Origin of the sequence: Allorhizobium undicola ORS 992 = ATCC 700741, assembly GCF_000621665.1 — a bacterium.
GTDB lineage: Bacteria > Pseudomonadota > Alphaproteobacteria > Rhizobiales > Rhizobiaceae > Allorhizobium > Allorhizobium undicola.
The window spans coordinates 1288-56803 of the sequence record NZ_KK211328.1; the positions used below are offsets into that span (position 1 = coordinate 1288).

Annotated in this window: 54 protein-coding genes and 2 tRNA genes (1 of these 56 cut by a window edge); 23 read left to right on the plus strand and 33 right to left on the minus strand. The window is 60.5% G+C overall.

All coding sequences use genetic code 11. From position 1 onward, the window contains the following. The first annotated feature begins 104 nt into the window (after positions 1-104). Positions 105-1637 (plus strand): helicase HerA-like C-terminal domain-containing protein, encoded by a 1533-nt coding sequence (locus tag T424_RS0119375; protein WP_027489176.1) that lies wholly within the window; start codon positions 105-107, stop codon positions 1635-1637. Between the two features lie 417 nt (positions 1638-2054). Here T424_RS0119375 and T424_RS0119385 read toward each other — a convergent pair whose 3' ends face one another. Further along, complete coding sequence (locus T424_RS0119385) at positions 2055-2477, minus strand: organic hydroperoxide resistance protein (protein ID WP_027489177.1); 423 nt, start codon at positions 2475-2477, stop codon at positions 2055-2057. On the opposite strand from T424_RS0119385, the gene T424_RS23165 reads away from it, so the two are divergent. Beyond that, positions 2476-2610 carry a hypothetical protein gene (locus T424_RS23165; RefSeq protein WP_269076453.1) on the plus strand — a complete coding sequence of 45 codons (135 nt, stop codon included), beginning with the start codon at positions 2476-2478 and terminating at the stop codon, positions 2608-2610. The two genes, T424_RS0119385 and T424_RS23165, sit on opposite strands and share 2 nt — an antisense overlap. Continuing rightward, positions 2607-3062 (plus strand): MarR family winged helix-turn-helix transcriptional regulator, encoded by a 456-nt coding sequence (locus tag T424_RS0119390; RefSeq protein WP_027489178.1) that lies wholly within the window; start codon positions 2607-2609, stop codon positions 3060-3062. The genes T424_RS23165 and T424_RS0119390 overlap by 4 nt, the downstream gene beginning before the upstream one ends. Here the strand turns inward: T424_RS0119390 and T424_RS0119395 are convergent, their stop codons facing one another. Continuing rightward, positions 3063-3776, minus strand: coding sequence for a L,D-transpeptidase (locus tag T424_RS0119395; RefSeq protein WP_027489179.1), 714 nt, complete (start codon positions 3774-3776; stop codon positions 3063-3065). A gap of 211 nt (positions 3777-3987) precedes the next feature. Beyond that, on the minus strand, positions 3988-4839 hold the full coding sequence (locus tag T424_RS0119400; protein WP_037068513.1) for a L,D-transpeptidase: 852 nt from the start codon (positions 4837-4839) through the stop codon (positions 3988-3990). Positions 4840-5120: 281 nt separating this feature from the next. Here T424_RS0119400 and T424_RS0119405 point away from each other — a divergent pair, with 281 nt between their 5' ends. Then, complete coding sequence (locus tag T424_RS0119405) at positions 5121-5753, plus strand: NAD(P)H-dependent oxidoreductase (protein WP_027489181.1); 633 nt, start codon at positions 5121-5123, stop codon at positions 5751-5753. Positions 5754-5822: 69 nt separating this feature from the next. Here the strand turns inward: T424_RS0119405 and T424_RS0119410 are convergent, their stop codons facing one another. Then, on the minus strand, positions 5823-6845 hold the full coding sequence (locus T424_RS0119410) for a hypothetical protein (RefSeq protein WP_027489182.1): 1023 nt from the start codon (positions 6843-6845) through the stop codon (positions 5823-5825). Between the two features lie 61 nt (positions 6846-6906). Continuing rightward, complete coding sequence (locus T424_RS0119415; RefSeq protein ID WP_051559322.1) at positions 6907-8382, minus strand: MDR family MFS transporter; 1476 nt, start codon at positions 8380-8382, stop codon at positions 6907-6909. 220 nt (positions 8383-8602) lie between these two features. Here T424_RS0119415 and T424_RS21610 point away from each other — a divergent pair, with 220 nt between their 5' ends. The 3 genes from T424_RS21610 (at position 8603) to T424_RS0119430 (ending at position 11888) form a co-directional block, all read left to right on the plus strand. Then, positions 8603-9172 carry a MarR family winged helix-turn-helix transcriptional regulator gene (locus tag T424_RS21610; protein ID WP_084268596.1) on the plus strand — a complete coding sequence of 190 codons (570 nt, stop codon included), beginning with the start codon at positions 8603-8605 and terminating at the stop codon, positions 9170-9172. A 165-nt stretch (positions 9173-9337) separates the two neighbouring features. Beyond that, a complete protein-coding gene (ggt, locus tag T424_RS0119425) occupies positions 9338-11089 on the plus strand; it encodes a gamma-glutamyltransferase (RefSeq protein ID WP_027489184.1) in 1752 nt (583 codons plus the stop codon). Positions 11090-11231: 142 nt separating this feature from the next. Beyond that, positions 11232-11888 carry a glutathione S-transferase family protein gene (locus tag T424_RS0119430; RefSeq protein ID WP_027489185.1) on the plus strand — a complete coding sequence of 219 codons (657 nt, stop codon included), beginning with the start codon at positions 11232-11234 and terminating at the stop codon, positions 11886-11888. Between the two features lie 123 nt (positions 11889-12011). Here the strand turns inward: T424_RS0119430 and T424_RS21615 are convergent, their stop codons facing one another. Continuing rightward, positions 12012-12938, minus strand: coding sequence for a LysR family transcriptional regulator ArgP (locus T424_RS21615; RefSeq protein ID WP_051559308.1), 927 nt, complete (start codon positions 12936-12938; stop codon positions 12012-12014). Between the two features lie 84 nt (positions 12939-13022). Here T424_RS21615 and T424_RS0119440 point away from each other — a divergent pair, with 84 nt between their 5' ends. Next, a complete protein-coding gene (locus T424_RS0119440) occupies positions 13023-13649 on the plus strand; it encodes a LysE/ArgO family amino acid transporter (RefSeq protein ID WP_210164412.1) in 627 nt (208 codons plus the stop codon). Between the two features lie 173 nt (positions 13650-13822). Here the strand turns inward: T424_RS0119440 and T424_RS0119445 are convergent, their stop codons facing one another. The 7 genes from T424_RS0119445 to T424_RS0119475 all read right to left on the minus strand — a co-directional run bounded on the left by T424_RS0119445 (position 13823) and on the right by T424_RS0119475 (position 26350). Continuing rightward, positions 13823-14830 carry an asparaginase gene (locus tag T424_RS0119445; protein ID WP_027489187.1) on the minus strand — a complete coding sequence of 336 codons (1008 nt, stop codon included), beginning with the start codon at positions 14828-14830 and terminating at the stop codon, positions 13823-13825. A 14-nt stretch (positions 14831-14844) separates the two neighbouring features. Further along, positions 14845-16764 carry an O-linked N-acetylglucosamine transferase, SPINDLY family protein gene (locus T424_RS0119450; RefSeq protein ID WP_154665000.1) on the minus strand — a complete coding sequence of 640 codons (1920 nt, stop codon included), beginning with the start codon at positions 16762-16764 and terminating at the stop codon, positions 14845-14847. Positions 16765-16773: 9 nt separating this feature from the next. Continuing rightward, positions 16774-18735, minus strand: coding sequence for an O-linked N-acetylglucosamine transferase, SPINDLY family protein (locus tag T424_RS0119455; protein ID WP_027489189.1), 1962 nt, complete (start codon positions 18733-18735; stop codon positions 16774-16776). Between the two features lie 15 nt (positions 18736-18750). Continuing rightward, positions 18751-20667 (minus strand): O-linked N-acetylglucosamine transferase, SPINDLY family protein, encoded by a 1917-nt coding sequence (locus T424_RS21895; protein WP_051559311.1) that lies wholly within the window; start codon positions 20665-20667, stop codon positions 18751-18753. Positions 20668-21284: 617 nt separating this feature from the next. Then, positions 21285-22283 (minus strand): NAD(P)H-quinone oxidoreductase, encoded by a 999-nt coding sequence (locus tag T424_RS0119465; RefSeq protein ID WP_027489190.1) that lies wholly within the window; start codon positions 22281-22283, stop codon positions 21285-21287. Between the two features lie 96 nt (positions 22284-22379). Further along, complete coding sequence (locus T424_RS21900; RefSeq protein ID WP_051559313.1) at positions 22380-24344, minus strand: O-linked N-acetylglucosamine transferase, SPINDLY family protein; 1965 nt, start codon at positions 24342-24344, stop codon at positions 22380-22382. Between the two features lie 188 nt (positions 24345-24532). Then, a complete protein-coding gene (locus T424_RS0119475; protein ID WP_027489191.1) occupies positions 24533-26350 on the minus strand; it encodes an EAL domain-containing protein in 1818 nt (605 codons plus the stop codon). Between the two features lie 266 nt (positions 26351-26616). On the opposite strand from T424_RS0119475, the gene betI reads away from it, so the two are divergent. The 3 genes from betI (at position 26617) to betA (ending at position 30414) form a co-directional block, all read left to right on the plus strand. Further along, complete coding sequence (gene betI / locus T424_RS0119480; RefSeq protein WP_027489192.1) at positions 26617-27210, plus strand: transcriptional regulator BetI; 594 nt, start codon at positions 26617-26619, stop codon at positions 27208-27210. A gap of 24 nt (positions 27211-27234) precedes the next feature. After that, positions 27235-28698, plus strand: coding sequence for a betaine-aldehyde dehydrogenase (gene betB, locus T424_RS0119485; protein WP_027489193.1), 1464 nt, complete (start codon positions 27235-27237; stop codon positions 28696-28698). A 63-nt stretch (positions 28699-28761) separates the two neighbouring features. Continuing rightward, on the plus strand, positions 28762-30414 hold the full coding sequence (gene betA, locus T424_RS0119490) for a choline dehydrogenase (protein WP_027489194.1): 1653 nt from the start codon (positions 28762-28764) through the stop codon (positions 30412-30414). A gap of 21 nt (positions 30415-30435) precedes the next feature. On the opposite strand, the gene T424_RS21630 is transcribed toward betA, so the two are convergent. Beyond that, positions 30436-31503, minus strand: coding sequence for a phosphatidylglycerol lysyltransferase domain-containing protein (locus T424_RS21630; protein WP_051559315.1), 1068 nt, complete (start codon positions 31501-31503; stop codon positions 30436-30438). A gap of 243 nt (positions 31504-31746) precedes the next feature. Here T424_RS21630 and T424_RS0119500 point away from each other — a divergent pair, with 243 nt between their 5' ends. Beyond that, a complete protein-coding gene (locus T424_RS0119500) occupies positions 31747-33093 on the plus strand; it encodes a chloride channel protein (RefSeq protein ID WP_027489195.1) in 1347 nt (448 codons plus the stop codon). A 15-nt stretch (positions 33094-33108) separates the two neighbouring features. Here T424_RS0119500 and T424_RS0119505 read toward each other — a convergent pair whose 3' ends face one another. The 5 genes from T424_RS0119505 to T424_RS0119525 form a co-directional block, all read right to left on the minus strand. Continuing rightward, a complete protein-coding gene (locus T424_RS0119505; protein ID WP_027489196.1) occupies positions 33109-34149 on the minus strand; it encodes a sulfate/molybdate ABC transporter ATP-binding protein in 1041 nt (346 codons plus the stop codon). 10 nt (positions 34150-34159) lie between these two features. Beyond that, positions 34160-35023 carry a sulfate ABC transporter permease subunit CysW gene (gene cysW / locus T424_RS0119510; RefSeq protein ID WP_027489197.1) on the minus strand — a complete coding sequence of 288 codons (864 nt, stop codon included), beginning with the start codon at positions 35021-35023 and terminating at the stop codon, positions 34160-34162. Next, complete coding sequence (gene cysT / locus T424_RS0119515; RefSeq protein ID WP_027489198.1) at positions 35013-35867, minus strand: sulfate ABC transporter permease subunit CysT; 855 nt, start codon at positions 35865-35867, stop codon at positions 35013-35015. The genes cysW and cysT overlap by 11 nt, the downstream gene beginning before the upstream one ends. A gap of 95 nt (positions 35868-35962) precedes the next feature. After that, complete coding sequence (locus tag T424_RS0119520) at positions 35963-36982, minus strand: sulfate ABC transporter substrate-binding protein (protein ID WP_154665001.1); 1020 nt, start codon at positions 36980-36982, stop codon at positions 35963-35965. A 183-nt stretch (positions 36983-37165) separates the two neighbouring features. After that, complete coding sequence (locus T424_RS0119525; protein ID WP_027489200.1) at positions 37166-38155, minus strand: DUF1499 domain-containing protein; 990 nt, start codon at positions 38153-38155, stop codon at positions 37166-37168. 385 nt (positions 38156-38540) lie between these two features. On the opposite strand from T424_RS0119525, the gene T424_RS0119530 reads away from it, so the two are divergent. Further along, complete coding sequence (locus T424_RS0119530) at positions 38541-39566, plus strand: LacI family DNA-binding transcriptional regulator (RefSeq protein WP_037068527.1); 1026 nt, start codon at positions 38541-38543, stop codon at positions 39564-39566. A gap of 357 nt (positions 39567-39923) precedes the next feature. Here T424_RS0119530 and cysN read toward each other — a convergent pair whose 3' ends face one another. The 5 genes from cysN to T424_RS0119555 form a co-directional block, all read right to left on the minus strand. Continuing rightward, a complete protein-coding gene (gene cysN / locus T424_RS0119535) occupies positions 39924-41399 on the minus strand; it encodes a sulfate adenylyltransferase subunit CysN (RefSeq protein WP_027489202.1) in 1476 nt (491 codons plus the stop codon). A gap of 1 nt (position 41400) precedes the next feature. Then, on the minus strand, positions 41401-42357 hold the full coding sequence (gene cysD, locus T424_RS0119540; RefSeq protein ID WP_027489203.1) for a sulfate adenylyltransferase subunit CysD: 957 nt from the start codon (positions 42355-42357) through the stop codon (positions 41401-41403). A 102-nt stretch (positions 42358-42459) separates the two neighbouring features. Beyond that, positions 42460-43209, minus strand: a complete 750-nt coding sequence (locus T424_RS0119545) for a phosphoadenylyl-sulfate reductase (RefSeq protein WP_027489204.1) — start codon at positions 43207-43209, stop codon at positions 42460-42462. 240 nt (positions 43210-43449) lie between these two features. Then, complete coding sequence (locus T424_RS0119550) at positions 43450-44364, minus strand: MBL fold metallo-hydrolase (RefSeq protein WP_154665008.1); 915 nt, start codon at positions 44362-44364, stop codon at positions 43450-43452. Between the two features lie 143 nt (positions 44365-44507). Then, positions 44508-45068, minus strand: a complete 561-nt coding sequence (locus T424_RS0119555; protein WP_027489206.1) for a type 1 glutamine amidotransferase domain-containing protein — start codon at positions 45066-45068, stop codon at positions 44508-44510. 174 nt (positions 45069-45242) lie between these two features. Here T424_RS0119555 and T424_RS0119560 point away from each other — a divergent pair. Both T424_RS0119560 and T424_RS0119570 read left to right on the plus strand, forming a co-directional pair. Further along, a tRNA-Gln gene (locus T424_RS0119560) sits at positions 45243-45317 on the plus strand. 546 nt (positions 45318-45863) lie between these two features. Next, positions 45864-46829, plus strand: a complete 966-nt coding sequence (locus T424_RS0119570; protein WP_027489207.1) for a flagellin N-terminal helical domain-containing protein — start codon at positions 45864-45866, stop codon at positions 46827-46829. Between the two features lie 71 nt (positions 46830-46900). Here T424_RS0119570 and T424_RS0119575 read toward each other — a convergent pair whose 3' ends face one another. After that, positions 46901-47326 carry a hypothetical protein gene (locus tag T424_RS0119575; protein ID WP_027489208.1) on the minus strand — a complete coding sequence of 142 codons (426 nt, stop codon included), beginning with the start codon at positions 47324-47326 and terminating at the stop codon, positions 46901-46903. Between the two features lie 387 nt (positions 47327-47713). On the opposite strand from T424_RS0119575, the gene T424_RS0119580 reads away from it, so the two are divergent. Continuing rightward, positions 47714-47790, plus strand: a tRNA-Pro gene (locus T424_RS0119580). Positions 47791-47952: 162 nt separating this feature from the next. On the opposite strand, the gene T424_RS0119585 is transcribed toward T424_RS0119580, so the two are convergent. Beyond that, on the minus strand, positions 47953-48312 hold the full coding sequence (locus T424_RS0119585) for a hypothetical protein (protein ID WP_027489209.1): 360 nt from the start codon (positions 48310-48312) through the stop codon (positions 47953-47955). A 391-nt stretch (positions 48313-48703) separates the two neighbouring features. Between T424_RS0119585 and T424_RS22755 the strand changes: the two genes are divergently transcribed. The 4 genes from T424_RS22755 (at position 48704) to T424_RS0119615 (ending at position 50339) form a co-directional block, all read left to right on the plus strand. Beyond that, complete coding sequence (locus T424_RS22755) at positions 48704-48865, plus strand: hypothetical protein (RefSeq protein WP_154665002.1); 162 nt, start codon at positions 48704-48706, stop codon at positions 48863-48865. 33 nt (positions 48866-48898) lie between these two features. Next, positions 48899-49135: a hypothetical protein gene (locus tag T424_RS0119595; RefSeq protein ID WP_027489210.1), complete on the plus strand. Its 237-nt coding sequence runs from the start codon at positions 48899-48901 to the stop codon at positions 49133-49135. A 500-nt stretch (positions 49136-49635) separates the two neighbouring features. Then, the gene (locus tag T424_RS22760; protein ID WP_154665003.1) at positions 49636-49959 is read left to right on the plus strand and encodes a hypothetical protein; all 324 of its coding nucleotides are present in this window, start codon (positions 49636-49638) and stop codon (positions 49957-49959) included. Then, entirely contained in the window at positions 49959-50339 is a 381-nt protein-coding gene (locus T424_RS0119615) for a hypothetical protein (protein ID WP_027489212.1), read from the plus strand. Before T424_RS22760 ends, T424_RS0119615 begins: the two co-directional genes overlap by 1 nt. Here T424_RS0119615 and T424_RS0119620 read toward each other — a convergent pair. Then, the gene (locus T424_RS0119620) at positions 50304-50831 is read right to left on the minus strand and encodes a hypothetical protein (RefSeq protein ID WP_027489213.1); all 528 of its coding nucleotides are present in this window, start codon (positions 50829-50831) and stop codon (positions 50304-50306) included. The genes T424_RS0119615 and T424_RS0119620 overlap by 36 nt on opposite strands. Before the next feature lie 238 nt (positions 50832-51069). Here T424_RS0119620 and T424_RS0119625 point away from each other — a divergent pair, with 238 nt between their 5' ends. The 3 genes from T424_RS0119625 to T424_RS0119640 all read left to right on the plus strand — a co-directional run bounded on the left by T424_RS0119625 (position 51070) and on the right by T424_RS0119640 (position 52936). Beyond that, on the plus strand, positions 51070-51693 hold the full coding sequence (locus T424_RS0119625) for a hypothetical protein (RefSeq protein WP_154665004.1): 624 nt from the start codon (positions 51070-51072) through the stop codon (positions 51691-51693). Next, a complete protein-coding gene (locus T424_RS21635; protein WP_154665005.1) occupies positions 51690-52208 on the plus strand; it encodes a hypothetical protein in 519 nt (172 codons plus the stop codon). Before T424_RS0119625 ends, T424_RS21635 begins: the two co-directional genes overlap by 4 nt. Positions 52209-52597: 389 nt before the next feature. Next, the gene (locus T424_RS0119640; RefSeq protein ID WP_027489216.1) at positions 52598-52936 is read left to right on the plus strand and encodes a hypothetical protein; all 339 of its coding nucleotides are present in this window, start codon (positions 52598-52600) and stop codon (positions 52934-52936) included. Between the two features lie 24 nt (positions 52937-52960). On the opposite strand, the gene lysC is transcribed toward T424_RS0119640, so the two are convergent. The 6 genes from lysC to T424_RS0119675 all read right to left on the minus strand — a co-directional run. Continuing rightward, positions 52961-53242 (minus strand): Rz1-like lysis system protein LysC, encoded by a 282-nt coding sequence (lysC, locus tag T424_RS21640; protein ID WP_037068508.1) that lies wholly within the window; start codon positions 53240-53242, stop codon positions 52961-52963. Beyond that, positions 53239-53604, minus strand: a complete 366-nt coding sequence (locus T424_RS0119650) for a hypothetical protein (protein ID WP_027489217.1) — start codon at positions 53602-53604, stop codon at positions 53239-53241. The genes lysC and T424_RS0119650 overlap by 4 nt, the downstream gene beginning before the upstream one ends. Next, on the minus strand, positions 53601-53831 hold the full coding sequence (locus T424_RS0119655; protein ID WP_027489218.1) for a hypothetical protein: 231 nt from the start codon (positions 53829-53831) through the stop codon (positions 53601-53603). Before T424_RS0119655 ends, T424_RS0119650 begins: the two co-directional genes overlap by 4 nt. Next, the gene (locus tag T424_RS0119660; protein WP_154665006.1) at positions 53828-54133 is read right to left on the minus strand and encodes a hypothetical protein; all 306 of its coding nucleotides are present in this window, start codon (positions 54131-54133) and stop codon (positions 53828-53830) included. Before T424_RS0119660 ends, T424_RS0119655 begins: the two co-directional genes overlap by 4 nt. Then, positions 54133-54603, minus strand: a complete 471-nt coding sequence (locus tag T424_RS0119665; RefSeq protein ID WP_027489220.1) for an N-acetylmuramoyl-L-alanine amidase — start codon at positions 54601-54603, stop codon at positions 54133-54135. Before T424_RS0119665 ends, T424_RS0119660 begins: the two co-directional genes overlap by 1 nt. Before the next feature lie 407 nt (positions 54604-55010). Further along, positions 55011-55516 carry the 3' portion of a hypothetical protein gene (locus tag T424_RS0119675; RefSeq protein ID WP_027489222.1) on the minus strand. The gene runs 1159 nt beyond the window's last position, so 506 of the gene's 1665 nt are visible here — the last part of the coding sequence; its start codon lies beyond the right edge, outside the window; it ends in the stop codon at positions 55011-55013.

Below are 55516 nucleotides of genomic sequence, written 5' to 3' on the forward strand. Positions count from 1 at the left end.
CGACATGCTTTTTGCAACGCATGTCGTCATCGCAAAACCGCTCCACACTTTTGCGCGACATGCTGTATCCTCCCCCCAAATCACCCAGAAAAAAAGGAGAGGCCATGCCCCAGACCGGCGATATTTTTCTTGGAGCAAGCCGCACTGACGAAGGTGGATTTCAGGCGGCCGAATATCTGGCGCTGAAATTTGCCAACCGTCACGGCCTGATCACCGGCGCCACCGGCACCGGCAAGACCGTGACCCTCCAGGTGCTGGCAGAGGGTTTTTCCGCCGCTGGCGTGCCGGTCTTCTGTGCCGACATCAAGGGCGATCTTTCCGGCGTGGCAGCGCAAGGCGAGCCAAAGGATTTTCTTTTGAAGCGCGCCGGGGAAGTGCAGCTTGCGCCTTATGATTTCACCGGCTTTCCGGTGATCTTCTGGGATTTGTTCGGCCAGAAGGGGCATCCGGTGCGCAGCACCGTGGCCGAGATGGGCCCGCTTTTGCTGGCCCGCCTGCTTGATGCCAGCGAGGCGCAGGAGGGCGTGTTGAACATCGCCTTCAAGATCGCCGATCAGGGCGGGCTTGCCCTGCTGGATCTCAAGGATCTGCAAGCCCTGCTGACCTATATGGCCGAGGAGGCGGAGGCGCTTTCGGCGCGTTTCGGGCTGATTTCCAAGGCCTCCGTCGGCTCGTTGCAAAGGGCGCTTCTGGTGCTGGAGCAGCAAGGGGCTGCACATTTCTTTGGCGAACCGGCCCTCCCCGTCACCGACATCATGCGGATTGCACCGGACGGGCGCGGCACGATCTCGGTGCTTGCCGCCGACAGGCTGATGCTTTCGCCACGCCTTTATGCCAGCTTCCTGCTCTGGCTTTTGTCCGAACTTTTCGAGGAACTGCCGGAAGTGGGCGATCTGGACAAGCCGAAACTCGTTTTCTTCTTCGATGAGGCCCATCTTCTTTTCAAGGATGCGCCGAAAATCCTGATCGAACGGGTGGAGCAGGTGGTGCGCCTTATCCGCTCCAAGGGTGTGGGCGTCTATTTCGTCACCCAGAACCCGCTGGATGTGCCCGAAACCGTGCTGGCGCAATTGGGCAACCGCGTGCAGCACGCGCTGCGTGCCTATACCCCGCGCGAACAGAAAGCGGTAAAAACCGCCGCCGAAACCTTCCGCGCCAACCCCGCCTTCGACACCGCAGAGGCCATTACCGCGCTTGGCACCGGCGAGGCGCTCGTCTCCACGCTGGAGGGCAAGGGCGCGCCCGCCATGGTGCAGCGCGTGCTGATCCGCCCGCCCGCCGCCCGCATTGGCCCGCTGAGCGATGGCGAACGCGCCAGCCTTCTTGCGCAAAGCCCGGTGGCCGGTCTTTATGAAGCGGTAAAGGACAGGGAATCGGCCTTCGAAATCCTCCAGCGCCGCGCCGAAAAGGCCGCCGCCGCCGCAGAGCCCGAAAGTGCTGCAAGCCGCTGGAAACTGCCGGGCTTCGAAGACGAAGACGCCCCCTCCCCCGCCACAAGGCAGCGCGGCAGCGCCCGCCCGCGCGAAACGGTGATCGAAGCCGCCATGAAAAGTGCCGCCCGCTCACTGGCAAGCCAGGTGGCCAACCAGATAGGCCGCGCCCTGGTGCGCGGCATTCTGGGCAGTTTGAAGCGCTAGAGAATTTTCAGGAAAAGTGGAAACCGTTTTCCGTCCGAAAATTCGTTATAACAGCGACTTAGAGTAATGTAGGTGAGCTCCTGCAAAGTACACGACGCTGAGGAATGCCGGGTTGGCCTACCCCCCTCTGCCTTGCCAGGCATCTCCCCCTCAAGGGGGGAGATTGCAATGCCGGCAAAGCGCCATCCTTCAACGAGTATTGGCGATGACGGCCTTTTTCAGGAATTCAGGCAGGGCCTTCATCTTTCCGATCTCCCCCCTTGAGGGGGAGATGTCCGGCAGGACAGAGGGGGGTAAGCCACACGCAAAACCGTAGCGTCGTGTACTGTGGAGCCCCTGCTCACCGGAAACGCTCTAAAACGTAAAACCCCGAAGCGGCCGCCTCGGGGTTTTACTGACTGCATCACAAAGTGCCGATCAGGCGAGCTTTGCCGAGACTTCCGTGGAGGTGCGCATGGCGTGGCTGTAGGGGCAGACGATATGGGCGGCTGCGACCAGCTTTTCGGCAACATCACGCTCTACGCCCGGAATTTCAACGGCGATCGACACTTCGATGCCAAAGCCGGTGCCGTCTTCACGCGGGCCGATGCCCACCGTTGCCGTAACCTTGGCGTCTTCCGGCACCTTCACCTTTTCCTGCGCGGCAACATATTTCAGCGCGCCGAGGAAGCAGGCGGAATAGCCTGCGGCGAAAAGCTGTTCGGGATTGGTGCCGGTTGCGCCGTTGCCGCCAAGCTCCTTCGGCGTGGTCAGCGTCACGTCCAGCACGCCGTTTTCCGAAATGGCGCGGCCTTCGCGGCCGCCCGTCGCAGATGCCCTGGTGGTGTAGAGAATTGCCATGATCGTCTCCATTCTGGATTTGGCAGCGGCTTTCGCTGCGGATGGATTTTATGTAGCACGCAATTTAATTGTGCGCAATAGATTTTTGCGCATTGATTTCCCCATCGGCTATTGCGATAGATTCTCATCATGACGGATGATCTTGAAGCCTATCTGACACTGGACCAGCAATTATGCTTTGCCCTTTACGGGGCAACGCTGGCCGTGACCCGCACCTATAAGGGGTTGCTGGAGCCGCTGGGGCTGACCTATCCGCAATATATCACGCTGATGGCGCTGTGGGAGAAGGATCACCAGAGCGTCAAGGCGCTGGGCGAAAAGCTGGGGCTGGATTCCGGCACGCTTTCTCCGCTGCTCAAGCGCATGGAACAGGCAGGCTTCATTGCCCGCCAGCGCCATGCCGGAGACGAGCGGCAGGTGGTTATATCCCTGACGGATGAGGGCGCGCGCCTGAAACACGAGGCAAGCAGCGTCATGGCCAGCCTGGGTGCCGCCATGGGCTGCGGGCTTGAGGAAATGAAAGCACTGCGCCAGCAATTGCAGGACCTGCGCGACCGCCTGAACGGCGCGCAGGACAAGGGCTGATTATTGCAGCACGATGATGCGGGCCTTGTTTGGCACGCGGTCGTAAAGGTCGATGATGTCCTGGTTCATCAGGCGCACGCAGCCGGAAGAAACGGCCTTGCCGATGGAATTCCACTCCGGTGAGCCGTGCAGGCGATAAAGCGAATCCTGCCCGTTCTTGAATATGTAGAGCGCGCGCGCACCCAGCGGGTTCATCAGCCCCGGCGCCATGCCGCCATTGGCGGCGGAATATTGGGCAAGCTGCGGCTGGCGGGCCACCATTTCATCCGGCGGGGTCCATTTCGGCCATTTCTGCCGCCACTGGATCACGCCTTCGCCAGACCAGGCAAAGCCCTCGCGGCCAATGCCTACGCCGTAGCGCATGGCGGTGCCGCCCTGCTCCACCAGATAGAGAAAGCGGTTGGGCGTATCCACCACCACCGTTCCCGGCGGGTAGCCTGTGGGGTCCTGCACGCGCTGGCGATAATAGCGCGGCGGGATTTGCCGGTATGGGACGGCGGGAACCACGAAGCCGCCATCGACCATTTCACCATACATCACATCCAGTTCCGGATCGGAACCGCTGAGCGGTGCCGAAGGGGAAACCATGCCGCCGGCGCTGGCGGTCTGGAAGGGTGGCGGCGAATAGGTGGAGGCGCAACCGGAGAGAAATGCGGCGGCCCCAAGCCCTGAAAAGGAAAGGAAGGCGCGGCGGGAAAAGTCGTTCGATGTCATATAAGCACAGAGTTCCTGCTGATCAGCCTGCGGCAAACGGCTGAAGCGCCGATTTGTTCCACGGAAATATATGCGCCCGCGCCGCGGCAAAAGCCACCGCGGCCCGTGAACACTATTTCACTTTTATGCGATGAAGCATGGCGAAAATGCGAGGAAAACAAGGCGAAGCCCACGAAGCCTGACACCGTGGGAAAGCTGCCACAGGAAACCGTCAGAGCACCACGATTTCGGCGCGCTCGCCGGCGCGGTTATAAAGATCGATCACGTCGTGATTGAACATGCGCACGCAGCCGGAGGAAACGGCCTTGCCCACGGACTGCCAGTCCGGCGTGCCGTGAATGCGGTAAAGCGTATCCTTGCCGTTCTTGAAGATGTAGAGCGCGCGCGCACCGAGCGGATTGTTCAAGCCCGGCTCCAGCCCGCCTTCCGCCGAGGCGAAATGTTTCAGATCCGGCTGACGGCCAACCATCTCGTCGCTTGGCGTCCAGCGTGGCCATTTGCGTTTGAACTGGATGGTGCCCCGGCCCTGCCAGGCAAAACCCTGCTTGCCGAGCCCCACGCCATAGCGCATGGCGCGGCCCTCGCCTTCCACGAGATAGAGATAATGCGCCCTGGTATCGACCACGATGGTGCCGGGCCGTTCATTGGTGACATAGGCAACCTCCTGCCGCAGCAGGCGTCTGTCGATCCGGTCCAGCGGCAGGGCGTTGATGGTGTGGCCCTCATCGCGGGTCTGCTGGTAGAGCGCTGCCTGCGGCGGACGCGAAAAGGGCGAAGGCTGGGCGGCCGCCATGACGGCGACAGGCCCGCCGGGCGAAACCGCCGCCGGCATGGCGCTGGTGGTCAGCGGGTCGGTGGCTGGCATTCCATAGCCCTGCACGCGCGAGCCGGTGAAAAGGTTCTTGAACTTGTCGGCCGGGGTGGCGGGCGGCGGCGGGGCGACCTTTTCATTCCACACCGGCGTGACCTCGGCGGCAAATACATCCGGATTGACGCGCGTGGTATCGGTGACAAACAGGCAACCGCCGAGAACAGATAGCGACAAGCCGCTTGCCGCCAGCATCAGCGGGCGGAAAATTCGGCGTAAAATTGTGTCATGCAACATGGCGGACCTGCTTCGAGTCTATCCTGGATGCGGCAAAACTGACAGGCGCGGCTGGTGCGAGGCTGGCGTCTGGGCGCGCCCGTCGTCGCTCGCCGATTGCTGCGGTACAAAAATAGTCGCGCATCGCAATTGCCAGAAACAGGGGCCGTGCCTACATGAAAACCGGCGGTGCCGGAGGCTTTACGCCATGTGCGGACCCGTTGCACAGCTGTTCAAACAATGACCGAAAGACATGTTTCATGCTTCTTGAAAAACTGAACTGGCGTTATGCCACCAAGAAAATGGACCCGGCAAAGGCCGTACCGGAAGACAAGGTGGAGCGGATCGTGGAAGCCGCGCGGCTTGCGCCAACCTCCAGCGGGCTTCAGCCGTTTCAGGTTCTGGTGGTCACGAACAAGGAGATCCGCGAAAAGATCCGTCCTGTGGCGTGGAATCAGGCGCAGATCACCGATGGCTCGCATCTCTTGGTTTTCGCAGCCTGGGACAATTACACCGCCGAGCGCATCAACATGATGTTCGACCTCGTCAACGACGAGCGCGGCTTCAAGAATGAAGGCTGGGAAGCCTACCGCCAGAAGCTGCTGGCCGCCTATCCGGGCCGCCCGGCAGAGGAAAATTTCGAACATGCAGCCCGCCAGAGCTATATTGCCCTTGGCCTTGCCTGCGCCGCAGCCGCCTTTGAAGGCGTGGACGCCACGCCGATGGAAGGCTTCGACCCGGCCGCCGTGGATGAAATTCTGGGCCTGCGTGAAAAGGGCCTGCGCTCCGTCACCATCCTGCCGCTCGGCTATCGCCAGCCGGAAGGCGACTGGCTGGTCAACCTCAAGAAGGTTCGCCGTCCGCGCAAGGATTTCGTGATCGACGTCAAGTGATAGCGAGAGCATCGTGCCGCGCCACGGCACAGGCACGATGCTTACCCAAAGCTTTCAATACCAAAGCTTTCAATGGTTGCAATCGGCCAGCGCCGTCACCGGGGCATTGACGATCATCAGACCGAAAGACGGGTAAAGCGGTGTCAGCACGGCTGTCACCTCCGGGGCAACGACCCAGACCGCCCGGTCCTTGCTGCTACAGGCGCCGTTGCGGGCGCCGAACACCTCCTCCAGCGCCCCTTGCGTCTTGTCAAAGCCCTTCATGTCATTATCGCCGGTGGTCAAAAACAGCGCCGATGGCTTGCCGAACATCGGCACACCGCACAGACGCAGGGTGGCCGAGAGCATTCCAATGCCGTTCAGGCCCTGCGGCATGGCAATATCCAGTGCCGCCGAGCAGGAATCGAGGCGGCGGTTCTCCGCCTCGCCATAGGGTGCCAGCCAGTCCTCCATGGCTTTTGCATCGGTCCAGGGCGGCGGCGATGCCTTGACACGCTGCAAAAGCAACGTCAGCGCCGCCTTGTCCACCAGCGCTGCGGCGGATGCGGAACTAACCGAGCAATTGGCATCCGGCGGGCTGGAGGCCAGAAGCGTGAGCTGCACGATAGCCTCGCCCTCATGCTCTTCCAGCCGCCAGGAAAGCGACCGCCCGGCCTCGGCTGCCTCTGCGCCTTTCAGCGCCCAATTGGCGCGATTGTCATCGCTGCACGCCGGATCGGATGGACCGAAACGTTGCACAAGCTGCTGGCGCAGCGCCTCGCCTGCCGCGCGGTCGCGAAGCCGAAGTTCGATGAGCGTGCCATGCACCTCGCCATGGATCATCGGCAGCACATAGGCCAGCCCCGGCACATTGCCGGTGAGCTGATGCAGGCTTGCCGTCTCTTCCGGCGGGGAAACCAGACCGGCGAAATGCCCGACCAGCACGGCCTCGTCGCCCAGCGATTTTTCGGTATCGGCAAGCCGTTCAATGATCCTTGCCCCGTCTTCGGGTGAAAGGAAGCCCGGATCCGGCTGTTCTGCCAGGGCCAGACCGGGCATGAGCCAGAACAGGATGGCGGCAAGCCGGGCAAGCGGCGCAAAGGGCAGGATCATGGAGACTTTCGGCAGGATGTCGATTGCCGCAAGGCTATCATGGACCAGCCATCACCGCAAATCACTCCGCCATTGCCGGCTCGGCCTGGCCGCCATGCCCCCTCGGCAATTGCACATTGCGCAGGCAAAAGGCCGCAAGCATACCGCAGCCGATGATGACCGACATGGAAACGAAGACCGGCCCGAAGGCATGGGCATAGGTTTCGGCCACGAAGGCATGGGATTCGGGCGAAAGGGCAGCCAGCGCGGAAGGCGTCAGTTCCTCGATATTGCCCACGCCCGGAATATCGGCCGCGCCATGGCCCATGGAACTTCCCAGCACCGCCCCATAGATGGAAATGGCAATGGAGGCGCCACCCATGCGCGTCAGCGTCACCGTGCCGGTGGCGGCGCCGACGTCGCGGGGATTGGCGGCGTTCTGCACCCCGATCACCGGCACCTGCTGGCCGATGCCGACGCTGATGCCGTGCATGAGCATGAGGAAGGCGATGAAGGCCAGCGGCGCACCCACCGGAAGCTGGCTGAACACCGCAAAGGCAATGCAGCTTCCAGCCCCGCTTATGATCGCGAAAATCTTGTAGCGGCCGGAGCGGGCAATCAACCGGCCGCTGGAGAGCGAGCCGATGGCAATGCCGCCCGTGGTGGCGATGAACAGAAGCCCCGCCCCGGTGGGCGAAAGCCCGGTGGTGGTTTGCAGATAAAGTGCGACATAATTGACCGAGCCGATGCCAACCGCCCCGCTGGCCAGCGACACGATCAGCAGCAGCGGAATGGTGGGGTTGGAAAACAGTCCGAGCGGCACGATGGGCTCTGCCACGCGCGCCTCCACCTTGACCCACACGAAAGCGGCAAGCGCGCCGAAGCCAATGACGGCAAGGCTCTGCGGCGCAAGCAACGAACCGAAGATCTGCCCGCTATCGGCCCAGAAAACGACGCTGGTAACGGCTGAGGCCAAAAGCAGGGCGCCCGCATAATCGACCTTCGGACGGCGGAGCGGCTTGCGATAGGGCAGAAACAGCGCCAGACCGGCAAGCACCACCATGCCGATGGGCAGGTTGACGAGGAAGATGGAGCGCCAGCCGAAGGCCTCGCTCAGCGTGCCGCCAAGTGTTGGCCCCACAGCGCCGGAGGCCATCAGCACGAGGCTGGAATAGCTTTGATAGCGGGCCCGCACGCGCGGCTCGAACAGGTCGGCATTGACGGAGAAGATCGACACCATGATGCCGCCGCTGCCAAGCCCTTGCAGGACACGCGCGGCAATCAGCGTATTCATCGAAACCGCCAGCCCGCAGACCAGCGAGCCGATGGTGAAGATCAGGATCGCCGTCATCATCACATATTTTCGGCCGAACAGATCACCCAGCTTGCCGTAAAGCGGCATGACGGCGCTGCTGGCCAGAAGATAGGCGGACCCCACCCAGCCGAAGCGCTCAAGCTGCCCGAACTCCCCGACAATCGTGGGAAGGGCCGTGGAAACGATCTGGTTATCCAGCGTTGCCATGAACAGCGCCGCCAGCAAAAAGGCAAACAGCACCATGCGCAGACGTTTGTCCGGCACCAGCGATTGAAATTCGGGCGTGGAGGATGTGGCCGCGCCAAAAGGGCTGCCGGCTGCATGGGAGGCGGGTTGATCCATGAGAATTCACTTCATTGGGAGTGCGGCAAAAGGATGCGGGGCGAGAAAATAAATGTCAATGGCATATATTTGCTAATGTCACACATTTTCTTGAGCCGCAGGCTGTGGTAGAAGATGGGCCATGACAAAATCGTTCCCGCCTTTGCCGCCCGTTTTGCCGTCCGCTCCCCTTTCCGTCGGGGCAGAGGAAGACCGCCGTCAAGGCATCCTCAAGCGTTTGGGCGACGATCTCGGCAGGTTGCGCCTGATGATGGGCCGCCGGCTGATTTCCCGCGTGGCCCTGAGCCGGCTTGGCGAGGGCCACGGGCTGGAACTTTCGCATTTCGACGTCGTGACCTTCGTGGCCCGTCACCAGTCGCGGCAGGCCGTGACGGTGGGCATGGTGGCAGAGCAGATGCGTGTGGACCCCTCCCGCGCCAGCCGTGTGGTGAGCGAGCTGGTCAAGCGTGGCTTTCTGCGCCGGGAGGCCTGCCAGAGCGATGCCCGCCGCACCATCGTTCGCCTCAGCCCCGAGGGTGAAAAGCTGGCCGATTATTTCGCCTCCATCCGCCACGAGGTCGTTTCCCGCACGCTGGAGGAATGGGACGAGGCAGAGCTTGCCCTGTTCGAACCGCTTTTCGACCGCTTCATTGCCGCCTTCGAACAGCGTGCCGCAGGCCTTGAAAGACCTCTGGCAGACCCGCCCGACTGAGCCTGACGGCAAAGCCCGAGCATTTCCGGACGGAAAACCGCTTCGCACTTTTCCTGGAAATGAGTTTTTTTAACGCATTTCCGGACGGAAAACCGCTTCGCACTTTTCCTGGAAATGCTTATGCTCCCCCCATTGTTTCGCAATACAATTATTATGGAGAAATTGATGGGCCTGTCCGCCAGGAAATATCTTGCCTCCCTCACCGCCCTTTCCCTGCTTGCCGCAACGCCCGCCCCTTCTTTTGCCGCCGTGCCCGCCCCCGTGGAGGGCAAGAACGGCATGGTCGTCACCGCCCAGCATCTGGCAACCGATGTCGGCATCGACGTGTTGAAGCAGGGCGGCAATGCCGTGGATGCGGCCGTGGCCGTGGCCTATGCGCTGGCCGTGACCTATCCGACGGCGGGCAATATCGGCGGCGGGGGCTTCATGACTCTGCGCATGGCCGATGGCCGCACGGATTTTCTGGATTTCCGGGAAAAGGCTCCCCTTGCGGCCACGAAAACCATGTATCTCGACGACAAGGGCGAGGTCGTGCCGCGCGCGAGCCTTGATGGCTATCTGGCCGTCGGCACGCCCGGCACCGTCAAGGGGCTGGAACTGGCGCGGGAAAAATACGGCAGCAAGGAGCGCGCCACCCTTCTTGCCCCGGCGATTGCCCTTGCCCGTGACGGCTTCACCCTGACTCAAGGGGACGCTTCTATCCTTGCAGGCGGCGCCAAGCGGCTGGCGAAGGATCCGGAAGCGGCAAGGATCTTCCTCAAGGCCGATGGCACCCCCTATGGCGAGGGCGAGGTGCTGAAACAGCCCGATCTTGCCCGCGTTCTGGCCGATATTGCCGAGAAGGGGCCGGATGCCTTCTACAAGGGCTTGCCCGCCGAGGCCATCGTCAAGGCCAGCCAAGCGGCCAGGGGCATTCTGGTCAAGGCCGATTTCGAGCAATACAAGGTGCGCGAAATCAAGCCCGTAGAATGCGATTATCGCGGCTATCACATCATTTCTTCGCCGCCACCCTCTTCCGGCGGGGTCATTATCTGCGAAATCCTCAACATTCTCGAAGCCTATCCGCTGTCGCAGCAGGGCTTTGGCGCCGCCTCCACCGTCAGCCAGATGACAGAGGCCATGCGCTATGCCTATGTGGACCGCAATGCCGCCCTTGGCGATCCGGATTTCGTGAAAAACCCGCTGCCGAAAATGCTGGACAAGGCCTATGCCGCCGAAATCCGCCAGAAGATCGAGCCGGGCAAGGCCGGAAAATCAGCCGATCTCAAGCCCTTTGGCGGCAAGGAAAGCACCGAGACCACGCATTTTTCCATCATCGACAGCAAGGGCAATGCCGTTTCCGTCACCTATACGCTAAACGGCTCCTTCGGGGCGGGCGTGGTGGCCCCCGGCACCGGCATCCTGCTCAATAACGAGATGGACGATTTTACCTCCAAGCCGGGCGTGCCCAATCTTTACGGGCTGGTGCAGGGCGAGGCCAATGCCATCGCACCGCAGAAAACCCCGCTTTCCTCCATGAGCCCCACCATCATTACCCGTGACGGCAAGCCCTTCATGGTGATCGGCAGCCCCGGCGGCTCGCGCATCATCACCATCACGCTGGAAGCCATTTTGAACGTGGTGGATTTCGGCATGGATATTTCCATGGCCGTCAATGCGCCGCGCATTCACCATCAATGGCAGCCGGACAAGATTTTCTATGAGCCTTACGCCCTTTCGCCCGATACGGTCAAACTGCTGCAATCCATGGGCTATACGCTGGAAGGTGGCAATGACGGCCCCGTCTGGGGACAGGCGGCCGGCATTCTGGTGGGCGGCAAAAGCCTGGCCGAGATCAACAAGGCCGAAGGCAAGGCAAGCGGCTATTTCGGCGCCGTCGATGCCCGCGCCGTGGCAGGCTCGGCCAAGGGCTATTGAGTGAAAGCAACCGGCTTTGCCGTTCAGGCGCTCTTTTCATCGCAGAGCATTTCCCGCAAAACTCTATCCGGTTTTGCGGGAAATGCTTCAAAACGAATTCCGATAAGGAATTACACAGAAAAACATCTCAAGGGAGTGAACCATGCTCAAGGTCTATGGCTGCTACAAATCCCGCGCCACGCGCGTTCTCTGGCTGACGGAGGAGCTGGAACTGGCCTTCGACCACATTCCGGTGCTGCAAGCCAACAAGCTGGAAAATCCCACCGCCCCGGATGCGCCGATCAACACCCGCTCGCCCGCCTTTCTGGCCGTCAACCCCTTCGGCGGCATTCCGGCCATAGAGGATGACGGGCTGGTGCTGTTTGAATCGCTGGCCATCACGCTTTACCTCGCCAAGCAGTATAGCGACGGCAATCTCGGCCCGAAGGATCTGGAGGAAGACGGCCAGATGATGCAATGGGCGCTGTTTGCCGCCACGGAAATCGAAGCCAATGCGCTGAAAATCTCCAAGATCGCCGCCGATGGCCGCATGGACAGCGAAGCCGGCAAGGCAGAGGCCGAAGTGGCCGCCCGCCTGCTGCAACGCCCCTTCAAGGCGCTGGAACAACATCTGCTCAACCGTCTCTACATGGTGGCCGACCGCTTCACCGTGGCCGACATCAACACGGCTGAAATCCTCCGCTACGCCCAGAATTACAAGCCGCTGATGGAGGCCTATCCCGCCATCGCCGCCTGGCTGGAACGCTGCCAAAGCCGCCCGGCCTTCAAGGCCATGTGGGAAAAGCGGGCAGCCGAATAATATCGGCAGACTTCTGGCCAGGTGTTTAGTCCCGAGAAAAGTGCAGTCACGGTTTTCCGTCCGGAAATGCGGGAAACAAAAGCTTAAAGCGCATCCGGTGAACCTTTGTTCGCCGGACGCGCTCTAGCATTTCGATTTCGTGGGAGTGTTATGGGCGCAAGCTTCCGCGACAGGATGCAGGTGCTGGGCAGCGGTCTTGACCACGGCAGTGTTCAAATCCATCAAGGCAGGACTCACGGCTCTGGACCATTGCCAAAACAACGGCACATCCAGCTTGTGTTCGGGTGCAAGCTCCACCAGATCGCCAGCCTCTATATACGGTACAGCCAGGATTTCAGGCACGAGCGCCCATCCAAGGCTTTGACATACGCCGTTTGTGATCGCCGTTGTGGAGGGTAGCTGGTGGAATGGATAGCCGCTGTCGTAGTCAAGGCAGGCTGAAAGCCAGTTCGAATGAAGCTCGTCCTTGTTACCATAAACCAAAGCCGGGGCCTTGCCTGCCGCATCGGGGGTCAATCCGTCAGGCATCCACCTTGCGTGAAAACTCGGTGAGCAGACCGCCCTGTATCTCAGGGCGCCGAGCGGTCGGGAGTCGCAACCAGTCACCGGATTCCCCTCGGCCGTTACCGCGGCGGTGACAAGACCCTTACGAAGCCATTCGGCGCTATGGTGCTGGTCGTCGATGACCAGGTCATAGAGCCATGGCCAGTCGGGTGCGAGCGCTTTCAAGAACCAGGTTTCCACGCTATCGGCGTTCACGGCTATGCGGATAACGCTTTGGCCTAATGCACTGTTCTCGATCGAAAGTTGAGTTTCAAGCGAACGTTGCAAGAGGCTTACACGTTCAAAATGCATGGCAACCATGGTCCCCGCCTCGGTGGCTTGGCACGGTTTCTCACGAATGATGAGCGGAATTCCGAGCTGGTCTTCCAAAGCTTTTACTCTTTGAGAAACCGCCGAGGGCGTGATGTGCAGCAGGCGCGCGGCCCTTTCAAAACTGCCTGATCGCAAGACCGCGCTAACTGCCTCCATCTGCCCATAATCCATCATTAGAATTCCTTCATTTGGCTAAAGATATTTAACTTTATTAATGCGCAGACCTTTTGATAAGGAGCTTCGGACGCTTTGGAGCAAATGATGCACGCATTCTTCCCTGGCTTTTTTCTCGGCATGAGTCTGATCGCCGCGATCGGCGCCCAAAATGCATTCGTCTTGCGGCAAGGTCTGCAACGCCAGCATGTTTTTGCCGTTTGCCTGACCTGCGCAGCCTCAGATACAATTCTCGTGACCGTCGGAGTGGCCGGATTCGGCTTCCTGGTCACGGCTGTGCCATGGCTCGAAACGGTCATGACCCTTGGGGGCGCGGTCTTTTTGGCGCTTTACGCAGTAAAGAGCTTTTGGGCGGCATTGTCCGACAGTTCGTCTCTCAGGCCCTCAGAAATGAAAATCGCCAGTCTGCCCGGCACGATCGCTGCTGCCCTGGCATTCACCTGGCTTAATCCCCACGTCTATCTTGATACGGTCGTGCTGCTCGGCTCCATCTCCACAAATTATGGCGATGATCGTTTCCTGTTCGCCGTCGGTGCAATCACGGCGTCATTTGTCTTTTTCTTCTCATTGGGATGGGGTGCCCGCCTGCTCACCCCAATGTTTTCCAGCCCGCGATCCTGGCGGATTCTGGAGTTTGTAATCGGCCTCGTCATGTCCGCATTGGCTGTCAAGCTCGTAATCGCTGTTTGTTTCTACTGCATAATTCCTTAAATCGGAATCGATTTAAGGTGAAAATTATGCAGCAGATTTAAAGTGTTACAGCGCCGTGCGTTTGATAAAACGCACAGCGCTGTAGGCATTTTCGGACGGAAATGCGCAAAAAAAGCTTAGAGCGCCTCATGCACCCGTGAAGGCCAAGACAAAGCACCCCGGAGGCGTGCTCCTCAACCGGCCAAGGCCTCGGTGACGCGAATATCGCCGACATGGCGGCCGTTCCAGTTTTTCATCGGGCGGTTGGCCATGGCCATCAGCGCTTCGCCGGGCGCGGTCTCGCGCCCAAGAAAGCGGCCAAGCAAGGCTGCGATCATGGCTTCCGCCGCCCGCGTTGCGCCATCTTCCGCCTTGACGGCGATGGAAATTCCCTCTTGCGGCAGCACGGCGCAAAACACGCCTTCCGCGCCGGTCTTGGCGAAAATCCGGCCCGGCGCCGCCTGCATGATCTTGGTGCAGGCCCGGCCCGTGCCCGCCACGTAAAAGGGTTCGGCCATGCAGGCATCGATCAGCCGTCTTGCGGCCTTGGCGCGCAGCGGCTCAAGTCCGCCTCCCGTGGCCATTCTGGCAAAGCCGCGGGCAAGCGATGCAAGCGGCAAGGCATAGGTTGGAATGGAACAGCCATCCGTGCCGCAATGATCGGCATCCAGCATCGCCCCGGTCAGGCTTGCCATGGTGGCGCGGATTTCGGCCTGCAAGGGATGGTCATATTCCACATAGCCCTGCGTCGCCATGCCCTGATGCACCAGCGTGCAGACGAAGCCGGAATGCTTGCCGGAGCAATTATTGTGCAGGCAGGAGGGACTGTTCAGCGTGCGGGCCTGCTGGATCAGCGTCTTCTGGTCGGACGACCAGTGGGCGCCGCATTCAAGCGCGCTCTCGTCGCGGCCTGCCCGTGCCAGCATGGCGGCAGCCAGCGCCACATGCGCCTCTTCGCCGGAATGGGAGGAGCAGGCCAGCGCCAGTTCCGCATTGCCAAAACCGAAAGCATCCGCCGCCCCGCTTTCCACCAGAGGCAGCGCCTGCATGGCCTTGCAGGCCGAGCGGGGAAAGACGCCCGCCTCGACATCGCCAGCCTGAAACAGAATGGCGCCATCGCCATCCACCACCACCGCCATGCCGCGATGGCGGCTTTCCACGCGGTTTCCACGGGTTATCTCAACGGTCACGGGGTTGTGCATCACCATCTCCGGCCTCACAGGAAGGGCTTGTCGCGCGCCGGCAGCGCCGCCACATCGATATGGTCGGGCGCAAGGCCAAGCCGCGCCCGCTCCGCCATCATCTCATAGCCCTGCTCCAGATGGCGGGTAAAGCGTTGCGTATCGAAAAGCGGCTTGATGGCGCGGTTTTCGGCAAGCCGCCGTTTCAGCTCCCGGACGGCTGCGCCATCATGGGCATAGGCAATGGCGCGGGCAATGAAATCCTCGCGGTTCTCCGCCACCAGTTCCGGCAGGCCGATGGCCGCAAGCAGGCTTTGCGAAACGCGGGCGGCAAAGCTTTGCCCGCGCCGCGTCAGCATGGGCAGGCCCGCCCACAACATATCCGACGTGGTGGTGTGGCCGTTATAGGGAAAGGTATCGAGCGCCATGTCGGCAAGCGCGGCGCGGCTGATATGGTCGCCATAGGCGCGCCCCGCCGCAAACAGCACCCGTTCGCGCGCAATGCCAAGACGGGCAAATTCCGCAAGGATATTGTCTTGCAGCAATTGGCCGTCGCACAAAAGCCAGATGAGGCTGTGCGGGGCACCCGTGAGGATGCGCGCCCAGCACTCCATGGTGTCAAGGCTGATTTTGGCGGGAGAGCTGAAGGAGGCGAAAATGAAAGCCTCTTCCGGCAGGCCGTGCGCAGCGCGGCTTTCTGCACGCGGGCGCGGCTTGGTCGCGCTGCAATTGCCCTGATAGGTCTCCGGCAGGCGGCAAAGCTTTTCATCGAACCAGGCCTTGGCCGCATCCGGCGTGACGATGGGATCGGTGATGTGATAATCGAGCCCCACGCCCTGCACCGTGCCGGGAAAGCCGATCCAGGTGGCCTTGACCGGCGCATCGCTCAGCGAAAGCGCGGCAAGCTGGTTGCCTGCCGTATACCCCTTGAGATCCACCAGAATATCGATGCCAAGGCGCGAGATTTCATCGGCAAGCTGCTGCGGCGCCAGCCCCCCCACCGGGCGGATTTCCGCCTTCAGAACCGCATCCCATCCCTGCTGCACCAATGCCTGCCGTGGCGGGGTGCTGCACAGGAAGGTAATGTCGAAGCGGCTGCGGTCATGGGCGAGAAACACGTCGTAAAGCAGATAGGTGGTGGCATGGATCGTCAGGTCGGAGGAGAGATAGGCAATTTTCAGCCGCTCGCCCGCCGGGCTGACCGGGCGGCGCGGCACAGGCGTGGCTGACTTTGCACGAGCGCGGGTCAGTGCTGCATAATCATCGGCCCAGTAGCAGCGCGATAGCGGCGGCTCCTGCATGAGGATTTGGTTATGGACCGGATCGTCGGGATGATTGGCAATCGCCTGCCAGCTTCTGGCCGCGTCGAAATCCAGAATAGTGCGGGAAAAGGAAAAGTAATGGCTGGCGATGAAGCCATTGCCGGGATCGGCAAGATAGCGCGCCTCGATCAGGGGTTTGAGCTTTTCTGGCTGGCGCAGCAATTGATAATGGGAAAAGGCAAACGCAAAGGCGCTGTCGTCTTCCATATCCATCAGCGGCAGGATCTGCTCCAGCTCCGGATGAAAACCCGCCGCCAGCAGGGCGCGGCCAATGTCGAGAACCAGCGCGCGGTCAGCCGCATTGCTCCGCGCGGCGGCAACGGCAACCGCCGCCAGACGGTCGGTTCGCCTGGCGTTGAGATAAAGCCTTGCGGCAAAGCGCAAAAACTCCGCCTGTTTTTCCGGCAAGGCCCCGGCGGCGGCGGCAAAGGCATCCGCCGCTTCCACCGTCTGGCCAAGTTTCAGGCGGCAATTGGCCGCCAGCATCCAGGCCTGCCCGGCCTCACCACCCTGCCCGGCCAAAGCCGCATCGAGATTGCCAAGGGCCGCCGCGTAAGCGCCATCGCGATAGGCGGCCAGCGCCAGCATCAGCGGCGTGACATGCGGCTGGCTGTCGTTTGCGTGATCGGTCATTTCACTCATTTACCCCTTGGCACCCCTTGCCCCCCTTGCCCCCCCTTGCCCCCCTTGCCCCTTTGGCAGAGCCGGAACGTCGATTAGCGCAGGCGCGAGACCAGCACGGGCGCGCGCGGCCATCATTTCATAGGCGCGTTCCAGATGCCGGGTAAAGCGAAGGGTCTCGAAAAGCGGTTCCTGCGTGATTGCGGTGGAAAGTTTTTGCCGCAAGGCGGCAAGTTCCCCGCCGTTGCGCGCCAGCCGGGCGGCCATGGCCACGAAGGCGTCGTCATCTCTCGTCACCAGTTCCGGCAGGCCCACTGCCCGCAACAGGCTTTCCGAAACGCGGGCGGAAAAGCTGCGGCCCGTTCTGGTCAGCACCGGCAGGCCCGCCCACAACATGTCGGAGGTGGTGGTGTGGCCGTTGCAGGGAAAACTGTCCAGCGCCAGATCGGCCAGCGGCAGGCGGCAGGTATGTTCGCCGTAATCCATGCGATCGGCAAAAATCAGCCGTTCAGGCGAAATGTCGCGGGCCGCCATCTCGTGACGCAGCCGCTCGCGCACGAAGTCATGCGGGCACAATATCCACATCAACGCCTCGGGGGCGGCCTTCATCACCCGCGCCCACAGGTCAAGCGTGAGCGGCGTGATCTTCTGCACACCGTTGAAGGAGGCGAAGACGAAAGCCTCCTCCGGCAGCCCATGGGCGGCGCGCCGGTCCGGCCTCGGGCGCGGCCTGCTGGTGGTGCTGTTGGCCTGATAGCATTCCGGCAAGCGGCAAAAGCGCTCCTTGAAATAGGGCTGGTTTTCGTCTGGCGCGACAATGGGATCGGCAATGACATAATCGAGATCCACGCCGTTTACCGGACCGGGAAAGCCGAGATAGGTGGCCTTGACCGGCGCTGTCGAGAGGTTGACGATCTGCAACCGCGCCCCTGCCGTATGCCCCTTGAGATCGACGAGGATGTCGATGCCGCGCCGGTCGATTTCCATTGCGGCCTGCCGGTCGTCGAGATGGGCGATCCGCACCACGTCATCGCGCAGCGGGCCGGGCAAGCGACCCGCCTTGTCTTCGGCGGTATGGCAGAACAGGGTTATGTCGAAACGGCCGCGATCATGGGCGATGAGGCTGTCGAGAAACAGCGTCATCGTGGCATGGGAGAAAAAATCGCTGGAAAGATAGCCGATTTTCAGCCGCGCCCCTTCCGGCGCAATCGCCCGCCTTGGCGGCGGCTGCGGCGGCGCATTCATGGCAATCATCCGGCTTTCCAGCGAGGGCTCTGCGAAAAGCGCCGGATCGTCGCACCACATGACGCGGTAAAGGATTTCCTCCGCCTGAAGCAGGGCGCGGGCGTAAGGGTCTTCCGGCGTCTGCATCATGGCGATATGCCGCCCGATCGTTTCCATGTCGCACATGTCATGGGCGGCAATGAAGCGGATCGCCTCCAGCGGCACATTGTCCGGAAAGGTGGCTCTCGCCCGCTCCAGCAAGGCTTGCAGCCGGGCATAATCACCGGTGCTGCGGCAGAAGCGGGCGGCAAAGAATTGCGCTTCCGGATTGGTGGGTTCGAAATAATCGATCAGCGCCCGCATGGCCGCCTTGCCCTCCTCGTCCCATGGCCCCAACAGTTTCAGCGCCATGAGATAGACGAAAGCGCTATCCTGCCGGTTGGAAAGGGCTGCCTGCAAGCCTACCTGCCGAAAGGCATCGAAGAGCCCCGCCTTGTCATAAAGCGTTGCGGCAAGTTTGAGGAAACCGGCAGCCTTTTCCGGCTCGCCGCTTGCCCGGCCCGCCGTGGCGAAGGCTGCGGCGGCACCGGCCTCGTCGCCACGCTTGACGAGGATATTGCCGATCAGGACCTGCGCCATCACGCCCGCCTCCCCCTTGGCGACAGCGGCCTGCCGCGCCATGGCAAGCGCCTTGTCATGGTCGCCCTGCCGATAGGCAGTCAGGGCCGCATCAAGCGATCTTGCGGGAGAAACGGCCATGTTATCCTTGCCTTGTCATTCATTCGGAAAAAAGCTTGCATTGGAAAAAGCGCTTGCCGGAACATCGATATGGTCCGGCGGCAGGCCCGCACGGGCGCGTTCGGCCATCAACTCGTAACCCCGTTCCAGATGCCGGGTAAAGCGCGCCACATCGAACAGCGGAAAGGTTTCGCGCTGGCGGGCAAGTCTTTCCCTGACTTCGGCGAGGCGGTCGGGATGGCGGGCGAGCATGGCGGCTTTTTCCACGAAGTCCGCTTCATCCTGCGCCACCAGATCCGGCAGGCCGACGGCCCGCAACAGGCTTTCCGAAACCCGTCCGGCAAAGGTCTTGCCCTTGCGCGTCAAAACCGGCAGCCCCGCCCAGAGCGCATCGGAGGTGGTGGTGTGGCCGGTATAGATCAGCGTATCGAGCGCAAGATCGCAGGCTGCCATCTTGCTGATGAACAGGTCATAGGGCGACTGACCGGAAAAAACCAGCCGCTCCGGGCCGATCGCATGGGCGGCAAAGGCCGCTCTGAGGTTATCCTCCGCCGTTTCCGGCACGGCGATCAGGGCCAGCATGGCCTCCGGCACCGCACGCAGCACAGAGGCCCAGAGCGCAACCGCCTTGCCTTCGATTTTCTGCGCGCCGTTGAAAGATGCAAACAGGAAGACATTGTCCGGCAGACCGAGTTCGCCACGCGACAGGCTTTTCGGCCTTGGACGCAGTGCTGCGCCATTGGCCTGATAGGTTTCCGGCAGGCGGCACAGTTTTTCGCTGTAGAAGGGCTTGGCCGCATCGGGCGTGACGATGGGATCGGTTATGGCATAATCGAGATCCACGTCATGCACCGAACCCGGAAAGCCCAGATAGCTTGCCTTGACCGGCGCATCGCTGAGATCCACCACGTCAAGCCGGGCCCTGGCCGTATAACCATGCAGATCAATGAGAATATCGATGCCGAGATCACGAATGAGGGCGATGATCTCGGCACTCGACCTGTCGCGGACAGGGATGATTTCACTGCGCAGCGGCTCGGGCCAATCGGCCTGCACCCGCGCCGCCTCCGGCTCGCTATAGCACAAAAGCACGACATCGAAGCGCGTTCGGTCATGGGCCAACAGTGACTCGAAAAACAGCGTCATCGTGGCATGACGGTGAAAGTCGCTGGAGAAATAGGCAAGCCGGATCCTGCCGGTGGCAGACATGGCCCGGCGCCGGGCAAGTCCGCCATGCAGGGCGCGATTGCGCAACACCTCCAGCGAGCCGAAGGAGGCAAGGGCGTTTTCGGCCTCGCTTTCGCTGCGCAGCAAACGGGCATAGTCAAATTCAAAGCGGCGCAGCCGGTCGCCAAAGCCGGGCTCATCGAACCGCGCGGTCAATTGCTCCATCAGCAGCAGCTCCGACCGGCCGCGCGCCATCACGATCAGCGCGCAAACCAGAAACGGGTTTTCCGGAAATCGCGAGACCGCGCCCTTAAGATAATCGAAATAGCCGGATTGCCGGGAAAAGGCGCTGTGAAAGGCCACCAGCAATTCCAGATGCGGGCGCTGATCGGGATCGAGCGCGCCGATGATCGGCGCGGCTTCGGCCATCTGCCCTTGTGCAAACAGTGCTTTTGCGAGGCGAAACGCCAAATCCGCCGTCATCGGCAGGCGCGCCATGGCCTGCCCCGCCAGCCGGGCCACCGCCGCATGATCGGCAAGATCGGAATGAAGCGTCACGGCATGGGTCAAGGCGACATTGGCATTGGGCGATGCGCCGAGACCCACGCGCGCGAACGCCTCAGCCGCGCCGCGCCGGTCTGCCTGCTTCAGCCTTATGCCGCCGCGCAGGAAATCCACCATATCGGCAATGGCCGGCAGCGACGGATCGACCTGATCGGCAAGCGCAAGCGCCTTGTCCAACTCGCCCGTCCTGTAGGCGGCCAGCACCTGTTCAACCGTCGTCACGCTGCCTCCGCACCCCTAGAGCATTGCAGGTGAACACGGGTTCACCTGCAATGCTCTAACTCCTTGTTTCGGCGCATTTCCGGACGCAAAACCGACTACACTTTTGCTGGAAATGCTTTACAGCGCCGCGTGCTTGATAAAACGCACAAAGGACGCCGTAACGTTTTCTTTTTGAGGCATAATCTTGTCGATCCTCGTTTCACTCCGGTCGGATTATGCTCCAGGGTTTTGATAGCACTGCAACCTTGCGTCAAACCGGCAAGGCCGGGCACAGGACATGGTAGAAGAGAAAAGGGCCAACGAGAAAAGGGCCAACCAGAAAAGGGGCAAAACGAGAAAAGGGCCGCTTGCGCGACCCTTTCCATCTGGACATGAGATCTGATCTGAGATGAGACCGGTTTGGGCGGCGTTGCCACCGCCATCGTCCGCGGAGGATGCGATCAGGCCGAGGGCTGCCCCTTCCCGACCATCACCTTTCCAAAGTCCACCATCGAGATCATACGCTCACTAGACATTGGATCACCTCCTCTCAGTTCGTTGACGTTGATGAGAAGGTAGGCCTCGCCAGGCCTCTATTCAAGGCAAGCTTCATAAATAATCGTAGCAATCCGTGATTATCACAGCGTCAGCATGATCTTGCCGATATGGTTGCTTTCCTCCATCAGCCGATGCGCCTGCGCCACCTCTTCCAGCGGCAGCACGGCATGGATGACGGGTGCAAGCTTGCCCTCTTCCAGAAGCGGCCAGACATGGGTGAGAAGATCGTCGCGGATGGCGCGCTTTTCCTCTGCCATGCGCGGGCGCATGGTGGAGCCCGTTACCGTCAGCCGCTTGACCATGATCGGGCCAAGATTGACCTTTTCGGCCACCGCGCCTCCCAGAAAAGCGATGATCGACAGGCAGCCATCCTTGGCCAGCGAGGCGATGTTTTTTTCCAGATAGGCCGCGCCGATCATGTCGAGAATGACATCCACGCCCTTTCCGCCGGTTTCGGCCTTGATGACCTCGGCGAAATCCTCGCTGCGATAGTTGATGCCGCGCCGGGCGCCGAGCTTTTCCACCGCCCGGCATTTCTCGTCCGAGCCCGCCGTGGCAAAGGCCGTGGCGCCGAAGGCGCGGGCAAGCTGGATGGCCGTGGTGCCGATGCCGGATGTGCCGCCATGCACCAGCACGGTTTCATGCTCGGTCAGGCCCGCCATCTGGAAGAGATTGGCCCAGACGGTGAAGAAGGTTTCCGGCAGCGCCGCCGCCTTCACCGCGTCATAGCCTTTTGGAAACGGCAGGACCTGACCGGCGGGCAGCGTGCAATAATCGGCATAGCCGCCGCCATTGGCCAGCCCGCACACCTTGTCGCCGGGCTTGAATTCGCTCACCCCCTCGCCAAGCGCCACAACCTCGCCCGCCACTTCCAGACCCAGAACCGGGCTTGCATCCTTAGGCGGGGGATAGATGCCCTGGCGCTGCGCCACATCGGGCCGGTTCACCCCCGCCGCCTCCACCTTCACCAGCACCTCGCCCGCCTTCACGGGCGGCAGCGGGCCGGAGGAAAGTTGCATGACCTCAGGCCCGCCATGGGCGGGAAGATCGATAAATCGCATGGTTGTGGGAAGGGTCATGACATGCCTCGGAAGTGGTTTCTTCCCCCCTTACCTAGTAAAGCCACAGAGGAAAGGAAAGGAGGCGGATCGACGCGGGCGCAATCTCCCCGCCTCTCACAGAAAGGGTTCGCGGCGCGGGGCAAGGGCTGGAACATCCATATGGTCGGGTGCCAGCCCTGCACGGGCGCGGTCGGCCATCATCTCATAGGCCCTCTCAAGATGACGGGTGAAACGCCCGGTATCGTAAAGCGGCATGATCCCCCGGTTTTCGGCAAGCCGGGCGCGCAGCGCCGCCAGCGCCGGTCTGTCATGCGCCAGACGGCGCGCCTCGGCCACGAAGCCCGCCTCGTCGGCCGCCACCAGTTCCGGCAGGCCGATGGCCGAAAGCAGGCTTTGCGATACCCGCGCGGCAAAGGTTTCTCCCTGCCGGGTCAGCACCGGCAGGCCACCCCACAACAGGTCGGAGGTGGTGGTGTGGCCGTTATAGGGAAAGGTATCGAGCGCCAGATCGGCAAGCCCCACCCGGCTCAGGTGATCGGCATAGCGGATTGGTTCGGCCAGAAGAATGCGCTCGCGCCCGATGCCGAGCCTGTCAAATTCGGCCAGCAGGTTGGCCTGCGCCACCTCGCCCTGGCAGAGGATCCAGAACAGGCTGTCCGGCACGGCGTGCAGCACCTTGGCCCAGAGCTGCATGGTTTGCGGCGTGATCTTCTGCTGCGAATTGAAGGAGCCGAAGATGAAAGCTCCTTCCGGCAACCCATGCGCGGCGCGGCTTTCTGCACGCGGGCGCGGCTTGGTCACGCTGCAATTGCCCTGATAGCTATCGGGCAGGCGGCAGAGCTTTTCCTCGAACCACGGCTTGGCCGCATCCGGCGTGACGATGGGGTCGGTGATGTGATAATCGAGACCCAGGCCCCGCACCGAGCCGGGAAAGCCGATCCATGTGGCCTTGACCGGCGCATCGCAAATCGCCACCGCCTCGCCGCAACTGCCGCTGGTATGGCCCTTGAGGTCGATCAGGACGTCGATGCCGCGCCTTGCGATTTCATCGGCCAGCCCATCCATGTCGAGATGGTCCACCGGCAGGATTTCCGCTTGCAGCACCGGGTCCCAGCCCTTTTGCGCCTGCCGCGCAGCGGCGGGCGTATTGCAGAAAAAGGTAATGTCGAAACGGCTGCGGTCATGGGCCACGAACACATCGTAGAGCAGATAGATGGTGGCGTGGTTGTAGAGATCGCTGGACACATAGCCGATCCGCAATTTTTCATTCGCCGGGCGCACCTTCCGGCGCGGGCGCAGCGCGGAAAGGCGCTTGCGCAGCTGGTCGATGGCGCCGGACGGGCTTGCCAGAATGGCCGGATCATCGCTCCAGTAACAGCGCGTCAGCGGCGGATCGCGATAAAGGATTTCCGCCGCCACCGCGTTTTCCTTCGCCCGCTTTTCCTGGGATTGCTCTTGTAAAAGGTCAGCCATGTCCTGCCATTGCCGCATGGCGGGAAAGATCAGCTGCGAGCGTGCCATCGTAAAATAAAGCATGGCCACGAAACTGTCGTCGGGCGTGGCCTCGTAGCGGGCAAGCAGCAGCTGGCGAAGCGCATCGTGGCGGCGCATGGTCTGGTAATAACCGCTGACCAGTTGCAAATGCCAGTTATTGCCCATGTCGAGAAAGGGAAAAAGCGCTTCCAGCTCGCCATGATGTCCCGCTTTCAGCAGGGCATCGGCCATGTCCTTCACAAGGTCTGCGCCAGGGGGCTGGCTTTTGGCCACCTCAACCGCCACGGCACCCAGCAGGTCTGCCCTGCCTGATTGCAGATAGAGCCGTGCGGCAAAAGCTGAAAATTTCTGCGCTTCCTGCGGGATAAGCCGCCCGGCGGCCAGAAAATGGCTGGCTGCGGCCAGCCTGTCTTCCTGCTTCAGATGAATATTGGCGCAAAGCATATGCGCCTGCCCCGCATGATCGCCCGGCAGGGCAAGGGCGGCCTTCAGCCCGGCAAGCGCCTCTGCGAGCGCGCCCGCCTTGTAATGCGTTATGCCGGCGGCAAGATGTTCGGCGGCGGAGGCAGGCGGCAAATCGGGCATTGGCAATCCATTTCCCCGCAAGAATACGGGGGTTCTCGTAAGGCAGGGCCATGCAGCCTCCTGAAGCATGAGACAGCATGGGCCCTGCCCGATCTATCCCGCAAAGCCTGCCGGGGGCTTGCGAGCGGGCGTTTGCGCCGTCATCAGAGCGCTTTTTGAAGCATGATCCCCGCTTCGTGCCGGGCCGATCACAGCCTGCCGGATGCGTGCCCGATGCCGGAGAGCATGAGGCCGCTTTCGCTGTCCTTGGCGCCCTTCTTGATGGCGGCGATTTCCGCAGACAGGCGGCTGGCATCGTCGATCACCAGCCCTTCCGGCAATTCCAGCACGCCGATGGAGCAGCGCATCAGCGGAAAATCGCGCGAAACGCCATGGCGGTCCTCGCCGCGAATACGGCCAAGGGCGCGGTCTTCGGGCGCATAGAGCGCAACCGCATCCTCGTGGAAATCCGAGAGCAGCCGGTCAAGGATTTCCGTCAGCTCCTCGCGCGACCAGTCGGTGACGCCGATGAAGAAGTCATCGCCGCCCACATGCCCCAGAAACACATCCGCCGAGAAAAAGTAACGGCGCATCAGCGCTGCAAACAGCGAAATGGCGTGATCGCCCAGATGAAAGCCGTAATGATCGTTGAAGGGCTTGAAGTGGTCGAAATCGCAATAGCAGAAATGGCGCGTGCCATCGCTGTCACGGCCAGCCTGCTGCATGAAATCGCGAATGGCGCGGTTGCCGGGAAGCCCGGTCAGCGGGTTCTGGTCCTGGGCATTTTTCAACTGCTTTTCGTTGATGATGCGGATCAGCGAGGCGGCCGAAATCACCCCGGCATAGCGCATGTTTTCGGTGAGAAGCACACAATCCGACCCCTCCATATTGGCGAAAATCGACATCAGCCGGTCGGCATCGGCATCCAGCCCGATGACGGGCGCGCGTTCGGCAAAATGCGAGACGGTGCGTTCATAGACCTTGTTCTTCAGCAGATCCCGGCCAAAGGGCTGATAGATATATTCCTTCAGATGCACTTCATGGATCACGCCGCGCGGCTCGCCATTGGCGTTGAGAACCGGAAAGAAGGATTGGCGCGGATTGCGCCGGAAAAGATCGAAAACACTGTCGATACTGTCGTTTTCGTAAACGGCAGGCAGCATTTCCACCTGTCGGCGAATGAGGATTTCATCCAGCGACTGGCCAATGCGCCGCGTGGTCTGCCCCGCTTCCTTCAGATGCGGATAGGCCGGCAGCAATTCGGTGAGATGGGTTGTGGGGCGGGCAATGTGCCAGCCCTGCACCAGATCCACGCAGAGATCGCGGCAGGCAATGAATTCGCCCTCTGTCTCTATGCCTTCGGCAATGACGCGCACGCCCAGAACATGCGCCGTCTGCACGATGTTTTTCACCAGATGCCGCTTGCGCGGGCTATGGTCGAGGCCGCAGATGAAATGCCGGTCGATCTTCAGGTAATCCACCGGATAGTCGCAGAGCAGCTTCATTTCGCCGTGGCCGACGCCGAAATCGTCGATGGCAAGCTTGAAGCCCGCGCTGCGCAATTGCGCCACCAGCGCCGGAAACTCCGCCATGCCGGTATTGTCCAGCCGCTCGGAAAGCTCGAAGCAGATGGCCGAGGGCGCAAGCTGGGCAGCGCGCAGATGCGCAAGCAGCGCCTCCACCAGTTGACTGCCCTGGCAGATCAGGCGCGGGTCGAGATTGAGAAACAGCGTATTGTCAGCGCTGTCAGGCAGGCTGGCGAATTTGGCCAGCGCCCGGCTGGTCAGCATCTGCTCCAGCGCCAGCAATTGCCCCGCACTTTCGGCCTGATCGAGAAGATCGACCGGCGTATCGAAGCCGATGCGGTCATGGCCGCGCATCAGCGCCTCGTGGCCGAAGACCGCCCCCGTCTGTACCTCCACGATCGGCTGAAAGGCCGTTTCCACCACGGCCTTGGCAAGGGTCAGCAGCTGATCGCTGGTATAGCGCCGCAAAAGGCCGACATCGGCCGCAACAATTCTCGTCATGAAAATCTCCCGGCCGCGCGCGCCGCGCAAACGCAACCGAACATGAAAACGAACCCAACCTGCTCGCGAACCCGATTGCGCCGCAGGGCGCAGTGAGAGCGATCCGCACCGATTGTGGGCCGCAAGGCTCAATAATTCCTTTCGCCAATATGAAACTTTGGTGACGTTTCACCGGATCGGAGGCGCAAAGGGAGGGCAAGAGGGCGCATTTTTTATTGATTGAGCAGTCAATCAACTTTATTCTGGCCGAAACGAAGGAGCATGACATGCCCAGACTGGGAATGGAGCCGCTCAGGCGCAAGGCGCTGGTGGAGGCTGCACTGAAGACGATTGGCCATCACGGCTCGCTTTCCGTCACCATGTCGGAAATTGCCCGCAATGCCGGGGTTTCTCCCGCCTTGGCACATCATTATTTCGGCTCCAAGGAGCAATTGCTGATCGAGACGATCCGCTCGCTTTTGCGACAGCTTCGTTCAGATGGCGTGGCGGCGCTCAAGGCGGCGCCCACGCCGCGCGCGCGCATTTCAGCCATCATCCGCGTCAGCTTCAAGGCAGACCAGTTCGCGCCGGAAACCGTGGCCGCCTGGCTTGCCTTTTACTCCGAAGCGCAACGTTCGGAAGAAACCCGCCGCCTGCTGGCGCTTTACGCAAGACGCCTGCGCTCCAACCTGCTGGCCGCACTTGCCGCCCTGTGCCCGCGCGAAAAGGCCGAACGGATTGCCGAAGGCGCCGCCGCCATGATCGACGGGCTTTACCTGCGCCAAAGCCTCGGGGCCGTGCCACTGAGCATCGAACAATCCGTCATGCTTGTGGAAGATTATGTGCGCGGCCAATTGGCCAATATCGCCCTTCATTCCTGAACGCCAAACGGCGCGGAGACGACTATGAAAGCCCAGCCCAAAGCCTCTCACTTCATCGATGGCCAATATGTGGAAGACACTTCCGGCAGCCTGATCGAGAGCATTTATCCCGCCACCGGTGAGGTGATCGCCCGCCTTCACGCCGCAACGCCCGCCATCGTGGAGCGCGCCATCGCCTCGGCAAAGCGGGCGCAGAAGGAATGGGCGGCCCTTTCCCCCACCGCACGCGGGCGGGTGCTGAAAGCGGCCGCCGCGATCATGCGCGAGCGCAACCGCGAACTTTCGGAACTGGAAACGCTGGACACCGGCAAGCCCATTCAGGAAACCCTCATCGCAGACCCGACATCGGGCGCCGATGCCTTTGAATTCTTCGGCGGCATTGCAGCCACCGCGCTCAACGGCGCGCATATCCCGCTGGGCGGTGACTGGGCCTATACAAAGCGCGTGCCGCTTGGCGTGTGCGTGGGCATTGGCGCCTGGAACTATCCGCAGCAGATTGCCTGCTGGAAGGGCGCGCCAGCGCTTGCCGCGGGCAATGCCATGATCTTCAAGCCTTCCGAAGTCACCCCGCTTGGCGCCTTGAAGATTGCCGAAATCCTGATCGAGGCCGGCGCGCCGAAGGGGCTTTACAATGTCATTCAGGGCGACCGGGAGACAGGGCCGCTTTTGGTCAATCATCCCGATATTGCCAAGGTTTCGCTGACCGGCTCGGTGCCCACGGGCCGCAAGGTGGCGGCAGCGGCGGCGGGACATCTCAAGCATGTCACCATGGAACTGGGCGGCAAGTCGCCGCTGATCGTGTTTGACGATGCCGATATTGACAGCGCGGTTTCCGGCGCCATGCTCGGCAATTTCTATTCCACCGGGCAGGTCTGCTCCAATGGCACCCGCGTCTTCGTGCATCGCGCCATCAAGGAGGAATTCCTCGCCCGCGCCAGAGCGCGGACTGAAGCGATCATCCTTGGCGATCCGCAGGACGAGGCAACCCAGATGGGGCCGCTCGTGTCCTTTGCGCAGCGGGAAAAAGTGCTGGCCTATATGGAAAAGGGCAAGGCGGAAGGCGCACGCCTCATCACCGGCGGCGGCATTCCCGATACGGTGCCCGGTCAGGGCGCCTTCGTACAGCCGACGATTTTTGCCGATGTGACCGATGACATGACCATTGCGCGGGAGGAAATCTTCGGGCCGGTGATGTGCGTGCTGGATTTCGACGACGAGGCAGAGGTTATCGCCCGCGCCAATGCATCCGAATTCGGCCTTGCGGGCGGGGTGTTCACCGCCGACCTTAGCCGCGCCCACCGCGTGGTGGACCAGCTGGAAGCGGGGACGCTGTGGATCAACACCTATAATCTTTGCCCCGTGGAAATCCCCTTCGGCGGCTCCAAGCAATCCGGCTTCGGCCGCGAGAATTCGGCCGAGGCGCTAACGCATTATTCCGAGCTGAAGACGGTTTATGTGGGCATGGGCAAGTGCGAGGCACCCTATTGAGGCGCAGTCTGCCAGGACAAGCCATATCAAAGAACTTGCCCATCCAGAAAGATGCAAACCATCATGAATCAGGCAGATTTCGTCATCATCGGTTCCGGCTCGGCAGGGTCTGCCATGGCTTACCGGCTGTCGGAGGATGGCAAACATACGGTCATCGTGCTGGAATTCGGCGGCTCGGACATCGGCCCCTTCGTGCAGATGCCGGCGGCACTTGCATACCCGATGAACATGGACCGCTATAACTGGGGTTACATGTCGGAGCCGGAGCCGCATCTCGACAATCGGCGGATGATTGCGCCGCGCGGCAAGGTGATTGGCGGCTCTTCCTCCATCAACGGCATGGTCTATGTGCGCGGCCATGCGGAGGACTTCAACCGCTGGGAGGAACTCGGCGCCACCGGCTGGGCCTATGCGGATGTGCTGCCCTATTTCAAGCGCATGGAGCATTCCCATGGCGGCGAGGACGGCTGGCGCGGCACGGACGGCCCCTTGCATGTGCGGCGTGGCGAGGTGAAAAACCCGCTCTACAAGGCCTTTATCGAGGCAGGACGGCAGGCCGGTTTTCCGGTGACGGAGGATTATAACGGCGGCCAGCAGGAAGGCTTCGGCCTGATGGAGCAGACGAGCTGGCAGGGCCGCCGCTGGTCTGCGGCCAATGCCTATCTGAAACCGGCGCTGAAACGCGGGAACTGCCGCCTGATCCGCTGCCATGCGCAGCGCGTGGTGTTCGATGGCCGCAAGGCCGTGGGCGTCGAGGTGGAGATTGGCGGCAAAATCGAGGTGATCCGGGCAAACCGCGAGATAATCCTGGCGGCATCGGCCTTCAACTCGCCGAAAATCCTGCTGCTCTCCGGCATCGGTCCGGCGGCGCATCTCAAGGAGATGGGCATTGACGTGGTGGCGGATCGTCCCGGCGTTGGCCAGAACCTGCAAGACCATCTGGAATATTACCACCAGTTCCGCTCGAAACTGCCCATTACCCTGCATTCAAAGAACAACTGGTTCTGGAAAGGCGTGGTGGGAGCACAATGGCTGTTTTTGAAAAAGGGGCTCGGCACCTCCAACCAGTTCGAGGCAGCCGCCTTCATCCGCTCTGCGGCGGGGGTCAAATGGCCGGATATTCAATATCACTTCCTGCCGATCGCCGTTTCCTATGATGGCAAATCGGCAGCGGAAGGCCACGGCTTTCAGGCGCATGTCGGCTATAACATGTCGAAATCGCGCGGCTCGGTGACGCTGCGCTCGCCCGACGTGAAGGACGCGCCGGTGCTGCGCTTCAACTATATGAGCGACCCGGAGGACTGGGTGAAATTCCGTCATGCGGTGCGGGTGACACGGGAAATCTTTTCCCAACCCGCCTTCGCTCCCTATATGGGCGGGGAAATCGCGCCGGGCCCGAAGGTGCAGTCCAACGAGGAGATCGACGCTTTCCTGCGCGAACATCTGGAGGGGGCCTATCACCCCTGCGGCACATGCAAAATGGGCCGTGCCGACGATCCGTTCGCCGTGGTGGACCCGACCACCAAAGTCATCGGCGTCGAAGGCCTGCGCGTGGCCGACAGCTCCATCTTCCCGCATGTCACCTATGGCAATCTCAACAGCCCATCGATCATGACCGGCGAAAAAGCCGCCGACCATATTCTCGGCAAGCAACCGCTCGCCCGCTCCAATCAGGAGCCGTGGATCAATCCGAATTGGGAAGTCAGTGACCGGTAGCAGGCTGGCTCATCCAGACCGTCAGCGCCGCCAAAGCCCCCTCACCCCGCCGCCGATCAGGAGCGCGGTGTCGGCCAGCACCGGCAGCAGCGCCTTGCCATGGCTTATGGCGAGATAGCGGGGCTGCCAGTCGGGGTCGAACTTGGCCTTGAAGGCCTGCACGCCTTTGAAATTGTAGAAGCGTTCGCCGTTTTCGAAGACGAAGCGGCCGAGATGGTGCCAGAGCGGCGCTGAGGGGCGGTCCGACAGGCCGGAAAGCGGGGCCATGCCGAGATTGAGGCGCTCGAAGCCTTCCACCTTCAGATGCAGCATGATCTTGACGAAGAGCAGGTCCATCATGCCACGATGCGTGCCGGGGCGGTGGCGCATGAGGTCGATGAAGGCCTCTTTTCTGGTATCGGTGGTGAGGATATTGGCGAAGGCCACGATGCGGCCTTCCTGACGGATGATGGCCACCGGATGGGCTGCCACGTAATCGCGCCGGAAGGTGCCAAGCGAAAAGCCCTTTTCCGCGGCCTGATGATGGGCAAGCCATGCCTCGGATACCTGTTCCAGCTCATCCATCACCTGCGGCACGGACGAGGCGGGCAGCCATGAAAATTCCAGCCCGTCACGCTCGGCGCGATTGATGGAGCGGCGAAGCTTCAGCCAGTCGCCACCCTTGAGGTCGAAGCCCTTGAGATCCACCAGCGCCTGATCGCCAAGCTTGAAAAGCTTCAGCCCGACATCGGCGGCCACGGGCAGGAAATGTGGAGAGACCTGATAAAAGGCCGGGCGGCAGCCAATGCTGCGGGCATGGCGCACAAAACGCAGGACCAGCGGCCCCCAGGCCTCGCGCGGGCCAACCGGATCGAACAGCACCACGAGGCTCTTGCCCCGGCGGCCATACATCAGAAAGGCGTCACCGCTTTCGGAAAAGAACAGATGCTTGTCGCCAAGCCCCACCAGGCCCGCAGTTGCCTCATCCTGTCCGCGCACCAGAAGCCGTGCCATGGCAAGATCGCCTTGCGCGCCAAGTTCCACCCGGTGACGCAACCGCACGCTCGTGCGGCGCAGGGCGGCGGCCCCGAAGACCAGAGAAAGACCCATGAAATTCCTCAGCCTCCAGCCATTAAACCCGCAGCAGTCAAGCGCCTGTCCGCCTCGCCTCTTCTTTTAGGCCCTGCGCATACACAAACGCTTTTGCCATTGATCTGTAAACTTCACGTGAATGTGATCCTTAAAAACCGGAACATGCGAGAAAATCAAGCGGCCGGCATGTTTTGGTGGCAAAGGACCGAAAGAAAGTCGCAGGTGTCAGCCCTTTGCCGCCCCTTCGAAGAAAGGCCTTCCATGCCCCGCAAATCCCGATTTCTGCGTCGCTCCCGTGCTCTTGGCGGTTCCATGCGGGTGTGGAGGATGCGTGTGGTGTTCTGGCTGGGGGCTGGCTGCATCGGGCTGATCAGCGTTGGCTTCGCATGGCTTGCGGACAAGGCGCAGGGGCTTTTCCACCAGGGGCTGGCCTTCGGCGCTTACAGTTTTCTGCTGCCGCTTGTGCTGGCTCCTTGCGGCTTTGCGCTGTCGGCCTTTCTGGCGGCGCGTTATTTTCCAGCCTCGCAGGGCTCCGGCATTCCCCAGGCCATGGCGGCGCGGCTGGTGGATGATCCAGCCGCCCGCGCAAAGCTGCTTTCGCCGCGCATCGCGGCGGGAAAGATCCTGCTGACGGCCCTTGGCCTGTTGTGCGGCGGCTCTGTCGGGCGTGAAGGCCCCACCGTGCAGGTCGGCGCCTCCGTCATGCTGCTGGCGGCAAGGCTCGGCAAGCTCAACCATGCCAACGGGCTCATTCTGGCCGGTTCGGCGGCGGGCATTGCAGCGGCCTTCAATACGCCGCTGGCAGGCATCGTCTTTGCCATCGAGGAAATGGGCAAGAGCTATCAGGCGCGGGTCAACGGCCTGGTGCTGATTGCCGTGATCCTGTCCGGTCTTTCGGCCCTGGCGCTGGTGGGCAGCTATACCTATTTCGGCACGGCCGATCTGGGGGCCGGCAGCCTCCGGGAGTGGGGGCTGGTGGCACTGTGCGGCATAGGTGGAGGGACGCTCGGGGCGCTTTTCAGCGCCGGAGCACTTTATGCCAGCCGCCGCATCCGCCGCTTCGTGCAGATGCGGCCCAACCCGCAGCGCCAGACAATCCTCATCGCCGCGCTTTGCGGGCTTGCGGTGGCCGTCATTGGTATCGTCTCCGGCGGGCTGACCTATGGCACGGGCTATGAACAGGCCCGTTCTGCCGTGGAAGGCAATGCACTGCCGCTGTTTTACGTCGTGGAAAAGCTGGCGGCCTCGTTTCTCACCATGATTTCCGGCATTCCCGGCGGCATTTTCGCTCCCTCGCTTTCGGTGGGCGCGGGCCTTGGCAGCACCATCGCCGCCCTGCTCGGCTCCAGCATCACGCTGGGCGCCATTCTGGGCATGGCAGGCTATTTCGCCGGTGTGGTGCAGGCCCCCATGACGGCCTTCGTCATTATTCTGGAAATGACGGCAAACCATGAGGGCGCCATCGCCATCATGGCCGCCGCCATGCTGGGCTATGCCACCTCACGGCTTCTGGCGCCGGAGCCGCTCTATCACGGCCTCTCCCGCCCCTTTCTTGCCGACGCGCTGCGCACTCAGCGCACGCAGGCGCGTAAAACATCCGATATATGAGGGAAGCCGCGTCCCTTACGTCCGGAACAGCTTCCACTGGGTGGGCCTGAAATACAGCTCCCTGCCGATTGCGACTTCGGCATCCAGCGGCACCTCGATTTCGATGTGATGGGCCGCACCGTTGCCGGAAGAAACATCGAGTTCGGCAATGCGGGTGCCTGCCAGGCGGCGGCTGGCCGTCACCTTGCCGGAAAGTGCTGCACCCTCCTGCGCAAGCGCCACGTCCTGCGGGCGGAAAAACAGCGTGCCTTCGCCGTCCGCGCCCGAATCCCGAATGCCGGTGGGCTGGCCAAGACAGGTGAGGACGCCATCCTTGACCGAGACAGGAAGATGCGAGGATTCGCCAATGAAGGAGAAGACGAAGGGGCTGTTGGGACGGTCATAAACGTCATCGGCCGTGCCCACCTGCTCCACCTTGCCCTGGCTCATCACCACCACCCGGTCGGCCAGTTCCAGCGCCTCTTCCTGGTCGTGGGTGACGAAAAAGGTGGTGTGGCCGGTGCGATCGTGAAATTCGCGAAGCCAGCGGCGCAGTTCCTTGCGCACCTTGGCGTCCAGCGCACCGAAGGGTTCGTCCAGCAGCAGCACCGAGGGCTCGATGGCCATGGCGCGCGCCAGCGCCACGCGCTGCCTTTGCCCGCCGGACAACTGGCTGGGATAGCGCTTTTCCAGCCCGGAAAGCTGCACCATGTCGAGAAGGTCGGACACCCGCTTTCTGATCTCGGACGCAGGCGGGCGCGTGGCCTTGGGCCGCACCTTGAGGCCGAAGGCAATGTTGTCGGCCACCGTCATATGGCGAAACAGCGCGTAATGCTGGAAGACAAAGCCGATATTGCGCTCCTGCACGCTTTTGAGCGATGCATCCTCCTTGCCGAAGAAGATCTGGCCTTCCGTGGGCTGTTCGAGACCGGCAATCAGGCGCAGAAGCGTGGTCTTGCCGGAACCGGAGGGGCCGAGCAGCGCGATCAGCTCGCCTGAGCCGATGTCGAGCGACAGCCCGTGCAAGGCCGGAAACTTGCCGAATTCCTTGCGGATGTTTCTGATGGAGACGTCCATGGATCAAACCTCAATGCTTGCGGCCAGCGGAGATCTCGTCGCCGTAGTAAAGCTCAAGAACGGTCTTGAGCGCCAGCGTGACGAGAGCGAGCAGTGCCAGCAGCGTGGCAACCGCAAAGGCGGCGGCAAAATTATATTCGTTGTAGAGAACCTCGATATGCAGCGGCATGGTTTCCGTCAGCCCCCGCACATGGCCTGAGACGACCGAAACCGCCCCGAACTCGCCCATGGCGCGGGCATTGCACAGCAGCACGCCGTATAGCAGGCCCCATTTGATATTGGGCAGTGTCACATACCAGAAGGTCTGCCAGCCGGTGGCGCCAAGCGACAAGGCCGCCTCCTCGTCGCCCGAGCCCTGCTCCTGCATCAGCGGAATGAGTTCGCGGGCGATGAAGGGGAAGGTCACGAAAATCGTGGCCAGCACGATGCCCGGAACGGCAAAGATGATCTCGATGCCCCAGGATTTGAGAATGGGGCCAAGCACGCTTTGCGAACCGAAAAGCAGCACATAGACAAGGCCGGAAATGACCGGAGAAATCGAAAACGGCAGGTCTATCAGCGTGATGAGGAAGGTCTTGCCACGAAATTCGAACTTGGCGATGGCCCAGGCCGCCGCCACGCCGAAGACGAGGTTGAGCGGCACGGCAATGGCCGCCACCGTCAGCGTCAGCGTGATTGCCGCCATGGCATCGGGCTCGTAGATCGCCTCGAAAAACGCCGCCGGCCCCTTGCGGAAGGCCTCGACGAAGACGGCCGCGAGCGGCAAAAGCACCACCAGCGCCAGAAAGACGATGCTGATGACGGTGAAGATGATTTTCCACGGCAGCGTTTCGCTGGCCGCATCGCGAAAGCGCGGGGTGGGATTAGCGGACATTGCTGTATCTCCTCCGGCTCCAGAATTGCAGCAGGTTGATGACGAGCAGCATGACAAAGGAGATGATCAGCATGATGCAGGCAATGGAGGTGGCGCCCGCATAATTGAACTCCTCCAGCCGGATGACGATCAGCAGCGGCGCGATTTCCGAGACATAGGGAATATTGCCGGCAATGAAGATGACCGAGCCGTATTCGCCGACCGCCCGCGCAAAGGCCAGCGCAAAGCCTGTGAGAATGGCCGGAACCAGCGCTGGCAGCAGCACGCGGGTGATGGTCTGGAAGCGGTTGGCGCCAAGCGTTGCGGCGGCTTCCTCCACCTCCCGGTCGATCTCTTCCATCACCGGCTGCACGGTGCGCACCACGAAGGGCAGGCCCACGAAGACCAGCGCCACGACGATGCCAAGCGGCGTGAAGGCGATTTTCAGCCCCAGCGGCTGGAACAGCGCCCCCACCCAGCCCTTGGGCGCGTAAAGCGCGGCAAGCGCAATGCCCGCAACCGCCGTGGGCAGCGCAAAGGGCAGATCGATGATGGCATCCATCAGGCGGCGGCCGGGAAACTGGTAGCGCACCAGCACCCAGGCCGTCAGCGTGCCGAACACCACATTGACGGCGGCGGCAATCAGCGCGCAGCCGAAACTGACCTTCAGCGCCTGCACGGTGCGCTCGTCGGTGGCAAGGGCGGCAAACTCGGCCCAGCCAATGCTGCTGGAGCGCCAGACAAGCGCGGCCAGCGGAATGAGGATGATGATGGTGAGATAGAAAATCGTGTAGCCGAGCGTCAGCCCGAAACCCGGCAGGATGCTTGGCTGGCGCCATTTACTCATGAAACTGCCTGTCGTCATGTCCCCGTCTTTTTGTTTATGCCATGAAACGAACCGGCAAGACACCCCGGCGGGCAAAAGCCGCCGGGGTGTCGATGCCGGAGATAATGTCCCGATTATTTGCCGGGCTTGTAGATCTGGTCGAAGATGCCGCCATCGCCGAAATGCTGCGGCTGTACCTTGGCCCAGCCGCCAAAGATCGGGTCGTCGATGCTGACAAGCTCAAGCTTGGGCAGCGGCTTGACATCGGCGGGCACCAGTTCGGGCTTGGAGGGGCGGTAGAAATTCTTCGCCGCGATCGTCTGGCCCTCGGCGGAATAGAGATAGGTAAGATAGGCTTCCGCCACCTTGCGCGTACCCTTGGCATCGGCATTGCCGTCCACCACCGTCACCGGCGGCTCGGCCAGAATGGAGAGTTTGGGCACGACGATCTCGAAATCATCGGAGGCGAACTCCTCCTTGGCGAGATAGGCTTCGTTTTCCCAGGCAATCAGCACGTCGCCAATCTGGCGCTGGGCGAAGGTGACAGTGGAGCCGCGCGCACCGGTATCCAGCACGGGGGCGCGCTTGTAGATCTCGGCCACGTAGTCGCGCACCTTCTGCTCATCACCGTTGAACTGTTTATAGGCCCAGGCCCAGGCGGCCAGATAGTTCCACCGCGCGCCCCCTGAGGTTTTCGGATTGGGGGTGACGATCTGGATGTCGCCCTTCACCAGATCCTGCCAGTCATGGATGTTCTTGGGGTTGCCCTTGCGCACCAGGAAAACGATGGTGGAGGTATAGGGCGAGGAATTGTTGGGCAGGCGCTTGCGCCAGTCTGCCGGGATTTTTTTTGTTTCCTTGGCAATGGCGTCGATATCGCCTTCCAGCGCCAGCGTCACGACATCGGCATCCAGCCCGTCGATGACCGAGCGGGCCTGCTTGCCGGAGCCGCCATGCGATTGCTGGATGGTCACGGTTTCGCCCGTCTCGCTCTTCCAGTGTTTGGCGAAGGCGGCGTTATAGGCCTTGTAGAATTCCCGCGTCGGATCGTAGGACACGTTGAGAAGCTTGGTATCGGCCAATGCGGGCGCAACCCCTGCCACGGCCAGCGAAAGTCCCAGCGCCGCCACACCCAGTTTCGTCCAAAGTTTCATCAGCACATGCCTCCATCTCTCTTGCTCCTGAAGGCTACTAAACTAGTAGATTTAGTCAATCGTGGCCGAAAAATAGCAAAATCCGGGTTATGCAAAGGCTGATCCGCAACCGGGTTCTTGCGTCAAACCCCGCTATGCAAGGTGGATTTACGCTGAAAACGGCGTTTGGCAGAAAATTGCGACTTACCGATTTTTGGCAATACCCAGCAATTCGGCGTCCAGCGCATCGAGAAAACTTTCGGCGATGGCGGCTGAAAAGCCGAGATCATGCGGCCCGAAACGGCTTGCCACGCGCATATCCACCAGCACCGTTTCCTCTTCCTCGCGCAGGCGGATGACGAGATCGAAGGGCAGGCCCAGAAGCCGTTGGCGCGTGACGCCTTGCAGGCGCACCACGCCTTCCGGCTCGCCGTCATCGGGTTGCTGGATATTCACAACGTCGGCGGGGATGATGGCAGCCGCCGCAGAGGCGGGCCGTGGCTGCGGCACGGGCGCCTTTTGCGGCGCGGCGGGCAGCGGCTCGGCGGCAGACGGGGAAACGCCCCGAGGGCTCGGCACGGGAATGATGGCGGGGGCTTGCAGGCTGTTGCGCAATTGCAGCTCCGGCTGGGCGTGGCGCAAGCCCCGCCTTTCGGTTATCGTCAGCCGCTGCGCTGCCGCCACCTGCATGACCACCTGATAGACGCGGTCCAGCGCGCCATCATAGCGGCGCACCGTCAATTCCGGATAGGCCGCCCGCTGGAGGCCCGCTTGGGCGGCAAGGCGCGATGGCGGTCGCGGCAGCCATTTCTGCGCCGTAAGCGGCGTATCGATCCAGTCCGGCGCATCCGCCGGATCGCTTGCCACCTCGTAAAGCGGCGGATAATCCTGATAGCGCAGCACGGCAAAGGCCAGCACGCAAAGCGGCAGGGCGGCCAGCACCAATGCCCTGAGCGCGGCAACCCCACCTTCCGCCCCCACCTGCCACAAACGCCACAGCCCCGCCAGCGCCAGCAGCACGGACAGGGCGGCAAGAGCAGCGGCGACAAGCACCAGCGCCACGAAATTCGGCGTCTGTAGCGTGCCGAAACGATAGAGCAGCCAGCCCAGAAGCAGCATCAGCACCGCAAAGGCCGAAAGCCGCCGCGCCAGCCGCGCCGCGGCTGAAACCGGACGAACATAGCGCAGCGTCATGCAACAGGCACCATAGGAAAACTCCGGGAGAAACTGCGTTTGATAAACGCAGAAACGACGCGGTAAGTGTAGGCGCAACTGCGCGCAATAGAAACCCTGCCGCCAGCGTCTGGAGTGCTCTCCACCGGCAAAAGCCTTTGCAGAAAAATAAAATGTTCAAAAAATAGCAATTTCCTGCAAAGGTCGGAGCCGGACAGGAGGGAGAGACGGGAATCATCCTGCAAAGGCCTGGAGCATTTCCAGGATAAGTGTAGTCACGGTTTTCCGTCCGGAAATGCGGGAAAACAGAAGCTCAGAGCCGCTTTGCGCCGTTACGCAAGACGTTTTCGTGACAATGCTCTGGGGGCGAGAAAAGCAAGGGGGGCACATGCAAGGGTGGGGCAGCTTGAAAAATTCACGCAAGACATCGAGCAAGATTACATTGACGGAGGTTGCGCAGAAGGTGGGGGTCAGTCCCATCACCGTTTCGCGGGCGCTGAACAAGCCGGAAAAAGTCTCGCCGCATCTGCGCGAGACGATCCTGAAAGCGGTGGAGGAAACCGGCTATGTTCCGGATTTCGCCGCCCGTGCGCTTGCCAGCCGCCACAGCAATCTCGTCGGCGTGTTGACCTCGCTTCTCGGCAGCAGCGTCTTTCCCCCCGTCATGCGCGGGCTGGAAGATCGTGCCCACGGCACCGGCATCCGCCTGCAATATGCCAATACCCGCTACGATCCCAAGGAGGAGATCTACCAGCTCAAGCAGTTTTGCGGCCAAAACCCCACGGGCATCCTCATCGGCGGCGTACAGCTCGATCCTGTCGTGCTGGATATTCTGCGCCAGACCACCTGTCCCGTGGTGCAGTTCATCGATATTTCCCTGCCGCCCGTGGACATGGCCGTGGGCATCAACAACGCGGCCGCAGGCGTGGCGGCGGTCGAGCATTTGCGCCAGCAAGGCTATCGCCGCATCGCCTTCATTGCCTCGCGCCTCGATATTCCGGTCCGTATGCGGCTTTCCGGTTTCCAGACCCGGCTGGAGGAGGAAGGCCTCTACCGGGAAGATCTGGTGGTGATGATCGGCGCCGAATCCGGCGTTACCGCAGCCGGACCGGTGCTGGACCAGCTCTATGCAATCGAACCGGAACTGGACGCGATTTTCTGCGCCACCGACGAAATCGCCACCGGCTTCCTGTTCGAATGCCAGCGACGGGGCATTGCCGTTCCCGACCGGCTTGGCATATGCGGCTTCACCGATCTCGAATTCGCGGCCTATACCGTGCCCAGCCTCACCTCGATCCGCACGCCACTCTATGCGCTGGGCTACAAGGGCCTCGACATGGTGTTGCGCGCCCGCGAAGGCAGGGTTTCCGAAAAGGTCGTGGATATGGGGTTCGAGCTTGTGGCGCGCGATTCAACCCGGCGCAAGGGCTGAGCGCAGGTCCGCAAAAGCGTGCAAGCAAAAGTTTCAGGCGCGTCCTTTGTGCGTTTGATCACAGTACACGACGCTACGGTTTTGCGTGTGGTTTACCCCCCTCTGTCCTGCCGGACATCTCCCCCTCAAGGGGGGAGATCGGCAAGATCAAGGCCCTGCCTAAATTCCTGAAAAAGGCCGTCATCACAAATACTTATTGAAGAATGACGCTTTGTCCGTATTGCAATCTCACCTCTTGAGGGGGAGATGCCTGGCAAGGCAGAGGGGGGTAGGCCACGCCACATGCCTCAGCGTCGTGTACTGTGGAGGCTGATAAAACGCACGGCGCTGTAAGTCGGTATGCAGTCACGAAGCCGTTCAGCTATCGAGCTTGTCCAGCACGTCGCGGGCGCGGGCAGCGGTCACGCGGCGCATTTCCACCTCGTCGCGGCGCGAGGCCATGATTTCGGTGGCCATGATCTGGTCGGCAAGATCGGCTGGCAGCGACAGGATCACCCTGCCCTCTTCCGCATGAAGACCACCGAGATCGGAGCGCTTGGCCGTGATCATGCCGCCGGCCACCGTATTGTTGGTGTCGGGATCGATCAGGATGAAGGCGCCGGTGGCGCGGTTCAGCTCGTAAGGGTCGAAAATCGCCTTTTCATCGAAATCGAGATGCACCTTGCCGATGGCGTTCATGTCGAGGCTGGTGGCGGGGTTCCATTTGCCGCTCTTCAGTTCCAGCGCCGAAACGGGCGTGACCAGCACGCGCTGGCGTCGTGCGCCGCTCTTCAGCCAGTAGCGCTTGTTGGGCTGGATGCCGCCCGGTTGCAGCGCCACGATCTGCGCATCGAAGGCAAGGCCGGTCAGCGGCTGGGCTTCCAGCGAGACGATCATGTCGCCGCGCGATACATCCACCTGACGGTCCAGCACCAGCGTGATGGCATCCCCCGCCACGGCGGCATTGCGCACCAGATCGAAGGTGACGATCTGCTTGACATTGGCAATGGCGCCCGACGGCAGAACGGCAACACTGTCACCCGGCTTGACGGCCCCGCCGGCCACCGTGCCCTGATAGCCACGGAAGCTTTCCCCCGGACGGGAAACGCGCTGCACCGGCAGGCGGAAACCCGTGGACTGCGCGCCGCGCACCGGCGCAAGCTCCAGCGTTTCCACCAGCGTCGGCCCGTCATACCACGGCATGACGGCTTTGCCGGAATAAACGACGTTTTCGCCCTTCAGCGCCGACATCGGAATGGCTGTAACCTGACGCACGCCGAGCGTCAGCGCGATTTCGCGGAATTCGCTGGAAATCGCCTCGAAACCGGCGCGGTCGTAATCGGTGAGGTCGATCTTGTTGACCGCCAGCACGAATTGCTTGATGCCCATCAGCGAGGCGATGGTGGCGTGGCGGCGGGTCTGTTCGAGAATGCCGGCGCGGGCATCGACCAGCAGCACGGCGAGATCGGCGGTGGAGGCCCCCGTTGCCATGTTGCGGGTATATTGCTCATGACCGGGCGTGTCGGCCACGATGAAGGAGCGCTTGTCGGTGGCGAAATAGCGATAGGCGACATCGATGGTGATGCCCTGTTCGCGCTCGGCCTGGAGACCATCCAGCAGCAGCGCGAAATCCGGCAGGCCCAGATCGTTCTGCTTGCCGCTGTCACGCTTGAGCGTGGCGGCCTGGTCTTCCTTGACGGCCTTGGTATCCCAAAGCAGGCGGCCGATCAGCGTGGACTTGCCATCATCGACGGAGCCGCAGGTGATGAGCCGCAGCGGGCGCGTATCGCGAAGCTTGGCGGCGGTTTCCACCTGAGGCTCGGCGGTGGCGAGGGAGTTGGCGCTGGCGGTCATCTCAGAAATATCCTTCGCGTTTCTTCTTTTCCATGGAGCCGGACTGGTCGCGGTCGATGGCGCGGCCCTGACGCTCGGACACCGTGGCGATTTCAAGCTCGGCAATCACATCGTCCAGCGTTTCCGCCTGCGACCGGATGGCGCCGGTCAGCGGGAAGCAGCCGAGCGTGCGGAAGCGGATCATGCCTTCCTTCTTTTCCTCGCCGGGCAGCAGTTCCAGCCGCTCGTCCTCGGCCAGGATCATCATGCCGTCGCGCTCGATATAAGGCCGGTTGGCGGCAAAATAGAGCGGCACCAGCGGAATATTCTCCGCCTGGATGTAACGCCAGATGTCCACTTCCGTCCAGTTGGACAGCGGGAAGGCGCGCACGCTTTCGCCCCGGCGGATCATGCCGTTATAAAGGTTCCACAATTCCGGGCGCTGGTTGCGCGGATCCCATTTGTGATCGGGCGTGCGGAAGGAATAAATGCGCTCCTTGGCGCGCGAGGCTTCCTCGTCGCGGCGCGCACCGCCAAAGGCGGCATCGTATTTGCCCGCATCCAGCGCCTGACGCAGCGCTTCCGTCTTCATGATGTCGGTATAAAGCGCCGAACCGTGGCTGAAAGGCGTGACATTCTCGGCTTTGCCGCGCGGATTGGTGTGCACCACCAGATCGAGATCGTAGCGGCGGGCCATCTCGTCGCGGAAGGCGATCATTTCCTTGAATTTCCAGCCGGTATCGATGTGCAGCAGCGGAAACGGCACCCGGCCCGGATAAAAGGCCTTGCGCGCCAGATGCAGCAGCACGGAACTGTCCTTGCCGATGGAATAGAGCATGACGGGATTGTCGAACTCTGCCGCAACCTCGCGAAAAATATGGATGGCCTCGTTTTCCAGCGCCTTCAGATGCGGGTCGAGCGGCGTGCGCGGGGCGGCATCCTTGGAATGCGGATCGAATTCTGACTGATGCAAATGCATTACCTGACTTCCTGGCAAAGGCGAAACGGCCATTGTCTTTCTACCCTCTTGGCGCGAGTCGAACCACCGATAGATGGGCTGCGCGATGAATTGGAAACGTGTTCACAAGGCGCTGGAATTAAGCGAGGGAAGTGCAGCTTCCGGCACATGCAGGCCGCATTCGCGCTTCTCGTCGTTTTCCCACCACCAGCGGCCCGCCCGCTCCGGCTCGCCCGGCTTGATGGCCCGCGTGCAGGGCTCGCAGCCGATGGAAGGATAGCCGCGCTTGTGCAACGGGTTGGTGGGCACCGCTTCCTTCTCCACATAAGCGGAAATGTCTTCCAGCGACCAGTCGGCCAGCGGATTGACCTTGATGAGTTGGCGCTCGGCATCATATTCCGCAAAAGGCGTGGTGGCGCGATTGCCCGATTGTCCCCGGCGCAAGCCCGTGACCCAGATGGCCGCACCTTGAAGCGCCATGGCCAGCGGCACAAGCTTGCGCACATGACAGCAGGCATGACGCGCTTCAACGCTTTCGTAAAATCCGTTCAGGCCATATTTGGCGGCATAGGCGTCAATATCGTCCTGCACGGGATGGAAACGGCGAATGGTGATGCCGAAGCGCTCTTCGGTTTCGCCGATCAGATCGGCGGTTTCCTTGAAGAGACGGCCGGTATCCAGCGTCGAAACCTCGATCTCAGCCCCCGAAAGGGCAATGCCCGCGGTGATGACCTGATCCTCGATGCCGAGACTGGTGGTGAAAACGGCGCGCCCGCCTAAAGTGGCCACAAGCCGCAGGCGGGCTTGCAAGTCGAGCGTGGCGAAGGCCGCATCCAGCGCCGCCGCGGCTTCGATTCTGCTTTGCGATGTCATGCCTTGATCCCGGATAAATGAAGGTCGGAAGGTATAGCCTTCCCATATCCGCAATTATCCGCCTTTTTGACGGCACAGAACAGGAATTGCCTTTCACGCGCTGCGGCGGAAAGAGCAAATATCTCTCACAAGGCCGGAAAAGGGAGTTTTCCGTGCCGCCAGCCGGGAAAACCGGCGGGCTTTGCGGCGTCTGACACGCGCCGGAAATTCATGGCACATGTTTTCTATAAATTCAATAGACTATTTCGCGGGAAAATACTGGCTGTCCAGGCAGGCGGGTCCGTCGCACAGCGCCTGCCCCTTGCTGACCAGGTCTTCCATATGCGCAAAAACCGAAAGGGCGGCGGGCATTTTCAGCGCCGGGTCGATGCCGCGATACATGCCATCGACAATGGCGGCAATGGTGGTATCGCCCGCCCGCAAACGATTGAGAATGGCCCCTTCGCGCATGAGCCTGTGGGTGCGCATTCCGCTGACCAGCGCACGCGGCTCCAGCACCGGGCCGCCATGGCCGGGCAGATAGAATCGGTCGTCGCGGGCCAGCAGCTTGTCCATGGATTTCAGATAGGCGCTCATCGAGCCATCCGGCGGACCAACCACGGTGGGCGCCCAGGCCATGATGTGATCGCCGGAAAACAGAAGCCCGCTGCCGGCCAGCGCAAAGCAGGCATGGTTTGCCGCGTGGCCCGGCGTCAGCACTGTTTCCAGCGCCCATCCATCGCCTTCGACAACCTCGCCATCGGCAAGGGTCACATCCGGGCTGAAGGAGAAATGCGAGCTTTTGGCGAAAGGGTTCGTCTCGCCCGGATGGCAGGGCCGGGAGGGCCGGTGCGGCCCTTCCGCCACCAGAAGTCCGCCCCGCGCCGCCTGAAGGCGCGGTGCCAGCGTCGAATGATCCTTATGCGTATGCGTCACGAGAATATGGGTGAGTTCCCGCCCGTCGAGCGCCTTGAGCAGCGCCTCGAAATGCGCCTCGTCATCCGGCCCCGGATCAATGACGCATACCGATTTTTCGCCGACAATATAGCTGTTGGTGCCCTGATGCGTCATGGCGCCGATATTATTGGCCGTGACCCGCTCAACGCCCGGCGCAAGCTGCACGGCTTTTCCGTGGGCGGGCTCGTAGGTTTCGGCAATTTGCCAGGCGGCATTCATGATGGAGAGTTCTGTCACGCTTTATATTCGATCTCGATGAAGGCCATGGGCGCCTCTGCGTTACTGCTACCGCAAGGCGCGGCCCTTGAAAACGCATAAAAGCCCCCTTTCCGAAGAAAGAGGGCTTTCCGGCAAAAGCAAGATCAGGCGGCGCGGCGGTCGTGACGGCCTTCCTCGACCTCCTCGACGATCTTTGCCACGAAGGCATCGAGATCACCCGGATTGCGCGAGGTGATGATGCCCTGATCGGCAACCACCGTTTCATCCACCCATTTGGCGCCTGCATTTTTCACATCCGTGCGGATGGACTGGTAAGAGGTGGCCTTGCGGCCGCGCAGCGCATCGGCCTCCACCAGCAGCCACGGACCGTGGCAGACAGCGGCAACCACCTTGCCGGAGGCCACGAAATCGCGCACCACCTGCACGGCCTTCTCATCGGCACGCAAAATATCCGGGTTGATCTGGCCGCCGGGAATGACCAGAGCATCGAAGCCGGATGCGGAAACCTCATCGAGCGTGAGATCCACATCCACCGTGTCGCCCCAGTTCTTGTCGTCCCAGCTCTTGATCGGCTCCTTTTTCAGCGAGGCGATCTTCACCTCCGCGCCCTTTTCCCGCAGCTTTTCCAGCGGCACATGCAGTTCCGAGCGCTCATAGCCATCAGTGGCGAGAATAAGGATTTTGGCAGATGTAATGGACGTCATGTCTTTCTCCTTCGGTTGGCTTGGAATTGCAGGGACAACCCGCAGCCACCGGCAACGTTCCGAAGTTTTTTCCGCCCTCCTTTCACAAAAAACTGCCAAAGGGTGATTGCAGCCCCCGCGATGCTTTGCTAAGAGCGCTGCACCGCGAGCGAGGCTGATGCTTCGCTCTTTCATTGGGGCGTAGCCAAGCGGTAAGGCAGCGGTTTTTGGTACCGCCATCCCCTGGTTCGAATCCAGGCGCCCCAGCCATATTCCTCTTTTTTTTCGTGAAGGCCCCGGATTTCAAGGCGTCCAGCACAGCCGGGGCAACACAGGCGGGCGCAATCTGTTGGTGACGTCGCCGTTTACCGAATGCAATAAGTTTGCGTGCTTTGGCGCTGGTTGAAATCAGCCTGCGCAGAAAAAGCGTTGAGCTGGCGAAACTGCTCGCTGCGGAAGTGACGCATGTTAGTGGCCCAAGTCTTAACGCAGTTTTCTCAAGCTTAATTCCCCGTTCACCACGTTCATTGGGCGGGACTTAACCTTAATAGCTCTATAAAATAACCAGCCTGGGGATCAGGAAAAATCTGAATGGAAACAACGCCTGGCGCCTTCGCGTCCGGCGAGCGAAGGAGTGTGTCCACGCCGGGAGACAGAGCTTTGTTCCGGCAAAGAGAGAATTTGGTCCTGCCTGCGAAATTGCGACGATTGGCAGGATTATTCTTCGGAAATTCAAATTCGGGGCGTCCGGACGCGGCTGTCTGGCGGAAGCACGCCTTTTGTATTGCGTTTATTTTACACCAGTGAGTCAAGCGTATGGTGAGCAAGAATACCAATGTGTCGGCCTATGTCGCACTTGGCGCCTTAAGGGATACGGATGCCAGCCTCTATAAAAGCGAGGCGCGGGTCAGCAGTGGCTACAAGGTGGCAACCGCTGCCGACGATGCCGCCTACTGGTCCATCGCCACGACGATGCGCTCCGATAACCGGTCGCTGAAGGCAGTCGAAGATGCGCTGAGCATGGCGGCGGGCGTGCTGGACACGGCCTTTCAAGGCATGTCGGCCTCCACCGACATCATGTCCAACATGAAAGCGCGGCTGGTGATGGCACGGGAATCGGGCGTGGATCGCGACAAGATCAACACCGAGCTTACCGCCATGAAGGAGCAATTGCGCTCCATTGCCGAAAGCTCCACCTTTTCCGGCGAGAACTGGTTGCAGAAAACCAGCAACAACGATCTGGGGACGCGCAGCCTCGTCAGTTCCTTCCAGCGGGATAATTCCGGCTATGTGCAGGTCGATACCATCGATTACGACATTGACGGCCAAAGCGGCACCACATCGCTGAACTATCTCGTGGACGACAAGGATGGCGATGACGGCATTCTGACCAGCAACAGCTACGCGACCGCCATCGGCGCCAGCAAGAACTGGGTGGTGTTCAACGGCACCGCCGCTGGCACCGGCTATGATGAGATCAGCCTTTCCACCACCACCACCACGCAGGAACTGGATGACATGATCAAGGTGGTGGACGCCATGAACGAACGCATGACCGTGGTGGCGAGCGATCTGGGCGCCAAGGCCAACCGCGTGGAAACCCAGCATGAATTTGCGCTGGATCTGCAAAACGCCATCAAGACCGGCGTCGGCAACATGGTCGATACCAATCTCGACGAGGAATCCAGCCGTCTTCGCGCGCTTCAAGCGCAGCAGCAACTGGGAACGACGGCACTTTCCATCGTCAATACCCAGGTACAATCCCTTTTACAGCTGATGTAATGAAAAATGCCGATGCGATCCCTCGCATCGGCATTTTGTAACTATCGCGGCATTTCCAGAATGAAATGCTGTTAGTTCCCCGCAAGAAACTCCTCACACCAGGTCTTGCCGTTGTCGAGACGCTTGTCGAAAACCGGCTTGATCGAGCGGATGGTGTAATCTTCCGAGACAGTCACGCGCACTTCGCAGCGCAGATATTCCGTGCGCGCCGGCTTTACGAGCTTGCCGCGTTTGCCATCCTCACCCTTGTCGTAAGTGGCGGGAACCGAACGGTTCTTGAAGCCGCCGCGCCAGGTGTAGACCGTGGAAGAGCCGCTTGCCTCATCATTGACCGGAGGGCCGAACTTGGCGAAAAACGCCCCGGCAGACTGGCCAACCCAGCGTGTTTCCACCGCACTCGGCGCTGCGGAAATCGCGGAAGAACCGCCCGTATTGGTCGTGGAGCAACCCGCAAGCGCCAGGGCAAGTCCGGCTGCGAGCATCAAGCGAAACGTCATCATCAGTCCCTTTTTCAAAACGGCAGGGCGTCAGACGCGCCCCTGCCCTGAAATTCCCGGCTTTCTTTAAAAGCTGTGCGCCAAAAGGGAAAGACGATTTTAACCTCAGCCGCCGCGAAAACGGCAATTTGAACGCTTTTTCACCTGGCCAACTCAGGCGCCCGGCACAGATGTTCCCTTGCCGCTCCCACGGCACAATCAAAACCCTGGAGAAAAGGCAAATGCGCCAAACCGGAACAGAATTGCCCATCATTCGAAATGCCCGGCAAAAGCGCGCTATTTTCCCGATAACCCTTTGAGATTAATGACTTCCGTAAAAAATGAAAGTTTTTTGTCAGCCCCGCTTGTTAATCGGAAAAGCCTGGTCTATAGAAGCGCCACTGGTCACGGAGTGTAGCGCAGTCTGGTAGCGCACCACGTTCGGGACGTGGGGGTCGAGTGTTCGAATCACTCCACTCCGACCAGTTTGATTTCATTACGCTTTTCCCGATTCAATGAAGCGTAAAAACGGCCTAAAATTGGCGGACCCGACAGAAAAACCGACAGTTATCTTTATAGCTGTCGGTTTGTTGTTTATCCGCGTTAGGCATCAACTAGGGGCTCCACAACCTCCAGATGGTTAAGTCCTATAGTGGTTTCAGCGTTAGAACCTGCCCGAAGTCATCCGAATCGTACAGGTACTCATCCCGCCGCTGGTCGGTGGCTCGGTCGCTTTTATAGCGCAGCTCGCCCTCGACGCCGATCTCACGCAAGATTGTGAGCGTCTTGGCAACAGTCTCCTCATCCGATGATCGACAGTAAACGAGCGCCACGGAATGATCGCGAGCTTTCTTGATCGCAAGCAGCCGTCCTTCAACCGCCGCGTCCTCGATCTCCTCCCATAGCGGGCCCGGCTGTGGGACGATCCACTTGCCGCTAGACGCGTCATCGCTGTCAGATATGATCGACGCGAAGCCTGTTGCGGACATTGTCGGAAACCAGCGCATCGTCCCCTCCCAGGTGTTATGAGGGCTCCGTTTCCACGCTGGTTTCGGAGCCCTCCACCGCGACCGCAGCCGCATGCCCATGTTGGGCGTCGTGTGCTGGCGACCATGCCAGCGCCTCGCTCTCAAGCGACCGCCTGACCTTGATCAGACGGGTGCCGGACTGGTTACCGGCGTGGTGACATTATGATTGGTCCGTCGGCCAGCCCGTGTCAAACCGCCGACGAAAATATGACCCCTGAGACATATCCCGCAACAAATATGCGCTTTAAGACATAAATTAACGCAGCCCAACTCGTGTTGCCTACAACCTGTTTTACATTTTTTTAGGTTGCGCTAGACTCACTAGAACGTTGACTGGACTAGGCACCGAGATGCCGGAGTGATTGTTGACATGTCGGACAAAAAGCGCGCGATGATCACGACGTTGATTGACGAGCAAAAGCATGTCCTTGATACGAGTTACAGCGAGGATGCGGAGCTTTGGATATCCGTCCTGACCGCTCGCGCGCTCTATGAGGACTCTCTCGACACACGCGACGGCTCGATCACATAGGCTAAGGTCGCTCGATATCCTGAGCGTTACTAAATGAGCGCTACTGTCACACGGATCACAGCAGCAGATATCGTCGCATCCCTCGCTCATAAACGCGGCCTCGCAATCTCGACCGATCCAGCGGACATCCTTGCTGATCACCTGAGCGCTCTTTGCGATTTCGAAGGTGACGACACCCTTCGAATGATCGCGGACCTTTTGCGCGAGGGCGTCCTGACAGTCGAGCAAGCCAATCATCTGACGCTGATGCACGTTCGAGAGCAATCTTGACTCTGACCCAAACGTGAACGAAAAATGAACGAATGTATCACCGTAAAGGCATCGATCTTACACGAGCACCGGAACCGCCCTACGTAGAGCGGCTCAAAGAAGTCGGCGATCTGTACGATATCGCAGGCAAGTTTTCGGACCTATCCGGATGGGCTTTGATCGGCGGCCGGTGTGCCAGGTGCGAACGGGAAGGCTGGATCGATAGAGATTGGCTCGAAGCTAAGTTTCCGAATGCGATTGTCAGTGAGCTGGCACCGCTGTTGAGGTGCAGGAGGTGCGGCAGCAAGGGCGGTAACAAATGGATTTTGGGCAAGCCTCATCGCTGAGATTCGAAACGTAACAATTCGGGGGCAAATTTCGGAAATTGCCCCCGAATTGTTACAAGTCGTTGAAAAGGTACCACTTTTTTCGCGGTCCATTAAAGTTTTAGTGTTGACAGAAACGGGTCGTTAGGAGCTGGTACCGGAAGTTGTCCGCAGAGATTTAACCAGGAGAGACACATGGCCCAGCACCGCAGCGTACCTTGCCCCGCAACGTCAGTCGCGATGCAAACTGGCGCGATCTTTGCGGGTCTGGCCGTCGGTGCGGTCAATGCACACATGGCTGGCATGCAGGCCGCCCGCCAAGCCCGTGAAGAGCGCAATAGCAACATCCTGGCCCATCAGGTCCATGAAGCTTCGATGGCCGCCCACGAATGGGCTGACCTTGCTCGTGCTCAGGCTATCGAGATCGAGCGGCTTAAGGCGGAAAACGCCCGCCTCACTAAGGTCGCTAAGCAAAATTTTGAGTTGGCCCAGCGCCTTTCTACGAAGAAGGCAGCCTAATGACTGATCGTGAGATGGGTGTGGACGTCGCGCTCGGTAAATGGCGGCGGGGTGAACTCTCCGAAATCGACGTTTACAGACTCACCGGTCTGCGTTCGGCGGCACAGCTTGCTGACGCCCACATTGAGATGATCGAAAATGATCGCCTGTCTAAAGAGGATATGAGTATGACGCCTGAAGAACGCGAAGCCGAGGACATCCTGGCGCAGGCTTACGATAGCTACGGTGATATCCTGCGTGAGGACCCTGAGCGCCTCCCGGACATTGTTAAGGCAATCACAGAAAATCGCCGTCGCCTGGCATCTCAGGCAGCGGCGATTTTCAATGCACGTCGTAAGGGTCGTTCAGGCAACGAGAACGTGATCGCTTTCCCGCGATAGTCGGTTCCTGAAATCGTCCATCCGAAGCACAAGCCCGGGGATCACGTCCTTGGGCTTTTCATTTTTCGGAGCATCAAGGCCTTCAACTGCTCCATCATGGCCGCCGAGAAGCATCATGATCTTGCTGTCAGGAGCTTCGGACAATGACCTCATAGCACGCTCGTTTGTTGAGAGTCCCGAAAGCCACTCCTGTTGTCCTGGTTCGAGGAGCGACAGGTCAATCGTAAAGCGGTCATCGGGCTTTGCGCTAGCGAAAAGCTTAATTTGCATCGCCTGGCTTGTGTTCGCGAGGATGTCAGCCGATCTCTGGTGACTTTCTTCCAGGCTCCGATCTACCTCAACAACATCCTTGCTCGGTAGATCGAGCGGTTGCGGTGTCGCGCTTCCACTACTGCCTCCGAAGGGCCGTAGGCTCCAAGCCGTTCTCCACGACCAGTCAAGGGCATTCCATGCGCCCTTCGCCAGGTTAGCCATAGCCATTACAAGTGCCATCAGAAATCTCATTTTCCTTCATCTCCCTTTTCTAATGAGGAACTGAAAGAATCGTTGGTTCTGGCCAAGCAATCGACAAACGCCGCCGACAATAATTACACATCAGAAAAAATATTACGTTGACGGAGCGTCGATATTACTCACGCAGTCAACAGTCTGATTACACAGCCCATTTGCGCCCATAAAAATAACACCACACGATTCCTTTGTCGGGATGGCCCGGCAGGGAGAATTAATTATGGGAAGATATCGATCATTTACTGTGCGGCCTCCGCGCCCATCATTCACGAAACGCGCCATCGAGCGCTGGACGGTCCAACTGATCAGCAACTTTGGCGACCGCTCAGAGCGCCGTGGTGAAGCCGCTGACTGGCTAGGGGTTTCGCCTCGCACGATTGATGCGTGGTGCTCTGCAAGTGATCCTCGTGTGATCTCAGCCGAACTACTGATGGAGCTTGCTGTTGGCGCGACAATAAACCAAGCGCCCATAATAGCCGCTGATCAAGTTTACGACGTCGTCAACGGCTACGAAATCATCACCAGTCTCCGAGATGCAGGGCATGCAGCGTACGTCGCCGATCTTCGCGGTTACGACGTCGTTCGTCGCGACGGCAAACCGGTGCGGATGACTGAGGATCAGCTGGTACGGTCGCGGCTCCGGAAAATCATCGCATCCGGCCACCTGACTCTCCGACAGATTTCGCAGTGGGTAGGCGGTGATGAATATGCGGTCGTCGACAGGATTATGGAGTTGCGGAACCGCACGCATAAGACGCTCTACGACTTCACAATCGACCGCATCGACCGGGAAATAAAGTCTGGATACGACGCGGGTTGGGAATGGGTAGGAGCGGCAGCATGAAACACCAGCCTCTTCCCTCAGCAACAGGAGACGAAAGCGACCGGGTTTACACGCCGGTCGCGTGGTCCTCAATGATCTGCCGACTACTGCCGCTTTCTGGCCGTGTGCTCGATCCCTGTCGTGGACAGGGAGCTTTCTTCGACCTGTTTCCAGACCATTGCGAAAAACTGTGGTGCGAACTGGATGAAGGACGCGATTTTTTCCAGTTCAATGAGTCTGTCGATTGGATCGTAACAAATCCTCCGTGGTCGAAGATCAAGGATTTTATGGACCACGCGATGACCATATCGAACAATGTCATCTTTCTGATCACCACAAACCATGCCTATACGAAGGCTCGGGTGAAGATCGCGCAGAAGCACCGGTTTCGTATCCGTGGGTTGCTTCATATGCCCACCCCACCGAAGCCGTGGCCTCAATCGGGCTTTCAACTCTCTGCCATCTGGTGGCAGAGAGGCTATCTCGGTCAGCCGGAAGTCCTTCACGCCGTTGATGACCTGGGAGTCGCAGCATGAGAAAGCCAATCCCTCTTACTGCTTCAACCCAATCGACCGGGATATCGCCTGAGCATGCGCGTTTCTTGGCGTCACTGGAACGAGCGATGCAAAAGACCCTGGCATCGGGAAAGATCAAAATCCTGCCCCGTTGTGAGCGCGCCGTCGCATCGCCTCAGCTGGAGCCTGTATTCATTCCGGCTTCCGCGCCAGTAGCCACGGCTCCAACACCGAGAAGAGCGCCACCACCGAGGCCCGCGTTCAAAAGGCCGACAGCACTGAAATGAAAAAGAGGCTCCGGAAATGGGGCCTTTTTCCTTTTGCGCAAAAAAAGATCAATTTCCGATTCGTAATGGTCTCCGCCGTTCACTAATTGGCCTGCACCTCAACAACAGGAAAGGGTGCAATGCATGTACGCAGCAATTCCAATTAACGGCGAGTCTGTCGAAGCGGTTGGCAAGGACGAAGATCACATCATCAGTAACCTCGGCGAAGAGCATCAGGTGCACTATCAAGTGAGGCCGTGGACAGACGAAGACATCATCGCTCTCGGTAGCTCTGGGTGGGGCCCAATCGACAAGACGGCGAAGGACCACAACGAACCTTACGAGATCGAAATCTTTGAGGTTCCTGAAGGCTATCGATATGGACCCGATGTCGCAACCTATTTTGCCGAGCTGAGCGAGTGGCCTGAGCCGATCAAAACTATCACGTTGTATAAGGCTGTTCCCGGCGACGAAGGTGAATAATGGCACGAGAAAGCCCGGGCTTTGCTATTCACCCTCAACAATCCTCTTGACCGCATCCAGCTTAGACCGGCAATCGGCACCGGCCTTCGCAAGCTGGTCCGCGAATTTCATCAGGTCTTTCACGGTCACCGAGACGTTTCCATACACTGGCTCGCTCGAACAGGTGAGCAAGCTTTTCGGCACCTCGATCCGGTGGACCTGGACCTGAGTGATCACCTTGGGTTCTGTCGTCTGGCATGCCGCCAGCATCGAAATGACCATTACGAACGCGGCAACGGTCGCGACCCTTCCGAAAACATCCTTCATGGCCTGCCTCCGAACCGCTTCAGAAACGGTTTCGCGAGCGCATCCGGAATTGCGATATCTTCGGCCCCGGCGAGGTCGTCGGTGAATGCTCTGGAGAGGGCCTCGGCCGCAGCGGTTTCCGTAGCCATCACCTCAAGAGCAGCGATCTGAACCTTGTAGGTGGCTTCCAGTTCCTTGGCAGCGTCAGCGTTGTCGTTGGCCGTCTTGATGGCCTGGTCACGCTGATCGGTCAGGGAGGATACCTGTATGCGCAACTGTTCGCGGTCGGAAAGGATCGACGTGTAGTGCCAGTAACCGAGGCCAACGGCGGCGAGGATCGCGAGGACGGCACCGATTTTGATGTAACTGATGTCGAACATCATGACACCTTTTTACGAATGTCGAGCAAGCCGGTTTTGATCCACTGCCGGAGATCGAGGTGACCAGTGCCGATGTAGAGGCCCAGGTGCGCCATGGCGACAGCACCGACGGCATAGATGATCTCCGCGTCACGGCCGAGCAGCGCGAGCAGGTAAATGCCCGCCAGAGACCAGGCGACGATCTTTTTAGAATAGGAGCGGGATTTTTGAGAAAGGGCTGGCTTCGTCATGCGGCCTCCGACATTGCAATCTGTAAGCGCTGGGTTTGAACAATCTGAAAGACGGGGAAGATGCCCAAGGCCTCACAGATGCACAGCAGGCGAGAGACACCCAGCAAGGTGCCTGACCTCATTTCGCGGAGGTAGCACGCTCGGAAAGTCGAATACTTACGACGGATCATGACGCTGATCTCAAGATTCGTGAGACCTGTCCTGTCGATATAGTCGAGGATCGTCTGCGTTAGCTGTTCCTGCAGCAGCAGCACCGAGCGTGGTCGGTAGGTTTCAGGGCTGACCGGTATGTGTTTTCCCATCACGCCCCCTTCTTAAAAAGATAGGCATACTCAGGGATCGCGTCGTAGCAGGGGCACGTTTTCAGCCATTCCTGCTGGGTGATCTTGCCGTCTCCGTCCTTATCCGGAGAGAAGTCGCGGTGACCGGCAATTTTTGTGATAGCCGGAAACTGTTTGACGAGATCGGCCGTCAGCTTGTGGAGCGACTTTTTCTGGGCGTCGGTCCGGGTATCTTTGGCGGTCTTTCCGTCCTTGGCCACGCCACCGACGTAGGAGATTCCAATTGACCCGGTATTGTGACCGGCGACATGAGACCCGACTTTGTCGAGCGGTCTGCCTGTCGAGATCGTGCCGTCCAGCTGGATGATGTAGTGGTATCCGATATCAGACCAGCCTAAAGCTTTGTGCCAGCCCCGAATCGTATCGACGGAATAGTCGCGGCCTTCAGGTGTCGCGGTGCAATGGTGAATGATTGTATCAATGGGCCGCAATGAATACCTCGAATGTAATACCGTTACATCCGATGATGAGTCGGTCGGCTGAAATTACGAAGCGAAATCTTGCAGGCCATGGAAACGAAAAGACTTTACGGTGATTTTGATCTAGACCTAAAGCGGGCGCTTTACGAAGCAGTCCTAAGAGGCGAAGATCACGTCTTTCGCGATCCCAAATTTCCGTATCAAGCGACGCTCAAGAAGGATGGCGCGGGCTATCGGATCACCGTCGAGGATACTCGTAGACGGTGGTGGGGTCGCGTTGTGGACAAGAGGACCACGACGAAAAAGCCAGTGCCAGGCAGCAGTACCCAAGGCCCCGCTTACGAGGCCCTGGCGATGGTGCGGTATTGTATTGATGCTGAGCGCGGACTGCAGGCCCAGAACGACGCTTTGAAGAAGCGTTAGGCTGCTTCAGAAACTTGATCGACCGCGACGAGCGGCCCTGCATCGACACGGCCATCCGGATGCTGGGTCATCAACACGACGTGTCCATTGTGGTACTGAACGGCTAGAGCATGTGCTTTGCTCGTGTAGTCCGGGTCCCACTTTTCGTTCAGCTCGCCAGCGGTCCCTACGGTTACGACGCCTGCCATGATGCTTGGGCTATGTGGGTGGCCCCCGACGATAGGATATCCGAGGGCACGATATTGTGCAGGGTTTCCCTGGCTACCGTTGAGCCCCTTATGGAAGTGGACGCCGTGTTCCACTCCATCAATCTTCAAAGACTGACCTCTCCAGATGTACCGGACGTCGGCCGACAGACCGCACTTGAGCATCGCTTCGTGTTCTAGGTATGCCAGTCTAAAATCTTCAGGGTCATCCTCAAGCATGAGATGCTTGGCCACCAGCATTTCGGCCCAGAACTTTGCGTTATCAGGTAGTGGATCACGGCGTTGGTCGCCTTCGA

Excerpts from the sequence above, each read along its gene's own strand:
- T424_RS0119570 (WP_027489207.1), top strand. The coding sequence starts at position 45,864 with ATGGTGAGCAAGAATACCAATGTGTCGGCCTATGTCGCACTTGGCGCC.
- T424_RS0119625 (WP_154665004.1), top strand. The coding sequence starts at position 51,070 with ATGGGAAGATATCGATCATTTACTGTGCGGCCTCCGCGCCCATCATTC.
- T424_RS0119505 (WP_027489196.1), bottom strand. The coding sequence starts at position 34,149 with ATGGACGTCTCCATCAGAAACATCCGCAAGGAATTCGGCAAGTTTCCG.
- T424_RS0119405 (WP_027489181.1), top strand. The coding sequence starts at position 5,121 with ATGCTTCTTGAAAAACTGAACTGGCGTTATGCCACCAAGAAAATGGAC.
- T424_RS0119395 (WP_027489179.1), bottom strand. The coding sequence starts at position 3,776 with ATGACATCGAACGACTTTTCCCGCCGCGCCTTCCTTTCCTTTTCAGGG.
- T424_RS0119445 (WP_027489187.1), bottom strand. The coding sequence starts at position 14,830 with ATGCACAACCCCGTGACCGTTGAGATAACCCGTGGAAACCGCGTGGAA.
- betI (WP_027489192.1), top strand. The coding sequence starts at position 26,617 with ATGCCCAGACTGGGAATGGAGCCGCTCAGGCGCAAGGCGCTGGTGGAG.
- T424_RS0119545 (WP_027489204.1), bottom strand. The coding sequence starts at position 43,209 with ATGACATCGCAAAGCAGAATCGAAGCCGCGGCGGCGCTGGATGCGGCC.
- T424_RS0119390 (WP_027489178.1), top strand. The coding sequence starts at position 2,607 with ATGACGGATGATCTTGAAGCCTATCTGACACTGGACCAGCAATTATGC.
- T424_RS0119520 (WP_154665001.1), bottom strand. The coding sequence starts at position 36,982 with ATGAAACTTTGGACGAAACTGGGTGTGGCGGCGCTGGGACTTTCGCTG.
- T424_RS0119410 (WP_027489182.1), bottom strand. The coding sequence starts at position 6,845 with ATGATCCTGCCCTTTGCGCCGCTTGCCCGGCTTGCCGCCATCCTGTTC.
- T424_RS0119415 (WP_051559322.1), bottom strand. The coding sequence starts at position 8,382 with ATGGTGCTGTTTGCCTTTTTGCTGGCGGCGCTGTTCATGGCAACGCTG.
- ggt (WP_027489184.1), top strand. The coding sequence starts at position 9,338 with ATGGGCCTGTCCGCCAGGAAATATCTTGCCTCCCTCACCGCCCTTTCC.
- T424_RS0119585 (WP_027489209.1), bottom strand. The coding sequence starts at position 48,312 with ATGCGCTGGTTTCCGACAATGTCCGCAACAGGCTTCGCGTCGATCATA.
- T424_RS0119595 (WP_027489210.1), top strand. The coding sequence starts at position 48,899 with ATGAGCGCTACTGTCACACGGATCACAGCAGCAGATATCGTCGCATCC.
- T424_RS0119575 (WP_027489208.1), bottom strand. The coding sequence starts at position 47,326 with ATGACGTTTCGCTTGATGCTCGCAGCCGGACTTGCCCTGGCGCTTGCG.
- betB (WP_027489193.1), top strand. The coding sequence starts at position 27,235 with ATGAAAGCCCAGCCCAAAGCCTCTCACTTCATCGATGGCCAATATGTG.
- T424_RS0119620 (WP_027489213.1), bottom strand. The coding sequence starts at position 50,831 with ATGGCACTTGTAATGGCTATGGCTAACCTGGCGAAGGGCGCATGGAAT.
- T424_RS21635 (WP_154665005.1), top strand. The coding sequence starts at position 51,690 with ATGAAACACCAGCCTCTTCCCTCAGCAACAGGAGACGAAAGCGACCGG.
- T424_RS0119500 (WP_027489195.1), top strand. The coding sequence starts at position 31,747 with ATGCCCCGCAAATCCCGATTTCTGCGTCGCTCCCGTGCTCTTGGCGGT.
- T424_RS21610 (WP_084268596.1), top strand. The coding sequence starts at position 8,603 with ATGACAAAATCGTTCCCGCCTTTGCCGCCCGTTTTGCCGTCCGCTCCC.
- T424_RS0119660 (WP_154665006.1), bottom strand. The coding sequence starts at position 54,133 with ATGGGAAAACACATACCGGTCAGCCCTGAAACCTACCGACCACGCTCG.
- T424_RS0119400 (WP_037068513.1), bottom strand. The coding sequence starts at position 4,839 with ATGCTGGCGGCAAGCGGCTTGTCGCTATCTGTTCTCGGCGGTTGCCTG.
- cysT (WP_027489198.1), bottom strand. The coding sequence starts at position 35,867 with ATGACGACAGGCAGTTTCATGAGTAAATGGCGCCAGCCAAGCATCCTG.
- T424_RS0119475 (WP_027489191.1), bottom strand. The coding sequence starts at position 26,350 with ATGACGAGAATTGTTGCGGCCGATGTCGGCCTTTTGCGGCGCTATACC.
- T424_RS0119525 (WP_027489200.1), bottom strand. The coding sequence starts at position 38,155 with ATGACGCTGCGCTATGTTCGTCCGGTTTCAGCCGCGGCGCGGCTGGCG.
- T424_RS0119640 (WP_027489216.1), top strand. The coding sequence starts at position 52,598 with ATGTACGCAGCAATTCCAATTAACGGCGAGTCTGTCGAAGCGGTTGGC.
- T424_RS0119385 (WP_027489177.1), bottom strand. The coding sequence starts at position 2,477 with ATGGCAATTCTCTACACCACCAGGGCATCTGCGACGGGCGGCCGCGAA.
- T424_RS0119555 (WP_027489206.1), bottom strand. The coding sequence starts at position 45,068 with ATGACGTCCATTACATCTGCCAAAATCCTTATTCTCGCCACTGATGGC.
- T424_RS22755 (WP_154665002.1), top strand. The coding sequence starts at position 48,704 with ATGTCGGACAAAAAGCGCGCGATGATCACGACGTTGATTGACGAGCAA.
- T424_RS21615 (WP_051559308.1), bottom strand. The coding sequence starts at position 12,938 with ATGATGGATTATGGGCAGATGGAGGCAGTTAGCGCGGTCTTGCGATCA.
- lysC (WP_037068508.1), bottom strand. The coding sequence starts at position 53,242 with ATGAAGGATGTTTTCGGAAGGGTCGCGACCGTTGCCGCGTTCGTAATG.
- T424_RS0119550 (WP_154665008.1), bottom strand. The coding sequence starts at position 44,364 with ATGAATGCCGCCTGGCAAATTGCCGAAACCTACGAGCCCGCCCACGGA.
- T424_RS23165 (WP_269076453.1), top strand. The coding sequence starts at position 2,476 with ATGATCGTCTCCATTCTGGATTTGGCAGCGGCTTTCGCTGCGGATGGA.
- T424_RS0119440 (WP_210164412.1), top strand. The coding sequence starts at position 13,023 with ATGATGCACGCATTCTTCCCTGGCTTTTTTCTCGGCATGAGTCTGATC.
- T424_RS0119375 (WP_027489176.1), top strand. The coding sequence starts at position 105 with ATGCCCCAGACCGGCGATATTTTTCTTGGAGCAAGCCGCACTGACGAA.
- cysN (WP_027489202.1), bottom strand. The coding sequence starts at position 41,399 with ATGACCGCCAGCGCCAACTCCCTCGCCACCGCCGAGCCTCAGGTGGAA.
- T424_RS0119450 (WP_154665000.1), bottom strand. The coding sequence starts at position 16,764 with ATGACCGATCACGCAAACGACAGCCAGCCGCATGTCACGCCGCTGATG.
- cysD (WP_027489203.1), bottom strand. The coding sequence starts at position 42,357 with ATGCATTTGCATCAGTCAGAATTCGATCCGCATTCCAAGGATGCCGCC.
- cysW (WP_027489197.1), bottom strand. The coding sequence starts at position 35,023 with ATGTCCGCTAATCCCACCCCGCGCTTTCGCGATGCGGCCAGCGAAACG.
- T424_RS21900 (WP_051559313.1), bottom strand. The coding sequence starts at position 24,344 with ATGCCCGATTTGCCGCCTGCCTCCGCCGCCGAACATCTTGCCGCCGGC.
- T424_RS0119465 (WP_027489190.1), bottom strand. The coding sequence starts at position 22,283 with ATGACCCTTCCCACAACCATGCGATTTATCGATCTTCCCGCCCATGGC.
- T424_RS0119655 (WP_027489218.1), bottom strand. The coding sequence starts at position 53,831 with ATGACGAAGCCAGCCCTTTCTCAAAAATCCCGCTCCTATTCTAAAAAG.
- T424_RS0119650 (WP_027489217.1), bottom strand. The coding sequence starts at position 53,604 with ATGATGTTCGACATCAGTTACATCAAAATCGGTGCCGTCCTCGCGATC.
- T424_RS0119615 (WP_027489212.1), top strand. The coding sequence starts at position 49,959 with ATGACTGATCGTGAGATGGGTGTGGACGTCGCGCTCGGTAAATGGCGG.
- T424_RS0119455 (WP_027489189.1), bottom strand. The coding sequence starts at position 18,735 with ATGGCCGTTTCTCCCGCAAGATCGCTTGATGCGGCCCTGACTGCCTAT.
- betA (WP_027489194.1), top strand. The coding sequence starts at position 28,762 with ATGAATCAGGCAGATTTCGTCATCATCGGTTCCGGCTCGGCAGGGTCT.
- T424_RS22760 (WP_154665003.1), top strand. The coding sequence starts at position 49,636 with ATGGCCCAGCACCGCAGCGTACCTTGCCCCGCAACGTCAGTCGCGATG.
- T424_RS21630 (WP_051559315.1), bottom strand. The coding sequence starts at position 31,503 with ATGGGTCTTTCTCTGGTCTTCGGGGCCGCCGCCCTGCGCCGCACGAGC.
- T424_RS0119430 (WP_027489185.1), top strand. The coding sequence starts at position 11,232 with ATGCTCAAGGTCTATGGCTGCTACAAATCCCGCGCCACGCGCGTTCTC.